Raw genomic sequence first — 49,185 nt, 5'->3', positions numbered from 1 at the left:
CTCTCCATTGTAAAGAAGTTGTTTGAACTGACTAAATTTTCTCTCGAAAATCAGACGTTTCAATTTAATGTTGTCGCTAACATTACCTGTGTTTTGTTACATTCCTGTAACGTGCTGTTGTTTCCAAACTTTCAAAGATCTTTCGTTCCACCATCGCTGCAATTACTGCAGTGAACGGTGAACTACTCGTGGGCGATATCCAGGTTGCGAACCTGCAGGCCTAAAGCCAATATCATTCATTGCAATTTGCTGCTCAAGAACTTTCTTCGTGAACCACCCTGTTTCGATGGGAGTGCAAAGGTAGAGATGTTTTTCATTCCGTCCAAATTTTTTCGAAGAAAATTTTCATCTTTCTTCGATGATCGGTTTCTTCTGAAAACCTTTACCATCTTGCCTTTCAGCGATCCGGTGGACTATAAAAAACGATGTAAAGAACTGAAGTATTTCGTTGTTGTTGGGGGCGCAAAGATAGCGAAAGTTTTTTCTTTCGACCAAATTATTCCTTCACTTTTTTTTCATGCCGTCCGAAGATATTCATCTCTCATCCTGCAATCCGCATCCAGCTTGATTTTCAAACAGATACATCCGTAAAGGCGCCTCGTAAAGAACTTGTTGTTTTCCGCGTTAACGGGTCGCAAAGGTAGCGTGTTTTATTCCGTCTTTCCAAATGTTTTTCGACCGTTTTCCGAAGAAAAACACAGAAACAGCCATAGGCAAGCCTTCCAGCTACAAACTTTTTCCAAACGAACCCTCTGGATACTGCACTTCCATCAAACATAAACCCTGCGGCGGCACCGCAAAATCAGCCAGCGTACAATCCCTGCTTTCGATCGCAACCCTGAACGCATCCAGCGAAATCCGCTCCCGGCCCACACGCAGCATCGTCCCCACCATCCCACGCACCATCCCGCGAAGAAAACGGTTCGCACTCACGTTATAGACTATACGCTCGCCTTCCTGCTTCCAGACAGACTCACGGATCGTACAATTGAACGTTTTCACCTGGGTATTCCGCTTCGAAAACGTAGTAAAATCACGGTATTCCATCAACACCGCAGCCGCTTCCTGCAACAGGTCCATGTTCAGCCGATAAGGGAAGAAATAGCCACGATCGCGCAGGAACGGGTCTTTCGAAGTATACAACGTGTATTCGTAAGAACGCCCCGTGGCCGCAAAGCGGCTGTGGAGCTCGTCCGCCACCGGGTACACCCCTTTCACCACGATATCCGGCGGCAAAATCGCGTTCATCTTATATACGAACTGCGGATGGAGCGGCTGCTCCATATCGAAGTGCAGGAAATTCTGCCGGGCGTGCACACCCGCATCCGTACGGCTGGAACCCGTCGTTTCCACCCGCTCGCGCATGAGCACGCTGATGCCGTGGTCGATTTCCGACTGCACCGTCAAGGTGTTTTCCTGCACCTGGAACCCGCTGAAACGGGCGCCCATATAAGCTACTTCGATAAAATACCTGGCCATGATGCGCGAAAGTAGGCATTTTTAAAACGACAAATGGTGAACGGACGCATCCATTCACCATTTGGCATTCGCTTTTTTTATCGTTTACCGTTTCAACATCGCCTTGAAACGATTCTTATAGTAATTATCGCTCAGCAGATCGGACAATTTGGAGAAATTGTCGGAATCGTACGTCCGCGCGTAAGCCGCATCCATCAGCTGGTAGCGGTTTTCGTCGGACGAGATAAGCTGGGCGAGGGCCCTCACCTGCTCGGTACTTACGCAGGTGTTGCGGGTGCCTTTCCGGAAGGCATCGACCATGTCCGCGTCCGTTTTCCGGCTGTTCATGGTGCGCAGCAGTTTGCGGAAGGCCTCTGTTTCCAGGACTTTCGGGCAATCGCTGTTCACCATTTTCAGATCGGATTTCTTTTCCTTCGATTCCGGTGCAGCGTCGTGCCAGCCTACGTTTGCGAGGCTGTCGCGCGAGAGGGCTTCCCGGTCGGCCGCTTCACGGGCCGCTTTCTTTTGCTGGCGGCGGGCTTCGCGGGCGTCTTTCACGCTGGTCCCCTCTTCTTCAGCCGGCACCGGTTCCGGCACAGTGGCGGCAGGTGTAGCAGCAGGCGTGGCAGCCGGGGCTTCCCCGAAATCTATGAATTCCGGCTCGGAGCCTCCTTTCTTCTTTTTCGCTTTTTTCGGTTTTTCTTCCGGCGCTTTTTCTTCTACCGGCTGTTCTTTGGCCGCTTCTTTTGGCGCCTCTTTCACGGATTCACCGGTGGCGGCAGCCTCTGCTTCCTTGAGGGCTTCGTCGGCCGCAGCACGTTTTTCCTCTTCCATTACGGAGCCGAGCAATTCCTTTTCCTCCTCGGTCAGCGGATCGCGCTGGCCTTTTTTCCGCTTTTTGGCAGGCTTTTCGGGCTCAGCAACGGGGGCCGATACATCTACAGGTGCTTCAGTAGCGGCAGCTGGCTTGGGTTTCGGGAGATTCATCTCAGCGGGGCGATCATCCGTCACGACCTTATCCAACGATTCTGCGAAGCTGTTTTTCTTTTTCGGATCGGCCTTCGGAGCGGTTTGCGCAACAACGGGGGTTGTATCGGCAGGCATTTCCGCCTTCGGGGCTGAGGTTTCTTCGGTGGGTTGTTCCCCGGCAGCCTTTTCTTCCGCTTTCTTTTTCGCCAAAGCGGCCTCCACGTCGGCCTGCACGTTATTGATCAGCTCCTTCTGTTCGGGCGTTGCGCTATCGCTGGAAATGCGGGTTACGGCCACCGCTTCCGATTCAGCGGGCTTTTCGGCGGGTTGAGCGCCGCCGGCACCGGCCGATTTGAGGGAAGCGAAGGTTTGAAGGTCGTACAGCGCCCATTCCTGGTCTCCGCTATTTTTGAGCAGGTACCCGTAATCGCGGTTACCGGCGAGGCGGATGGTGAATTGCTGTTCGGGAGCTTCTCCTTTGGGAAAACCGATGGTAACCGGCACTTTACCGGCTTCCATTTTGGGAAGGATCACATACCCTTTCACGGAGGAGCTGAGCAGTTTCCCGTCGAGTTTGACGTAGAAAGGCTGCTGCTTTTCGTGCTGTATATATACAAAATACGACGCATCCTGCGCGGCCAGGCCCGTTGCGATGAACAGGCAGCACGCCAGATACAACAGTTTTAGTTTGATTGATTGCATAATGATGACTGATACAAATATTATTCCAGCACGATGAGCACTTCGCCTTTTTCGACGGCCTTCCGCTCAGTGACCCTGATCTCTTTCACCACCGCGTCTGCAGTGGATTTGAATACGTTTTCCATCTTCATGGCTTCCAGGATGAGTACCGGATCGCCTTTTTTGATGGTCTGCCCTGGCTCCACGAGTATTTTCAGCACCATGCCGGGCATGGGCGCCTTGATATCGTTCACCTTCCTGGCGGCAGCCTGGGTAAGCCCCATGGATGCGAGGAGGCGGTCCATCGGCCCCTCGAGCCCCACTTCGTATACGGACTGGCCGATGCGAAGGGTGACGGTTTTCTCCGAACGGTCCGTCCCCACTACTTCGGCAACGAAGCTCTTCCCGTCCACCAGCACGCTGAACCCGCCCGAAGGCAGGGGCTCGGCAGACCAGGATACGGGCTTCCCGTCGCACTCCGGCCTGCCATCGGCGCCGGAAAGATTTATTTCATACGGCTTGCGGCCGTTTACGGTAGCTTTGATCATATAAATAACATGTCCTATCTGTACAAAAATAACAATTTTAACCGCTTGCGTCGTTTTTGGGCCATTTGTTTAAATTTGACCCCTGCCCTCCCCGAGGGCGCTTATTTTTGAACAAATCGTTTTGCATGTATTTACCAACTAAGAACATTCCGGCTCTCCTGATGGCCGGGGTAGCCATGCTGGGCATCTACGCTCCCGCTTTCGCGCAAAGCGCGGCGGAAAAAGAGGACCCGCAGCTCAGCATCTACCGGGCGTCCCCCACCAAAATCAACAATGTAGTCCACACGAAACTCGACGTACGTTTCGACTACGCCAAGCGCCACCTGATCGGCAAGGCCTGGCTGACCCTTAAACCCCACTTTTACCCGACCGACAGCCTGACACTGGATGCCAAAGGTATGGACATCCGCTCCGTAACCCTGGTTCAGCCGGCAGGCGCATCCGTCGCGAAATTCCCTTCCGACGGGCTTCTCAAAACCGCGCGCAGCACGCCGCTTCAGTATGTATACGACGGAAAGGAGATCCGCGTCAAACTGAACAAAACTTACAGCAGCAACGATTCCTATATTGTTTATATCGATTACACCGCCAAGCCCGACGAACTGAAAGTCGAAGGCAGCGAGGCGATCACCGATGCCAAGGGGCTTTATTTCATCAATCCCGACGGCACCGAGCCCAACAAACCTACGCAGATCTGGACACAGGGCGAAACCGAAGCCTCTTCCGCGTGGTTCCCCACCATCGACAAAACCAACCAGCGCACCACTTCGGAGATTTCCATGACGGTCGATAAAAAGTACGTCACCCTCTCCAATGGTAAACTGGTAAGCCAGAAGCCCAACGCCAACGGCACCCGCACGGACACCTGGCGCATGGAGCTCCCCCACGCCCCTTACCTCTTCATGATGGCGGTGGGAGACTTCGCCGTTGTGAAAGACAGCTGGCGCGGGAAAGAGGTGAACTACTACGTAGAAAAGGAGTACGCTCCCCACGCCAAGGCTATTTTCGGCAACACGCCCGAAATGATGACCTTCTTCTCCAAACTCGTAGGGTACGACTATCCCTGGGTGAAATACAGCCAGGTAGTAGTGCGCGACTATGTGTCCGGCGCCATGGAAAACACCACGGCTACCGTTCACGGCGATTTCGTGCAGAAAACCGACCGCGAATTGCTGGACGATGACGATCGCCTCGGCGAATCCGTGATCGCGCACGAGCTGTTCCACCACTGGTTCGGCGACCTCGCCACCTGCGAATCATGGAGCAACCTCACCATGAACGAATCTTTTGCCGACTATAGCGAATACCTCTGGTTCGAGCACAAGTTCGGCAAAGACGCAGCAGACGAGCACGGGTATGCGGCCATGCATAACTACATGGAATCCGCGCAATACCGTGGCGACCGTCACCTCGTTCGCTTCCATTACCACAGCCAGGAAGACATGTTCGACGCCGTTACCTACCAGAAAGGCGGTCGCATCCTCCATATGCTCCGCAATTACATGGGCGACGACGCGTTCTTCAAAGCCATGGGCCTCTACCTGAAAACCAACGCTTTCAAGGCGACAGAAGCCCATCACTTCCGCCTCGCGGCAGAAGAGGTGACCGGGCAGGACCTCAACTGGTTCTTCAACCAGTGGTATTTCGGCCAGGGTTACCCTACGCTCGATATCTCCTATGACTACAGCAAGTCCGGCTTCGCGGGCGTAACCATCGAGCAGAAAGGCGAGAAGATCTTCGATCTGCCCATCGCGATCGACGTGTACGAAGGCGGAAAGAAGACCCGGCATAACGTGCGCATCACCGAAAAAACGAGCAATTTCAGCTTCCCGGTGAGCAGCAAGCCTGATTTCGTGAATGTGGACGGCGACAAAATCCTCATTCTCGAGAAAACCGACCGCCGTAACCTGGCTACGTACGTGTTCCAGTATAAAAACGCCACAACCTACCGCGACCGCCGCGAAGCGATCGAAGAGTGCCTGAAACAACAGACCGGCAACGCAGACGCTCGCGCCATCGTGATCGCCGCCCTGCGCGATAAGTACGCAGGCCTGCGCGCCCTCGCCATTTCCGGCCTGAAGATGGACAACAGCGATGTGAAAACCGCTGCCATCCCGGTACTGACCGACCTTGCGAAAAACGATCCCGCGTCCCCGGTTCGTGCCGCTTCGCTGAAGCAGCTCAGCAAACTGAAGGACCCGCAATACGCTAGCCTCTTCGAAAACGCGCTGAAAGACCGCTCCTATCTCGTGGAAGGCGCCGGACTCGTGGGCCTCGCCGATCTCGACGTAAAGAAAGCCTACGCCCTTGCCAAAACCATGGAAAAGGACGCCCGCGGCGGACTGGGCACTGCTATCGCGAACGTATACGCCCAGAACGGCAGCGAGGCAGATGTGCCCTACTTCGCTACCAACCTCGCGAACAGCACCGGCCAGGACAAGATCGGCGCAGCCATCCTGTACCTTGGCATCCTCGGGCAGATCGACAATACCGCCCTTGTCAACAAAGGCGTGACCGATGTGTACGACGCCATCACGCAATTCAACAACAGCTGGGTGAACAACTACATCATCAACCTGATGCAGCCGCTCGCCAAGAAAAAACAGGAAAAGGCCGCCGCCGCTACTACCGGCGAGCTCCGCAACGAGCTCAGCAAACAGGCGACCCACATCCTGCAGACCGCTCAGAAAATAAAAGAACAGACGAAGGAAGAACAATAACGGTTAACGGCGGGAGGGCCTGGATTGGCCACCGTTGCACCGCTCATTCCGGTCCCGATATCCTTTTCAGCAGCTCCTCCACCACGGGGAGCTGCTTTTTTTATGTTATTTCTAAACCGGCTTTGCTATCTTCAGGGGAATAAATTCCACTGTCCATGCTATCGCCCTTATTGCTCGTCGTACTGTCCATTCTCCTATTGATCGCGCTGATCATGTGGGTCAAGCTCGATACTTTCATCTCTTTTATCATCGTCAGCATTTTCCTGGCGCTGGCGTGCGGGCTCAACGGGCCTGCCATCGGAAAGTCGATCACCGGCGGGATCGGTTCCACGCTGGGCTCGCTGGTTACCATCCTGGGATTCGGCGCCATGCTGGGCAAACTGGTGGCCGACAGCGGCGCGGCGCAGCGTATTACCTCCTCGATGGTGCGGATTTTCGGTATCCGTCATATCCAGTGGGGCATGGCGCTGGCAGGGCTGCTGGTGGGCATTCCCATGTTTTATACGGCGGGCTTCGTGATCGTGGTGCCGCTCATCTTTGCCACGGGGCTTTCCACGCGGCTGCCGCTGCTCTATATCGGCATCCCCATGATCTCGGCGCTCTCCACCGCGCACGGCTTCTTGCCACCGCATCCTTCTCCCACGGCGATCAGCCAGCAACTGGGGGCCGACCTGGGCAAAACACTCGTGTACGGCCTGATCATCGCCATACCAACCATCGCCATTGCCGGCCCCCTTTTCGGCAGGACGCTCCGTAAAATGGAGGTGACGCCCGAACAGGGACTGATCCAGATCGAGCAGCGGCCGGACGATGCGCTTCCCGGACTGGGCATCAGCCTATTTACAGCGTTGCTTCCCCTCATCCTCCTCACCATTACCACGGCGGTGGACCCCTTCCTCGCGGCGGACAGTGTGCTTCGCCCGGCGGTGTCGCTCATCGGCGATCCGAATATCGCGATGCTGCTTTCCCTGCTGGCGGCTATTTACTTACTGGGCCTCCGCCGCGGCACGCCTATGAAAGCGCTTATGAAATCGCTTGAGACGGCGTTCAAGGACGTGGCGCCGATCATGCTCATCATTGCGGGCAGCGGGGTTTTCATGCAGGTGATCAAGGATGGCGGTATCAATACTTACATCGGGCAGTCGATGCAAGGGATTTCCGTATCCCCGCTGGTACTGGGCTGGCTCATTGCCGCGGCGATCCGCGTTTGCGTAGGATCGGCTACGGTAGCGGGCCTGACCACGGTTGGCATTCTCCTCCCCATTATTCAGCAACAGCAGGTGCATCCGGAGCTGATGGTGCTTTCCATCGGGGCGGGCAGCCTCATGTTCAGCCATGTGAACGATGGCGGGTTCTGGCTCTTCAAGGAATATTTCAACCTGACGCTCAAACAAACCTTTGCCACCTGGTCGGTCATGGAAACGATCGTGTCCGTCTGCGGGCTCATCGGCGTGCTGGTTTTACAACAATTCCTGTAAGCCCGGGGATGGCTGCAAGTATAAGCAGGAAAAGTGTTGCCATATTGTTCAGTTTTTATTGCTGGTATAGATACCTTCTGAAAATGAATAAAAATGGATGATATCCGTCATTCCGCGTGGCCGGAAGATTACGTAATTTCCATAACGCTTAATGCAGCAGTAGAGATGAGATACCTCCAGCTGGTATCGCACAGTCACCGCAACATAAAATTCCGACGAAATTCAAAATCGAAACGCGAAACCATTACCAAATTCAAGGTTCCAGCCTTCGCGTTTTGCCAAAATTGCGATTAAACCATGGCTTATTTGCCACGAATTCTGCAAATACTGCAAATATTTCTATTGGAATTGCAAAAAATATTCGATTAACTTTAAACAAATTTCGTGATGACCGCAGCCGACAACTTCGCCGCACTGGGCCTTGTGCTTCCGCCGCCGCCCGCGCCCAAAGGGGTTTACAAGCCCCTGCTGATCGTCGATAGATTCGTTTACGTTTCCGGCCACGGGCCCGTATTGCCCGACGGCTCGCTGCTTCGCGGCAAAGCTGGCCTGGAACTGAACGCAGACGGCGCCAAGCTCGCCGCGCAGCAAGTGGGGCTCACCATCCTATCCACCCTGGTTTCCCAACTCGGCTCGCTCAACCGTATCAAAAGGGTGATCAAAATACTGGGAATGGTCAACGCCACCCCGGAATTCAGCACCCACCCGCATGTGCTCAACGGCTGCAGCGAACTGTTCGCCAAAATCTGGGGACCGGAAAACGGCGTGGGCGTCAGAAGCGCCGTGGGCATGGGATCGCTGCCGGATAACATCACCGTCGAGATCGAAGCTATTTTTGAATTATCAGATTAAATCATTCATGCAAACTGACGCACAGCCATCCGTCGCGCTTCCGGGAAGCCTGCCCTCGCCCGCGCTCCTCGTTTTTCCCGATCGCATCGCCGAAAACATCGGCCGCATGATCGCCATGGCCGGCGGCCCGGAACGGCTCATGCCGCATGTCAAGACCCACAAAATGGGCCCCGTTGTCCGCATGCAGCTGGAAAAAGGCATCCGCCGCTTCAAATGCGCCACCATTGCCGAAGCCCGCATGCTGGCAGAAGCCGGCGCCCCCGACATTCTGCTCGCCTATCAGCTCAACGCCCCCATGGCAAAGGCTTTCGTCGACCTCCAGCGCCAGTTCCCCGCTTCCCGCTTCGCTTCGCTGGTGGATAACATCGCATCCGCCCGGCTGATGAACGACCTTCACGCAGCTTTCGGCTCAAAAGCCCGCCTGTACATCGATATAGACGACGGCATGCACCGCACCGGCATCGCTCCCGGAAAAGCAGCGGACCTCTGGCGCGGCATACAGCAACTCGGGAACATCGACCCCGCGGGCCTGCACGTCTACGACGGCCATATCCGCCACCCCGACCTCGCCGAACGCACCCGCGAATGCGACGCCGCCTTCCAACCCGTGGAACGCCTCGCCACAGACATCCAGCCACCGGAAATCATCGCCGGCGGAACACCTACCTTCCCCATTCACGCACGCCGGGGAACGGTCGTTTGCAGCCCAGGCACCTGCCTGCTGTGGGACGAAGGGTATGGTACCGGCCTGCCCGACCAGCCGTTCCTCGTAGCCGCCCAGCTGCTCACCCGCGTCATATCGAAACCGCAGGAAGGCTTCGTGACGCTGGACCTGGGGCATAAAGCCGTTTCCGCCGAAAACCCCATCACCCGCCGCGTTTTCTTCCATCAACTGAAGGAATATGAAGTGATATCCCAAAGCGAAGAGCACCTGGTCGTGAAAACGCCCGAAGCCGCCACGTTGCAGGTGGGCGACATACTTTACGGAACGCCCTGGCACGTATGCCCCACCGTGGCGCTGTACAACGAAGCGATCGTGATCGAGAACGGGAACCATGCCGATACCTGGGCGATCGCGCGGGGACGGTTAATCTAACTATGAATCATTCAACCAGAATATATCTATGCAATCAATGATTTTTGACGCGCACCTGGACCTGAGCATGAACGCCATGGAGTGGAACCGCGACCTTACCAAATCCGTACAGGCCATCCGCGACCGGGAGAAAGGCCTTACCGATAAACCCGACCGCGAGCGCGGCACCGTTTCCCTTCCCGAAATGCGCAAAGGCCGCGTAGGTCTTTGCGTGGCCACACAGATCGCGCGGTATGTGGGGCTCGACAATCCCCTGCCCGGCTGGCATTCGCAGGAACAGGCCTGGGCGCAGACGCAGGGCCAGCTGGCCTGGTACCAGACTATGGTGAAACGGGGCGAAATGAAGCAGATCACCAATGCCGACGAGCTTTCCGACCATCTCAAGCTTTGGGAAACGGCGGAAGACACCAGCTCCCTGCCCGTCGGGTTCATCCTCAGCCTCGAAGGCGCCGATTCGTTTTATGAACTGGCCTGCGTCGAAAAAGCCTGGGCTTACGGGCTTCGCGCCATCGGCCCGGCGCATTACGGCCCCGGCGTATACGCCTACGGCACCGATTCCACCGGCGGCCTCGGCACCAAAGGCCGCGCGCTCCTCAAGGAAATGGACCGCCTCGGCTTCATCCTCGACGCCACCCACCTGTGCGACGAAAGCTTTTCCGAAGCTATGGACCTCTACACCGGCCCGGTTTGGGCCAGCCATCATAACAGTCGCGCCCTCGTGCCGCACAACCGCCAGTTCAGCGACGAACAATTTTCGCTACTGATCCAGCGGGGCGCGGTGATCGGCACGGCATTCGACGCCTGGATGCTCATTCCCGGCTGGGAACGCGGCAAAAGCACGCCCGAAAACACAGGCGTTTCGCTGGAGCACGTGGCCAATCACATCGATCATATCTGTCAGCTCGCAGGCAATTCCCAACATGCCGCCATTGGCTCCGACCTCGACGGCGCATTCGGCACCGAGCAGTCCCCGGGTGACCTCGGCACGATCGCCGGATTGCAGAAAATACCTGACATCCTCCGTCAGCGTGGCTATAAGAGCACCGACATCGATAATATCATGTACAAAAACTGGATCCGCTTTTTGCTGGATGCGTGGAAATAAAAATGAAAAGGCGCCTTCAGCGGGCGCCTTTCTTCATGCTAATCAAATATGAACTTACTTCAGCTTTAATTCGATCTGACCACGAATTTCGCCTTTGGGATAATTTTCCGTCTGGATGTTGATGTACCAACGGCCGGCCAGCAGATCTCCTTCCAATTGATTGGTACCGTTCAGAAAGAATTTCGTGGTAAATTCCCCCTCTTCACCCCTGTCGATCTTCCGCGAAAAATCTACCAGCATGCCAGCATTTTCCCCCCTGGCGGCGGGTCCCTGGATATAAGCGTGGGTGATGGGGCTACTGAGGTCTTCCCAATGCATGTCCAGCCTCACCTTACCCGAACCGGGCGTATAGATAAAAGTGAAATATCCGCTGGCAGAGGTCCAGACTCTCGGCACTTCCTGCTTGCCGGTCATATCGCGGTTCCTGGTGTAATAATCGCCGTCGTTGATCTTCCGGCACGAAAAAGCCAAAAGGCTGGCAACCAATATCAGGCCTGCAAAACGGGCACGTAGCATACCGATACTTTTTATAGTAATATAACAAAAAAAGGCCGATAAAAATCAGCCTTTTTCTTTGGGGTTTTGTTCCTGTTTTTCGAGAAACCGGTGCGTCTTTTAACGGCCTCATGCCGTATGCGTTTTCATGCCGGCCGGCAGTGGATGCGCTGCCAGGCCGCCGTTGTGTCACTCACTTGAGCGGCGGGGTGGCTATCGTCGCCGCTCTTTTTCGGATGCTTTCCTGTTTATCATTCGTCACACGTCCAGTTTCACCGATCCGGAACCGGAATTGTTGTAGCCTCCGGTCGTCTTTCTAATATTAATAAGTCAGTTCGATCTGCCCGCGGATTTCGCCACCGGGGTGGGCCGCTGTATGGATGTTCACGTACCATTTCCCGGCGAGGAGGTCTTCTTCCTTCTGGGTGGTCCCGTTCAGGGTGAAGCTGGTGGAGAAGTTGCCGCTTTCCGTTTTCGGGATGATGGTGGTGAAATTTTCCAGTACGCCGGCGTTTACGCCTTTAGCGGCAGGGCCGTGTATGTGGGACAGGGTGACCGGGCCGCTGAGGCCTTGCCAGCGCACGGTGATGTTCAGCATTTTGGAGTCGCGGTTGTAGGTGATGTCGAAACTGCCGGTAGCCGTTGTGGTAACGGCCGGCACTTCCTGAGCGCCGGTCATGGCGGTGTTTTTCGCGGAATAGATGTTATCGTTCTTGTCCTTGTCCTTTTTGCAGGAAACCGCCGGCAGGCAGCACACCAGTAACAGGCCTAAAGCCCAGGCTCGCATGTTTTTCATATCGGTTTTTCGATGGATACGGAGCGCCGGGGCAAAAGGTTGCCTGCATCATTATTTCAATTTTCCGCAAGAATGTTTGTGCCGGGGCGATTTTCTATTTTTTCAGCACTTTCCCCTCGCGGTTACTCCAGCGCCAGGGCGTTCCTCCCAGGGGGATGCCGCCCAGCCAGGCATTGGAAACCGGCGCAAAGGCCAGGTAGTCGTGCTCGCCGCGGAGCACTTCGCGGCCAAGGTCCGTCAGCCGCACCATTTCGCTGTCGTGCTGCACCACGCCCGCGTCTGCCATGCGTTGCAGGGTGGCGCGCAGCTGGAAGTCCCCGAACCCGAAAATCTTTTTTTCGTCCCAGAAAATGGAAAAGAGCGCGCGTTCGGAGAGCGGCGCCAGGGTGATCTGTTCCATAAAGAACCTTTCAATACTATTGAGCCCGTTTTCTTCCGACGGCAGCCTTTGCAGATGGGCCAGCAGGGCGCCGCCGAGGAACGGCAGATTGGGGGCCGATTGGGTGGTGAGGGCCGCTATGGCGAGGGGATCGCTGCCGGTATAGGCCTCCCAGGCCGAGGAAGCCAGCTGCCAGTCGCCCGCTTCGAGGTACCTGCGGTTTTCGAACAGGGGTGGAAAATGTTCCGGTTTCAACATGCCGAGCCCCCGGAAATCGGGCACTTCGGGGTGACTGCCCGGTTGTACCACGCTGACGCGGGGCATGGGCGTATTCAGGCGAAGGAGGTAATTGATAAGGAAGATCAGGTTCACCTGGCAAAACAGGTCGAATTCGAACCACAATACGATCTCTTCGAACTGGGAGGCCTGCTGGAGTATTTTGCGGGTGTTGCCGATGTCTGCAATGTATGCTTCCCGGTTTATGCCGTACACATCGTGCAGGTAAGCGCCCCTTTTCTCGAAAAACAGGCCGAGGTCGCAGCCTGCGGGGGTCTTGCCTTCGCTGAGCATTTCGCGCCAAACGAGGGGGCGGCCGGGTACGCCGCTTTTTTCGAATATTTCCAGAGTTGCGTCGCCGTTCAGGATGTGGAGTAACATAAAAAAACGGATTTTCAGTCAGGTAGCGAATGTAACGATTTCTTCCGCAATGCCCTGACTGAAAATCCGTTGCACCGAATGGCACGGTTGTTACCAGCTGCCGCTGGCGCCGCCTCCGCCACCGGAGCCGCCGCCGAAGCCGCCGAAACCTCCGCCGCCGAAGCCACCGCCTCCGCCGCCCCATCCGCCGCCACGGCTGCCTCCGCCGAGGCTGCTGCCGATCATGCCGCCGATGATGCCGCCGAAGATGCTGTCGCCACGCCGGCTGATCACCCGTCCGCCACCGCCGCCTCCGCCGCGGGAGCCGAAAATGACGATCAGGATGATTATAAGGATAATGAGGCCGAAGATGCCGCCGCCGCCGCCGCCGTCTTTCGAGCTGCGGGGAACGCCTGTATATTCACCGGCCGCTGCGGCGATGATTTTGTCGGTGGCTTCATCGAGCCCCTGGTAATAATGTCCCTGCTGGAACGTGGGCTTGATAATTTTGTTGATGATCCCGAATGCGACGGCATCGGGGATCGAGCCTTCCATGCCGTAGCCGGTTTCTATGCGGACCTTGCGATCGTCCATTGCGGCGAGGATGAGAATGCCGTTGTTCTTTTTGCCGCCGATCCCCCATTCGCGGAGGATTTTCAGGCCGTATTCGGAGATATCGTAATCGCCGGTGGTTTTGATGATGACGATGGCGATCTGGGTGGAAGTGCTATCGTCGTATGCCACGAGTTTCCTTTCCAGCTCGTTGACTTCGGATTGCACGAGGATGCCTGCGAAATCGTTGACGAGCCGGGGCGGTACGGGTTTGGCGGGGATGTTCTGGGCAAAGGCGCCCAGTCCGAACCAAACCAGCCCCACAGCGAGGAACCAGCGAAAGAATGTCTTGTTTGTTAGCTTGTCCATCATTTACCTGGTCTACTTTCCAAAAACAATATCGTCCGGCAGTTCGTTGGCGTCGCCGGATTCGTAGGGGAAGTGCTGCAGGAGCGATTCCCCGATTTCCTTCACGCAAACTTCGATGCCTTCCACGATGCGCTGGCCGGAAAAGTGATGGCGCAGGATGTCGGCTTCATGTTTCCAGAAGTCGTCGCCCACTTTATCATGAATGCCCTGGTCGCCGAGGATGGCGAACTGGTGATCGCGGAGGGCGATGTAGAGGAGGACGCCGTTGCGTTGTTTGGTTTTTTCCATACCGAGGGAGAGGAATGCTTCGCGGGCGCGGTCCATGGGGTCCACATATTCGCAATGGCTTTCCACGAACAGGCGGATTTCGCCGGAGGTGAGCCTTTCGGCATGGCGGATGGCCTGAACGAGGCGGGATTTCTCGTCTTCGGTAAAGAATTCTTTTTTCCTGAAGGGGAACAGTTTCATTGGGAAACGTATGTTGGGCATCCTGTAAAAGACGGCCGGGGGCAGTGTTTCGCTGCCCCCGGGCCGCCTTCTGCGGAGGCGTTTGGATTAGAATTGCACTTTAGGCGCCTTGTCGGAGCCTTCGGCCGCCTTGAAGTAACCTTTCTCCTTGAACCTGCCGATACCGGCGATGAGGTTATTGGGGAAGGTGCGGATGCTGCTGTTGAAGTCGTTAACAGCGGTATTGAAATCGTTCCTGGCTACCGCGATCCGGTTTTCCGTGCCTTCGAGCTGGGCCATAAGGGTTTGGAACTGTTCGGTGGTGCGGAGTTGAGGGTACTGTTCAACCGTAACGAGCAAACGGCTGAGCGCGCCGCCCAGTTCGCTTTGCGCCTGCTGGAATTTCGCGATGTTCTCGGGGGTGAGATCGTCTGCGTTTACCTGAACGGAAGACGCTTTGGAGCGGGCTTCGATCACTTTGGTAAGGGTTTCCTGTTCGAAATTGGCGGAGCCCTTCACGGTGCTTACCAGGTTATCGATCAGATCGGCCCGGCGCTGGTACTGGGTTTCTACGTTACCCCAGGCCTTTTTCACCGTTTCGTCGCTCTTTACCATTCCATTGTACTTGCTGCAACCAAAAAAGCCCAGCAATACCAGGAGAATGATCACAATGATTCCAGTTTTCATATTGATTCTATTTTTAATGAAAATAACGGGTATGCTCAAACCTACAAACAATAACGGAAAGCGCAAAAATAGGTTTGATCTTGAAAGCGGTTACCAGCCAACTTCCAGCGGTTACCAATCCATTAACGGCGGTCGTCAGAAAGTTGAAAACGGGATACCAAAAAATATCTATGTTTGGATCGGATTTCCCGCCCATACCGCCAAACGGGGGCGGCCGCGGGAAACGCCCGGGAATGCCGATCCTTTGATAGTTTTGACACCCGCGTAACATTTCATTGTTCGCTATCTCGCTTATTTTTATTAACTTACTTAAAGTCTACTGCGTACATAATGAGTGCACAACATATTCACATCCTCTATATAGATGATGAGATTCACAATCTGAATGCTTTTAAAGCCTCTTTCAGAAGAATTTATACGGTGCAGACCGCAGAATCAGCCGAAGAGGCCTACAAGTTGCTGGAAGACCACGAGTTTCACATTATCATTTCGGACCAGAGAATGCCCAAAATGACGGGGATCGAATTTTTCGAATCCATTCTCAACAAATACCCCGAGCCCATCCGGGTCTTGCTCACGGGGTACGCGGATATCAATGCCGTGATCGACGCGATCAACAAAGGCCAGGTTTATAAGTACTTCTCCAAGCCCTGGAACGAAGACGAGCTTCGCCACAACATCGAGAAGGCGTATGAAGTGTACGCCCTCCGCAAAGAGAACCGGGAGTTGACGGAAAAACTCCTGAGCGTCAACGAGCAACTCGAGTTTCTGCTGCGGCAAAAGCTCATTTCCTGAGAAAGCAAACCGTTCGTTATACTCCGGAGAGGAAGGGTACGCCCTTCCTTTTTTTATGCCCTTTCCGACCGGAAGCAATGCCGAACAGCCTTTCAGCCGTACAAGGGAGTGACACAACGGCGGCCCGGCCAGCGGCCTCCCGGCCGGCCGGCCATCATTTTTCGTCCTCCGGAAACGGGCCGAGTGCCAAATTCCACTAAATTGCGTCCATTGTGAACGTTTAATAGCTCAAAAATGCAAGTTTGGAAAGATTACCAGGCCCAGCACAAAGACCGTTTCCTGAACGAGTTGCTGGAACTGTTGAGGATCCCCTCCGTCAGCGCGGACTCCCGCCACAATGAAGACACGAAAAACTGCGCCGAAGCAGTGAAGCAAAGGCTGGTGGAAGCAGGTGCTGACAAAGTGGAGGTGTGCCCGACTGCCGGTCATCCGATTGTTTACGGCGAAAAGATCATCGACCCGAAACTCCCTACCGTACTCGTTTACGGCCACTACGACGTGCAGCCGCCCGACCCGCTGAACCTGTGGGACAGCCCGCCGTTCGAGCCCGTGATCAAAGACGGCAAGATTTTCGCCCGCGGATCGGCAGACGATAAAGGCCAGTTTTACATGCATGTGAAGGCGTTCGAGACCATGTTCAACACCAATACCCTTCCCTGCAACGTGAAATTCATGATCGAAGGCGAGGAAGAAGTGGGCTCCGGCAACCTCGGCAAATTCCTTTCTGAAAATAAAGACCGCCTGAAAGCGGACGTGGTACTGATTTCCGATACGGCCATGATCAGCCTCGACACGCCTTCGCTGGACACCGGGCTTCGCGGCCTGGCGTACATGGAAGTGGAAGTGACCGGCCCGAACCGCGACCTGCACTCCGGCGTTTACGGCGGCGCGGTGGCCAACCCGGCTACCATCCTGGCGAAAATGATCGCTTCGCTGCACGACGAAAACAACCACGTCACCATCCCCGGTTTTTACGACGGCGTGGTGGAATTGACCGACGAAGAGCGCAAAGCCCTCAACAGCGCGCCTTTCGACGAGGCAGACTATAAAAAGGACCTGGGCGTGGACGAGCTCTGGGGCGAGAAAGGCTATTCTACCTTCGAGCGCACCGGTACCCGGCCTACCTGCGAAGTGAACGGTATCTGGGGCGGTTACACCGGCGAAGGCGCCAAAACGGTATTGCCTTCCCAGGCGTTCGCGAAGATCTCCATGCGCCTGGTGCCCGGCCAGGACTGGGAAAAGATCTCCGACCTGTTCGCGAAACACTTCGTGTCCATCGCACCGAAATCCGTTAAAGTGAAGGTAACGCCCCACCACGGCGGCGCTCCTTATGTTACACCGACGGATTCCGTAGCCTTCAAAGCGGCGAGCGAAGCCATCAACGCTACTTTCGGCAAACAGCCCATCCCCGTTCGCGGCGGCGGCTCCATTCCCATCGTGGCCCTGTTCGAGAAGATCCTCGGGCTGAAAACGGTGCTCATGGGCTTCGGGCTGGACAGCGACAACCTGCACTCTCCCAACGAGAAGTACGGGCTGGACAACTATTATAAAGGCATCGAAACCATCCCTTATTTCCACAAGTATTTTGCGGAACTGAGCGGTAAATAATGACCGTTTTTAACGGAAAAGCCCGGCTGGTACGACCAGGCCGGGCTTTTTTATTATGGTATTAATACCTTCTTACTTTCTGACCGCCGCGATGCCGGGGAGCTCCTTGCCTTCGAAGAATTCGAGCATGGCGCCGCCGCCGGTAGATACGTAGCTTACTTTGTCGGCCAGGCCGAACTGGTTTACCGCCGCAACGGAGTCGCCGCCGCCTACGAGGGAGAACGCGCCGTTTTCGGTCGCTTTCACGATGGCGTCGGCTACGGCTTTGGTGCCGCCCTGGAAGGCGGGCATTTCGAACACGCCCATGGGCCCGTTCCAGAGGATGGTTTTGCTGGCGGCGATCACTTCGCTGAATTTGGCGATGGATTTTTTGCCGATATCGAGGCCCATCCAGCCGGCGGGGATATTGTCGTTGGAGACTTCCCGGGTGTTGGCGTCTGCCGCGAATTTGTCTGCCGCGATGGAATCTTCGGGGATGAGGAGTTGCACGCCGAGGGATTTTGCTTTGGCGAGCAGTTCGAGGGCGAGGTCGAGTTTATCGTTTTCCACGAGGGAGTTGCCGATTTCCTTGCCCTGGGCCTTGAGGAAAGTGTAAGCCATGCCGCCGCCGATGATGATGTTATTGGCTTTGGACATGAGGTTCTCGATGATGAGGATTTTGTCGGACACCTTGGCGCCGCCGAGGATGGCGGTGAAGGGTTTTTCCGCGCTGTGGAGCACTTTTTCGGCGCTGGCGGTTTCGGCTTCCATGAGGAGACCGAACATTTTCTTCTCTTTCGGGAAGAATTCGGCGATCACGGCCGTGGAGGCGTGGGCGCGGTGGGCGGTGCCGAATGCGTCGTTCACGTACACATCGCCCAGTTTGGCCAGTTTTTCGGCGAAACCTTTGTCGCCTTTCTCTTCTTCCTTGTGGAAGCGGAGGTTTTCGAGGAGGAGGACTTCGCCCATCTGGAGGTTATCTGCGGCTTTTTCGGCGGCTTCGCCGATGCAGTCTTCCGCGAATTTCACGGTGGCGCCGTCCAGCAGTTTGATGAGGTGGTTGACCAGGTGGCGGAGGGAATATTTATCGGTGGGGCCGTCTTTCGGGCGGCCGAGGTGGCTCATGAGGATGACGGCGCCGCCGTCTGCGAGGATTTTCTTGACGGTGGGCGCGGCGGCCTGCATGCGGGTGTCGTCCGTGATTTCGAGCTTATCGTTGAGGGGCACGTTGAAATCCACGCGCACTACGGCTTTCTGGCCTTTGAAATTATGCTGGGAGAATTGGCTCATTGTTGGGTGAGTTTTAGGAAAGTAAGACAAAAAACCCTCCGCACGGCTGGGTTTCAGCTGGATGCGGAGGGTTGGCGATATGATCGGCGGGCTTGATTATTTGGAGATCAGGCCTGCGAAGTGCTTCACGGTGCGTACGAGTTGGGAAACGTAGGACATTTCGTTATCGTACCAGGAAACGGTTTTCACCATTTGAACGTCGCCCTGCGTCATCACTTTGGTCTGTGTTGCGTCGAACAGGGAACCGAAGTGGATGCCGATGATGTCGGAGCTTACGATTTCGTCTTCGGTGTAGCCGAAAGATTCGTTAGCGGCGGCTTTCATGGCTGCGTTCACTTCTTCTGCCGTTACCTTTTTGGAGAGGATGGTGGTCAGTTCGGTGAGGGAGCCGGTGATGGTGGGAACGCGTTGGGCGTTGCCGTCCAGTTTACCTTTCAGCTCGGGCAGTACGAGGCCGATGGCTTTAGCGGCGCCGGTGCTGTTGGGCACGATGTTGGCGGCTGCGGCGCGGGCGCGGCGGAGGTCGCCTTTCGGGTGCGGAGCGTCGAGGGTGTTCTGGTCGTTGGTGTAAGCGTGGATGGTGGTCATGAGGCCGGTAACGATGCCGAATTTATCGTTCATTACTTTTGCCATGGGAGCGAGACAGTTGGTGGTGCAGGAAGCGCAGGAGATAACTGTTTCGGAACCGTCCAGGATATCGTGGTTTACGTTGAATACAACGGTTTTGAGGTCGCCGGTGGCGGGGGCGGAGATCACCACGCGCTTAGCGCCGGCGGTGATGTGCGCTTCGGCTTTGGCTTTGTCGGTGAAGAAGCCGGTGCACTCGATTACCACGTCGATATCGTGGTTTTTCCAGGGAATCTGGGAGGGATCTTTCTGGGCATATATCTTCACTTCCTCGCCGTTTACAACGATAGCGTTGTCGGTGTGCTTCACGTCCTGTCCAAATCTACCTTGTGCAGAGTCATATTTCAGCAAATGTGCCAAAACCGCGGGGCTGGTCAGGTCGTTAATCGCTACCACGTCGATGCCGGGCATGTTGTAAATCTGGCGGAAGACCAGGCGGCCGATGCGACCGAAACCATTAATACCAATTTTAAGAGAAGTTCCCATTTTACACTGTAGTTTGTAGATGAAAAATTGAGTAGCGAAATTACAAGGTTAGCGGGGATTAATCAATAACTATTTACTTAACTGAATTTTTTTTTGGAAATTTCGAAATGGATATTACCTTTGCAATCCCAAACGGGAAATGCCGCGTTGGTCAATCGGCTAAGACGCCTCCCTTTCACGGAGGAATGACGGGTTCGACTCCCGTACGCGGTACATAACAAAAAATCCTGCTTCTTTGAGCAGGATTTTTTGTTATGTCCTATTATATTGAAACCCCATATTCAATTTTCCTGAATTTTTAACAGCTCAACGGAAAAACCCAATGTTCCAAGTCGTTTTGCCGCATTACGCAAGGTAATCTTGCTAAAAAAAGGCAACGTAGGTCTATGCCCTTTATCCGAACTAATCACGCCAAAAATAATTTTGAATTCAGCTGCACTAATTTTCCCTGTAGGAACTTTAAAGCCTCCCGTAAGTCGTTTGTTTAATTCGCTACGAAATTCACTATCCGAGATTAGTAATTCTCCTGACACTGCTCCCTGATTAAACAAATGACTAAGGACAGATGAGCCCCCTCTTCTCTTTACATGAACAATCTCCTTACCTTTTGAATAGAGATCGCAAAATTCGATCTTGCTCCTACCCCCTCCATACGTAATATTCTCCCTGTCCATCAGCATAAAATCCTTGTTTGATTTACAGACTGCTGCATTATAGGCTCCTTCATCTTTGTGATTAAATATGGGCAACTTCAAAGTTGACAGCGCTATTCTTTCGTAATAACTATTGACATCATTCACATAGTCATTACTGATCTCATACCACCTTCCGTTAACAATTACGAATTGTTTATCCGCAATTGATATTTCAGCGCTAATACATTCGTAAATATCCCACACCTCTTTTTCTAAATCGTCTACGCCAATTACTTTAACTTTTCTCGCTTTCAATTGATCCGCGCTCGTGAGTTTACCCCGGAAAGCCTGTATTAGCCTTTCAATATCCAATTCTGCTTCCAATGTTCGGGCATGAGGAATATAGGAGTACCCTTTAACATCCACTTCATCAATAACTGCGGGAACGGAAAAACAAACATTACTATAATCACCTTTATTTAACAATTTCACAAGGGCCGCATCAAGTTTCCTTATAATCTCTTCACTTCTTACAAATGCAATATGGTCAACCCAATCGAAATGCTTTTTGTACTCGTTACTTTGATACCTTGTGTAACATTTTATCAAAAATGCTTTTAATGTCTTCACGTTTACATCTACGTTTACTGAAAGTGCATCAGTTCCGGAAATTGTTTTTCCAAGAAATTCATAGTTTGACTTCCCCTTTAACGATGTCAATAAATCTTGCTCTATATCAATTCCAAAATCCGCAGTTGATACCCCCTTGCTCATCTGCTCATCAGATCGTTTGACAATTGTTGCAATATTGTGTTTTTTAATACCCTTTACATTTTGATGATGTACAGAATTGAGAATTACCCGTAGTCCAAAATTTTCTACTATTACGTTTGGCCTGATCATATGCCTTCCTGTACCAAAAGAAAGAACGAAAGTGAGAGTTTCTTTTTTGTGCACGACTCTGGTAATGTATAACCCTTTAGCTGAAGAAACCATCAAATCGTCAATATCTGATAATTCGGAAAGGAAAAAATCGTAAATCCAGCGAGGAGTTTTAGGACTTGAACTTTCAGTGAAAAAATCCCCACTTTCTAATCGCAAATGCTTCCCGTATCCTGAAACAATATCCTGATTATCTGACACACCCTGTTTAATGAGATAAATAGTTAATTTGTTTGCCATAATTGATATTCAAATTCTGAAATCGATACATTTTCGGGCTTTTTGCAACAGATGAAATCAAGATATAGATTCGAAATATTCTAAAATGGGTGAACAAAAAGAGAGCATTTTTAGGCAACATCTAACCAAATTGACATTTTTGACGATTTATTAAAAACACTAATTTATACAACCATTACATGCGAATCCAAGTGAACTCCTCAAAAAATTAATTTCAAGTGCTTTTTCGTGAAACATCATAAATAAAAAACAAAGGCACGATCCCTCGTGCCCCTATCCCCTGAACCCAGCATAAACTCCCTACCGCAACGTCTTCATCAACGCGGAAATGCGCTCCTGTCCGAATCCCGCGTCCTGCGCCTTCCGGAACATCTGCTGCGCGAACCCGGCAAACCCGCCGTCGATCTTGTTCTCGGCCGACAGGCGCACCATCAGGTCGAACGTCCCGGCGCAAATATCGATCGAACTTTGCGGCTCGGCATAGCGCTGCTGATGGACGTCGTCGCCAGTATCCTTGATCATCTGCCCCAACACCGGTGAAATATCCCTTACCATCTGGCCAAGGTCTGCCACCGACATACCTTCCGACTCCATAATCCCCGCACCGTTCAAAAATCCGATCATCATACCGAACATGCTCGACAACGCAGCGAGGTCCCAGGCGGATGCAGCACCGGGCGCTTCACCCATGTATCTCAGTCCGCCCCCGAGGATCCGCAACGCCGGCTCCGCATGCTTCCAGGCCACCACGCTGCCCGACAAAAAGATCGGTGTTTCCGCCGCGCCCATTTGCGACGGCGTAGCCAGAATAGCGCCATCCAGGTAGGCGGCGCCTCGCTCCGTAAAAGATGCTGCCATGGAACGGGCATCCTGCGGCGTACCGGTACTAAGTTGTACAACCGTTTTCCCTTCGAGCGATACGCCGGCCAATACCTGTTCCGTTGCAGGATAATCGAGCAGACAAACCAATATGATATCGTTTTCCGCGACCGCGCGGTGAATATCCGCGGTAAAAACAGCGCCGGCTTCCACCAGTTTACCCGCCTTCGCCTCCGAACGGTTCCAAACGGTCACCTGTTTTCCCTGCTCCAGGAGCAAACGCGCCAATACGCTTCCCATAGCGCCTAATCCGATCATTAATATTTTTTCTTTCATCTCGTTTTCTTTTTAAATGTTGAATATGGTTGGATCAGAAGATGGCAGCGCCGAGGGCCCGCCAGCCATCTTCGCTTTCACCACACAAAGAAACGGCAAGCGGAAACGGCTGACAATACGGGAAAGAATAGTCAGGTAGGGATAATTTTATCCCTGTCCGCCGAAACCCTTAATTTCGGTGACGTAAAACCCAGGCGATATGTATGAGAAAAAAATCCCGAAAGATTTCAGTTGCGGCATGGCCGTTTTGATGGAAATTATCGGAGGAAAGTGGAAGTCGTATTTGTTGTTTCTCATCAGCAACGGCATCCGGCGGCCGAGCGAGCTGCACCGGCAGATCCCGACAGCAACGGCACGTGTGTTGAATTTGCAGTTAAAGGAGCTGGAATTTCATGGCATTATCCAAAAGGAGATTTACCCGGAACTTCCGCCGCGCTCGGAATATTCGCTCACAGCCCTTGGGCAGTCGCTCATGCCCGTCATTAATGCCATGGACGCCTGGGGAAGCGGGCATGTCGGGGAGTTCCAGCAATTGATGGAGCGCAAAAGTGAGGGATTGCTGTCTTCCAAGTAAACGGACGGAAAATTTCAGCTATCCTTCCCCCTCAAAATAAAACACTCGGGCCTTACAGCACGGGCACCCCATCAAGTCATTAAGTTCACCATTTACTCAATATTCACATCGCAACACATTATTCGTTACCCCTTGCCTTCTTCCAATTGCGCTGTATCATAAAAAGCCCAATCCAATAGGGCAAAAATATCGGAACGAACATCCCTACCAACAGGCCTCTTATCCCTTTACTGAATACCATTAACATTATAACTGCCACCCACAATATGGCGACGATCCAGTTAAACCGGATGGCCAGCTTCCTTTCCGACCGAACGAGCTCCCCCATCAGTACAAACAATATTCCCGGCAAAATCGCCCCGATCCAGTTGCCCACGCGATAAGCTGCCTCGTCTGGGGAATTGCTGACCAATGCATCGCCGGTGCCGACGAAGGTTACCATCCAACCTGCATAACAAATCATAAACAATCCGAAGAAGATGATGATCCACATATAAACGACCAGCCATTTCGGCATCAGGTCGCGTCGGCGCGGTGTATTGAATGCTTCGAATTCCTCGTCGAAAATAGTATGGTCTTGATTCATGGTATAAGTAAAATTGACAAACACAATATAATATTAAAATATATCAAGTCTGCATTCCAGATATACCTAAGTTACCGTATTCCATTGCCGACCGCTTTTCCCATGTTTTGTCCCCGCGCATAAAAAGCGCCCGGACCTCTCAGCCCGGGCGCCCCTATCAAGTCCTAAAAATCATCAATCCTTCAAAATCCACATCACACCATTGGTATTGTCGCCACCGGGATACTGGCGCTTCACGGCATCGTCCATATTCGTATTGTTATAGGTCAGCTCGTTGGACGGGTACAGCCAGCGCACGGGAAACGCGGTGCTGGGCGTGTTCAGGTTGGAGTTGGGATTGAGCTTGAAGACCGGGTACCCCGTTCTCCGGTTCTCGAACCAGGCATTGTAATTCGCGCCCTGCAGGAACCCGGCGATGTATTTCTGCGTGATGATCTGCTGGAGCTGCTGCGCCGTAGACCCGGTAAGCGCATTGGCGGTGATATAAGCCTGGATATATCCGGCGTCGATTTTCATGTTGTGGTGATAGTCGACGTTATCGGGCGTGTAATCTGCCGTGAAACGCATCGCCTCGCCGATACCCGCAGCGTAATACGTTTGCGCGGGCGAATTGGCGATCCATCCGCGGAGCGCGGCTTCCGCCAATACGAACTGCTGGTCCCAATACCCGAACACGCTCACCGGCTCCGCATTCACCAACTGCACATACCGGTTGTTCAGGTCGGCGTAGTCTTTGGACACACGCTTGTCCTGCAGCACCGGGAAAGGATCTGAAGGCTCCGCTCCCGGATAGGCGTCCCAGTCGGAAGGGAGCTTCCCTGCGGCGATCTGCACGGGCGAAGGTTTCGCGAAATAGAAAAGACGGCGGTCGCCGAGGGCTTTCAGCGGATCGAGGAAAGTGGACGTGAGCATCGTGTAGTTCGATTTCACGAAAGAGTTCCCCGAACCGGCCGGCACGTCTGACCAGGGATAGTTCTGCCCCTGTGTATTGTTGTAAGCCAGCGCGAAGTTGTCGCTGTAATTGCGCATCAGCGGACGGTTGTTCACGATGTCCTGGAACCGCTGGATTACCTTGAGGTCCGTATCCGCCGTTTTGCGATACAGTTGCATGAGCACATGCAATTCGAATCCGTTCACCACCCGGCGCCAGTTGTCGACCTTACCGTTGAAGATAGGATCGCCGTCGAAGTTGGACCCGCGCGACAGCAGCGCGTTGGCACTGTCGAGCTCGCGGAGGATGCCCAGGAAAACGGTTTTCTGGTTGTCGTACTTCGGTTGTACCACACCGTCGGATTCTCCTTTAATGGCATCGGTATACGGAATATCGCCGACCTGCATGGTGGTTTGGTAAAACTGCCAGGCGCGGATGAACGCCGCAAGGCCGGAATACGAATTCCGCTGTGCGTCGTCGAGCGCAGCGGCCACCATGGGCGACACGTTGCGCAATACCGCCAGCCGCTCGAAGCTGGCCCGGTTGAGGCGGTTGAACTGGAAGTTTTCCTGGTTCTCGCCCCAGGTGATGTACTTGCCCAGCATATAAGGCTGCATAAAGCCCTTGGTAGTGGCGATAGTGCTGCGCGTTACGCTGAGGAGCATGCTGGTGGCCAGCATGCCGGAGTTTACCTTGTCGGTCTTATCCGGATTGGTGTTGATCTTTTCGAAGTTGGAACAGCCCGCCAGAACGGTTGCTCCCAGTATCATCGTATAAAGTTGCTTTTGTTTCATGTGTCGATGTTTTGATGGATGAATGGCCCGATCAGAAATTTACCCGCAGGTTCATGCCCAGCATCCGCGCCGAAGGCGAATTCAGGTTTTCCGTGTCAACGTCCGGATCGGAGAAGCGGAATTTGGTGAACAGGAACAGGTTTTGCGCGGTTACCGCTACGGAAGCGTTGCGGATGCCGTAACGGTGCAGGAACCCGGAAGGAAGGCGGTAGCCCAGCGACATCTCCCGCACTTTCACGAAAGATTTCTTCTGCACGCCATAATCGCCGGCCCTGAATTTCTGGGTGTAGTCCTGGTAGGAAACGGCCACGTCGTTCGGGGCATATTTGCGCGTATCGGTGAGGATGTTGCCGTAGTTGTCGTACGTTACATCGCCCGACACTACTTTCACGCCCTGGCCCACATAGTTCGTTTTGTTGTTCACCACTTCATCGTACCGCCAGTTATTATCCGTATCGGGATGGGTGCCGGTATCGAACATTTTGTCGTTCACATAGTTGTACATCACGCCGCCGATACGCCCGTCCACATTCAATCCCACGGTAAAATCGCCGATGCGGAAGGTGTTGATGAAGCCGAAGCTGAACTTGGGATCGGTGTACCCGTAATTCATGTCATAATCGCTCAGCACGGGCATCCCGCTATTGTGGATCACGTTGCCCTGCGGATCGCGGAGCCAGTAATTGTCGAGATAAACGTCTTTCCGTTTACCAGCCGCAGCCCAGGGGTTCTTCGGAGAATAGATACTATCCAGCGAGGCATAATACCTGTGATTCACCGTATAGTTGATGGTAGATTGCCATTCGAAATTCGCTCTTTTGATCACGCTGCCGGAAACGGTGATCTCGAATCCTTTGCGCAGTTCGTCTTCGTTGAAGTTGATGATGGTGGAAGTGAACCCGGAAGATTGCGGGATCTGGGGATTGAATTTCCGGTTATAGAACAGTTTGTTGAAATAGGCGATGTCCACATTCAGGCGGTTGCGCCAGAAATAGGCGGCGGTACCGATTTCCCAGGTCCGGATAGAAGTCGGCAGCACGCTGAGCGGCAGCAGATTGCTGGGGTAATTGGCCGAGTTGAGGTTGTTCCAGGCCTGCGGCGTGGTGGAATACAGCCGGTTGATCTCGTATACGTCCGCCGGCGTTTTATAGTTGGCCCATGATCCGCGGATTTTCCACATATCCGTGAACTTCGGCATGTTGAACAGTTCGGACAGCACCACGCTCGAGCCGATGGAGGGATAGAAATAATCGCGGTGCTCCTTCGGTTGCGCAGAGTTCCAGTCGTTACGCCCCGTTGCTTCCACGAATACGGCATTCTTCCAGCCGAACGCTGCCCGGCCGTACAGGCTGTTTACCTGGCGGGCGCCATGCATCTGCGCGATCGCCGCCGGGCCTACCGATCCTGCGATGGAAAAATAGCGGGGAGACGAAAGCCCGTTACGCGTTGCTGCGGAAACGGTATCGTTCGTATAATAATAGATCGTTCCGCCGGCCATGAGATCGATCGTGAAGTCTTTCACTTTCTTTTTATAGGAAAGCATGATATCATCGTTCATGCTCCAGCCTTTAGAGGCGATGTTGCGGTAATACCCTTTCGCATCCCAGCCACCGCGGGTGGAGAAGATGTTGGCGGTGGGGTTTTGATACGTTTCTTCGTTGCTGTAGTTGTCGAACCCGATCCGCACCAGCAGGTTCAGGTCTGGCGTGAAGCGGTAATTGGCGGTCAGGCTGGCGTTGACGGTATTTTGCTGGATACCGTTAAGTTTTTCGTGGGCGATGAGGTAAGGGTTATCGTACCAGTTGGTGTACATCCAGTTCTGGGTTTTATTGGGCACTTTCCAGTAATCCCTATACTGGCGGATGTCATATTCCGGGCCGGTCCACATGGTGAGCTGGTAAATATATCCCTGGTTGCCATATCCCGATCCCCAGACCTGCGGCGCCATTCTTTTGCTGATGCCGGTATGCGCCTCGAGGGTAAATTTATCGGTCGCTTTCAGTTCGCCTCCCATGGTGAAGTTGAACATGTTGGCGCGGGCGTTGGGGAATTGCCCTTTATTATATATATGATTGAGCGATGCCCGGAAGCTGCCGTTCTGCCCGCTTTGCGACACGCTGATATTATTATTGGTCACTACGCCCGTTTCCATGAAGTTCTTCAGGTTGTTTTTCCCGATGGAGCGGAGCGGACGGTTGTCTTCGAACTGTTTGGTTTCGGGGTTCCAGTCTGTGGCGGTGTTCCCGATATCGAGCTTGGGGCCCCAAACGTAGTCGTTATCGATTTGTCCGTTTTGACCGCGGCCGTAGGAGCCCTGCACTTTCGGAATGGCGAGGAACCCGGTTTGCAGCATGGTGTTGCTGTTGACGGAAACGGAGAGCCCTCCGCCGGAGGCTTTCTTCGTGGTAATGAGGATTACGCCGCCAGACGCGCGCGAGCCGTAGAGCGAAGAAGCCGTAGGCCCCTTCAGCACGTCGATGCTTTCGATATCGTCAGACGGTACGTCGCGCAGGGTGAGGTTGCCGTACGGCACGCCGTCTACCACCAGCAGGGCGCCTTCTCCCCGTAGCTCGATGGTCGGTTTGGCGAAGAATTCGGTGGAGTTTTTCACGACAAGGCCAGACACCTGGCCGGTGAGCGAAGTGGCCATATCCACGCCTTTCACCGTCTGCAAGGCTTCACCCTTAACTTTCTGCACGGCGTAGCCGAGGGCTTTTTCCGAGCGCCGGATCCCCAGGGCCGTTACCACCAGCTGGTCCAGCGCGATGGCAGACACATGCAGTACGATGCGGACGTTCTCTTCCGCGCCCACGGTATATTCCTGCGGATTATACCCCACGAGTGAAAACACCAGCACATCACCGGCTTTGAGGCCGGCTAAGGTGAATGCGCCGTTGCCATCGGTGATCGTTCCGCGGGAAGCGCCTTTCAACCGTACTACCACGCCCGGCATGGGCGCGCCGGTGGAGTCGGCCACGGAGCCGCGGAGGGTGATTTCCTGCGCAGTGAGGCTGCCGGATTGGGCAGCCGCATTTTGCGCGGCCGTTTCGGCCCTCACCACGTACAGTTTACCGCCGATTTTCCGGCAAACAAGGCCCAGCGGAGCGATGTAGCGGTTCAGCTCGGCTTCGATGTTGTCTTTTCGGAACCCGGTTTTATCGGGTGAAGCGATCTTTTTTCCTTTAAGTAACGTGGCGTTGTAGTTGAACCGGACATCGAACCGGTGTTCCATGTCGTTCATAACGGAAATGAGCGAAACCTGTTCCGGTGTGGCTGTTTCACGCCCCGGTTGCGCGCTCGTGACGGGGAGATTGCATAGCAATAGTGCAACCATGATCAGCCCGGAGCTGATGGTTTTGATTCTGTTCATAGCGAGGATGTGTTAGTTTTGGCTGAAACGCTATTGTTTGTTCACATGTAGTCGTCTGTTCCCGATACTGATTTTGATGGAAAATGTTTGTTCCAGCGTAAGGATCGATTGCTGCAGGTCGCTGGTAGAGAGGTAACCGGTAAAGACCAGGTTTTCCGTCTCCGGCCCGTCGAACGTAGCGGCATAGCCGAATTGTGCCTGCAGGAAGCCCATTACTTCTTTGAGCGGGCGTTCCCGGAAAGGCAGCAGTTCGTTTTTCCAGGATGTGTGCATGAGCGTATCCGCCAGTTGGGTAGATACCTGTTGCGCTTTTGCGTCGTACACCGCCATTTCGCCCGGCTGCAGGATCACTGCTTTCCCGCCGTCTCCCACCTTCACCTTACCCGTATTGAGCACCACTTCCGTGGCCTGCTCTCCGGATTTTACGTTGAAGGAAGTGCCCAGCACGGTGATATCCAGCTGCTGTTGCGTGTGGACGATAAAGGGTTTGGACGCATGCCCGGCGATGGTGAAAAACGCTTCCCCTTCCAGCCAGGCCTCGCGGTTGGCGCCGCCGCGGAAAGTGAGGCGGGCGTTACGGTTGAGGCTGACTTCGGAGCCGTCTTCGAGCCGGATGACCTGTACCGACCGGGTGTTGTTGACATAGCGCTGGCTATCGGCGGACCGGTCCCACAGCAGCCAGGTACTTAATCCAACAACGGGCAGCAATACGGCAGCGGCTTTCCACCAGCCGAGGCTGCGGACGCGCACCGGCGCGGCGGGGCGGACTTCAGACAGGATGCGCATCCTGATCTGTTCTCCGGCATCCTCCGGCATTTGCGGCCAGTTCCTGGTCGGCGGGAGCTCATCGGCCAGCGGCAGGGCTTCCGGGAGGGGCGATCCCTCCAGGTAATCCAGCAACTCCTGCCGTTCAACGGGCGTGGAGGTGCCATCCGCCAGTTTGACGAACAATTGCCTGATCCTTTGCTGTTTGTCCTCCATCACAAGTAATACGATCGAAAAATGGGGAAAGACGATCCCCGCCGAAAAAAAATTTTAACCCTGCTGCGCGGCGTATACCGCGGCGAGCAACATGGCGATGTCCGCATTCCGTAAAAGGTAAACCCGGACGAAACGGGACGCCTTCACGAGCTGATCGCGGACGGTGTTGATGGAAATGCCCAGCCTGTCGGCGATTTCCTTGTTACTGTACCCGTCTACCTTACTCATGGTGTAAATCAGCTGGCGCTGGGCAGGTAGCCGGGATACGGCGTTGTGTTTGAGCGTTTCGAGCTGTTTGGAATACAGCAGATGTTCGGAGGAAGCCGTCCCTTCTTCGAAAGCGTGCATGAAATATTGCCGGAATGCCTGCTGATGCACGGCTTTCTTCAGATAGTCGAGCACATAGTTCCGGGCGGAACGGAAGAGATAGGACTTAATGGAACGGTCGGGGTCCAGGGCTTCGGCGCGCAGCCAAAGATGCATGAACACCTCCTGCACAGCATCCAGCGCCACGTCCTGCGAGCCGCAGAGCTTCAGAACGTAACCATATAGTTGGTGGCGGTACCGGTCGTACAGCACATTAAAAGCAGCGGCATCACCCAACCGAACCTGGCCGCACAACGCTTCATCTGTTGCTTCCAACATCGCGAATTAGATTTGATACAAAATAAGAAAAACTTTAACAGACTTAAATCGTCTTTCCGCCGGCCGGTCGCTATTTTTTCATAATCCACTGAAAACAAATCAATTACCAAAGCAACAACTGACGGTGGTTTCATTTATCCTTTTGATTATCAGTATTATATATACCTTTCAATGATGTACCCGCAATCGCCATTCCGTTAAGAAAACTACCTTTGGTTGTCGAAAAACAACGGATAGTGGCGGCTTCACAACCAAATGTGGTGGCTTTAATTTGATCCGGAAAAGGGAAGGGACCAATTTTGTGGCGTCACTAAAAACCGACATCGTTATGCTAAATTCCAGAACCATCGGCAACAAAATCGCCGAAGCCCGCAAGAAACTGAATATCTCCCAGGCCCAGTTGGCGCAATCCCTGTTCATCAGTTCGCAGGCAGTGGGCAAATGGGAGCGCGGAGAATCCATGCCGGACATTGTTACGTTCAACCGCCTCGCGGAAATATTGCAGGTAGACCTGAATTACTTTTCGGATGGCTTCCCTTCCACCGAAAAATCGGAAACGATCTTCACGGCCTTCCCGCCCGCGGCGCAAACGGTTGCGCCTCCAGAAAAAAAGCCGGTCTGGGACATGTCTGGCGGCAGCTGGGTGGACGCGGATTTCTCCGGGCTGAAAAACCTCCACGAAAAATTCAGCGGCTCCAATCTCCAACGCTGCAAATTCATCGGCTCAGACATGCGCGGCCTGTTGCTGAAAGGCAACATGATCGAGGGGTGCGATTTTTCGGGGTCGGACATGAACGGCAGCCAGCTCGAAAAATCGTACGTCACCCACGATAAATTTACCGACTGCTCCCTCCGCGACGCCAAATTCACTTCGAGCCACTTCAAGGACTGCGATTTTACCGGCTCCGACCTGTCGGGCGCGGAATTCGACCACAGCAGCGTCCACAAAAGCAGTATGGCGGGCGCTATAGTACAGGGTACGGTTTTCCGCGAATCGGATTTTTCGGAAGTGATTTTCGAAGGAACGGTGGAAGACGGGTATTTCGATAATTGTGCGTTTTCCAAGGTTACATTTCAAAACACACGGCTGATCAACACCTTTTTCAAATGCAGCACCCGGAGCCTGAAGCATCTCAAATTCGTCAATTGCCAGGCCGACCGGCTGACGATGGAAATGTTAAAAAGCGGAAAGGCGGATTTGAGCGGGATTACGTTGATACCCTCTTAAAACCAGCATCCGCAAGCCTTTGGGGCCGCTCGTCCACGGGCAGCCCTTTCGGCGTTGGGGATTATTCCTTCGCCGCCATCTCGCCGCGGTGCAAATGCCTGGACAGTACCTCCTGCGCCCGGGCGGGCTTCCCGGCCTTGAGCCAGCGCACGATCTCGCGGTGCTCGCGGTCGGTTTCTTCGTAATCGTCCATTTGTGAAGCCTGTGGCCCGCGCTTCAGGTGGAACAGCGGGATGTTGCTGAGCTCGTACAACAACCTGAGCTTCGAGTTGCGGGAAATGCCGATGAGCGTTTCGTGGAAACGGATATCCGCCTCGCAGGCGCCCGACCAATAACCGTTGGCCACCATGGCGCTGAAATCTTCACAAAGCACTTCCAGGCTGGCGATGTCTTCGGCCGTAAGCCGGCTCCCGGCGAGGCGGAGGGCGCCGATCTCCAGCAATTCCCGCACTTCACGGACTTCCCGCAACCGGTCTTCCGTCATCGATTTCACAAAATATCCGCCTTTGCCGCCCTTTTCCAGCAAACCTTCGCCCAGCAAACGGTTCAGCGCCTCGCGGACCGATACGCGGCTCACTTCCGCCCGCGCCGCCCAATCGTCTTCCTTGAGCCGCGAACCGGGGATCACCTGGTTCGCGAGGATTTTGTTGCGCAGCACTTCATATACTTTCCCCGATTGAGATTCGGCTTTCATACCATTGTATTATTCTACGTCTTTCGCGTGGTACGCCCTGGCAGGGGTCACGCGGTATTTTCCTGCACCGGCGGTAAAGTGAACGGTATTGTTACCGGCCACCACATCCAGATTGACATCCATGCCACCGCCTTCCTGCCGGATATTCCAGAATCCCGGTTTCAGGCCGGCGAGCACCACCTGCCATTGCGCACCTGAAGGAACCTCCACGGTGAAAGGCTTTTCCGCATCGGCGGCGCCTGCGCTCATACATACCACCCTATCCGCAACGATCAATTGATACATTCCGTCTTTTTCCGCAAACTGAACGGGCAGCGGCTTCGCGTCGCCTTCGGCCATCTGGAAGACGGTGAGGAACCGGTCGCGGGGATGCGGTTCTGCGGGCGACACCATCATGCGGAAAGCGCTGGCTTCCGGCTTGGTGGATTTCACTTCGAAACGGTTACCGAAAGTACTGTTGGCATCGGGGCCGCCGAGCACTTCCAGCTTACGGTCTGCCGCGGCGGGGAGGAGCATCTGCACGTGTGTTCTGCCTTCGGCGCCGTTCAGCGCGTTGCGCAATATCCAGGTATCGCCATCGGTCTGCGGGGGGTGCAGCGTATTGATCTGCCAGTATTTTTGGAACGAAGGATCGGCCGTGCGCATATCATCGGTCAGGATGATGACGGCGGGCACGTCTTCGCGGAAGAGGTTCAGGAACAGGAACCCGCGGGCATACTGCGCGATCTTCGAAGAATAGGCCCCGGTAAGATCGGCTTTGAAATAGCTGAAGGCGGGCTTTTGCACGGAGGGACCAAACGCGGCAGACATCACTTTCCCGTTATCGAACCAGGGATCGGTGGTGGTTTCTTCCGGCGACTGCGGGAACCGCTGGTTGAAGCGCGCACCGCCGTCCTGCAGTTTTGTGCGGAAGCGGAGTTTCTCTTGCGGGTCCATGGCCAGCATCATGCTATGCGCGATGGATCTTTTATTGAAATTGAAATCGTACGGCGTTCCGTAGGAAAGGTACAAACCGATATCGCCCACCTGGATGCCGTGATGATAAATCTGCAGCGCACCGGCGTCTGCATGCTGGTGATTGGCGAAATGGTAACCACCGCCTTTGATCTCCGCGATCACATCTTTGCTTTCGGGATTGTTGTTCCATCCCGTCCGCGCCACCACGCCACCGAGCACTTTCCCGAAATCCTTCGTCAGCGGGAGCTTCGTCAAATCATGGTCCGCTTTCAATGCGGGATCGTTCACCAGCAGGAACAATACCGGATTGTCCGGCAAACCGCCCTGCCGCTGGAACTCCGCCTTCAACACGGGATCGTTGGCGTAGGCATAGCCGAGCAACATGGCCATGGGCTGCTTCCAGTACAGGGGCGCGCTGCCGCCGCCTTTCACGGAAAACATATCGCCGTCGCGGAGCATATACCCGTCGGGCAGGCGCATGTAGAGCCAATAGTACGGAAGATGTTTGATGTTGTCGTCGAACACGGGTTGGCCCGTCATCCTGTAAAACAGCCACACGGCATGCATTTCCCACATGAGGCGGTAAGCGCCGTAATCCACGCCCTGGTTGTGGCGCGGCGATTCGTACTCGAATTTGCGCATGGGCACCAGCTCTTCGAGCACGGTGTAGGAAGTGTATTTGTAAGGAAGGGGATCTTCGTCGTACAGGGCGATAGACATGGCCAGCAGGTCGCGGCTGATCTGGGCTTCGTTGCCATGGCCGTTGATGATGCTGTCCATGAACGGCGGCCATCCAATTTCCATGTCGCGCGCGAGGCGGAGCATGTGGAAGCGGAGGTTTTCCAGTTCGGATTTGCCCAACAGGTCGAAGCACCAGTCGTACACCAGTGCGGCCACGTAAATCGACCGGCCGATCTCGCGGGTGATGTCGCCATAGGTCACGTTCCCGAATTCGAGGACAGACAGGTAATCCTGCATGAGTTTCGCTGCTTCGCGGCCCACGGCTTTATCGCCGGTCATAAGGTAATAGAAGGCTTTCGTTTCCACGGCTTTCTCCACATCTTCCCGGTAAAAAATCTCTTTCTGCGGATCGAATTCGAACGAGAAGGGAGAAATGGCGGCGGCGCGTACTTTTTCCCACGCGGCCTTGTTTTCGCCCTGGGTGAGGCGCGCTTTGATGACGGGCAGCTGTTGCGCCGTTGTCCAGATGCGCGGATGCCCGGCGGGCGGCGTGATGCGGGGCTCGTAGCGTTGCGCTTTTTCCGGGATGGCAGGATCGTTGGCATTTTTCCATTCGATCCAGGCGAGGCGCATGCCGTCGGGCAGCCAGATTTTCACGGACCGTTCGCCGGCTTCCATCTCGAATTTCCCGGAAACCTGGCGGTTGCCGTGGTAGGCGTCGAACAAAATGCGCCTGGTGGGCCGGTGGTTCCCGATCTGTATTTTGACGTGGGCGGCTGCAGCAGGTGCGCCTTCCTGTTCGGGAACGGCGAAAGTCGACAGTTCGTACCACCCTTTCGCCGGGATCTTTACGGTGAAGGTGAGGGTTGCCGGGCCGGAGGGGTCGGCCTTCACGCCGCTTTTCAATCCCACCACCTTCCCGTTTTCGCCGGCATTCACTACCACGGCCGATTTCCCGTTCAGTTTCGCCAGGCGGGCCGGCTGCCGGTTCACGTACTTATCCCCCACTACCGCCGGGTACTGCTGGGCAAAAACGGTCACTGAAACGAAGCTCAGCAAGGCCCAGATCATCCAGCCAGATTTCACTTTCATATTCATAAACTATTCCATCTCATGATCGTTGATAAAAACCGGATTCCCCGGAGCTTTCGCCCCCGGGGAACCGGCACAAACTACAGTGGTATCTTAATACCCCGGATTCTTCGCCATATTCGGATTGGCCGCCAGTTCCGATTCGGGAATGGGCTGCACTCTCCTGAAGTCGGACGTTTTTACTTCCACGTAGGCCGAGTGCGCTTTCGCGCCCATGTCGGGCCGGTTAAAGGTAGCATTCTGGCGGTAGAGGTCAAACAACCGCAATCCTTCGAAAGCCAGCTCCTTCCGGCGCTCCGCGATCACCGCATTCACCAGCGCGGCGCCGGTCAATGTATAGGCCACCTGGTCGGGGTCGCGGTTTTGCGCTACCATGTTCAGGTATTTCTGTCCTTCGGTGTTGTTATTGAGCCGCGCTTCCGATTCGGCGAGGATGAGCAGCACTTCCGCATAACGGAGCAGCTTGATCTCGTCGCGGTCGGTATTGGTGACGTTCTGGTATTTGTTCACGTAATGAACGGTCTGCGTACCGCGCACGCCGTCCACGATGAGGCTGCGGCGGCGGTCGGTGGCGGAATAGAGGTCGTACAGCTCGTCGGTGGCCAGCATGTCGCCGAGGCTTTTGGAGGAATAGATCGCGTCCAGCCCTTCCACGCCTGCATTGGCGGTGGCGTTGTTGTTCAGTTCGAAAAGCGTTTCCTGCTTGTCCGTCCGCGCTGCGTTCGACGCCCAGAAAGCCGTGAAAGCCGCTTCAGTGGCTGCGAGCGAATATCCGCCTTCATCCACTACCTTTTTTGCCGCATCGCGGGCTTTGGCGTATTCGCCCATATAGAGGTAAGCGCGGGCCTGGAGGGCTTTTGCGGCGTATTTGGACAGGAAGTTCGTATTGCTCGGATGCACGTTCATGCCGGTGGCGGGCATGAGGTCGAAGGCTTTGTCGAGATCGGAAATGATCTGTGCATACACTTCCTTCACCTTGTTGCGTGCGGGTTTGATGAGCGATCCGCCGACGCTGGTAGGCAATATCACTACCGGAACACCGTCTGCCTCGGGGTTTTCCGCGTAAGGTTTGGCGAAGAGGTTCACGAGATAGAAATAATTCAGCGCCCTCAACGCATACGCCTCGCCCAGCATGTGGTTCACGTTATTGCTGGCGGCCAGGCCGGCGTAAATGACGCGATTCGCCTGTTGAATGACGTAATAGGCCGACGACCAGATATTGGCCGCCTCGGCGGAGGAGCCCACGAACGTATAGTTGTTCATGGGGATCAGCCGGCCGGAATTGGAGCTGGACAGGTACACGTTGTCTGCCAGCAGATCGCCGAACAGGGGCACGTTCCGGCCGAAATACAAAGAACCGGTCATGTTGCGGTACGCGCCGTTCATGGCTTCCAGCATGCTGCCTTCGGAGATGATAGCGTTGCCGACCGACACGCTGGTGGAGGGCTCTTCGTCCAGGAAGTTCTTCCCGCAAGACGCTGCCGTGAAGCTGGCTGCGGTCAATATGGCGATATATGCATGTCTTTTCTTCATGTGTCTGATTTTTTAAAGGCCCACGTTAATGCCGATGGTAAACGTTTTGTACTGGAACATATCCTGCGAGTCGAGCCCGCTGTAGGAAACTTCCGGGTCGAAGGGCAGGCGCTTGTCGAACGTTTTGGTGAAGAGGTTGGTAGCCCTTCCGTACAGCGCCAGTTTGGAAACGCCCAGTCTTTTCACGAATGCCAGGTTGTTGAAATCATATCCCAGCTGGATGTTTTTCAAGCGGATATGATCGCCTTTGTACAGGCGGTAAGTGCTCACCGTGAGGTCGGATTTCGTCGTGAACTTCGGCACGTCGGTGATCTGGCCCTCATAGGTCCAGCGGTGGTCGAAAATGTACTGGTACTTGTTATTGATGTAGTAGTTGCCGAGCGTGAAGTAAACGTCCTGCGCGCTGAGGATGGAATATCCCAAAGCATAACTGAAGTCAACGCCCAGCGAAACGCCCTTGTAGGTGAACATGTTGTTGAAACCGCCCGTCGCTTTGGGGACAGACGTCCGGCCGAGCGGGATCATTTTCGCATCGCCCGGTTTGTTGGTAGTGGCGGAGTGGGACTCGTCGGTATAAAACAGCGGATCGCCGGTTTGCGGGTCTACACCGGCATATTCGCGCATGTAGAACGTATTGAAGTTGTAGCCTTCCTTCAGGTAGAAGTTACCGTTCTGCACGGGGGTATTGGCCGGCAGTTTGGTGATTTCGTTCCGGTTGAAAGCGGCGTTGAAATTACTGTTCCAGGTGAAGTTTTTGCTGCGGACGATATCTCCACGGAGCATGAACTCCCAGCCTTTGTTGGCCATGGCGCCTACGTTCTGCAAAACGGACGGGAAGCCGGTGGTGAGGGATGTAGGCACGCTGCGGATGAGCCCGTCGATATTGTTATAATAATAATCTACCGACAGCATGAACCGGTTTTTCGCGAACCCGAAATCGGCGCCCACATCGAACTTGCGGGAAGTTTCCCAGGTAAGGTCGATGTTGCCGATCACGTTATATGCCTGCCCGATGACGCCTGCGTAGGAAGATCCCAGGCCATAGCTCACCTGCGGCAGCCATTGGTAATTGCCAAGGCTCGCGTTGCCGGTGGTGCCGTAAGAAGAGCGGAGCTTCAGCGCGGAGAAGATGCCCTGCTTTTCGAAAAACGCCTCTTCATGGAGGTTCCAGGTTCCGCCTACCGACCAGAAAGTCGCAAAACGGTTGTTGGATGCGAAGCGGGAAGAGCCATCGCGGCGGAGCGACGCATTCAGCGCGTATTTATTCTGATAGTTCACACTGGCGTTACCGTACGTGGATACAAAAGCATAATTACTGTAATCGCCATACACGCTTTGCGGCGTACCCGCGTTGCCCAGGGCCGTCAGCCCGGGGTGCGACGACGGGAAACCGATCCCGTCCGCCGACATTTTATATTCCTTCGAACGCTGCGCTTCGTAGCCCACGGAGGCCGTGGCGTAGAAATCTTTGGCCGCGTCGATGTCGTACCGGTAATCGAGCTGGTTGCGGGTGAGCCAGTTGAAGAAACGGGAGTAATAATTGCGGCTGCGGCCTTTCAGCGTGCCGCCACCGTCGCCCATCACGGGGTTGAGGTAGGTGGTTTCTTCCAGCGTATTGTAATCGGCGCTCACGTAGGAGGTGAAAAACAGTTTGTCCCAGATATTGTACCGCAGCTTGGCGTTGCCCAGCGTTTTGAACATGGACAGGTAGCGTTTGTCGTTCTCCGTGGTCCACAGCGGGTTGTAAATCCCCGGGAAGTTGGTGTTGCCGGAAGTGGAATTATTGATGGAACCGTCGTCGTTATACGCCAGCTGGAACGGCCGGAGGCCGCGTGCGGCCCAGATGGGGTTCGACGAGAAGTTGGTGGTGGTGGGCGTGTTCTGCCCGACGTTCGAGATGTTGAGGCCCAGCGATAATTGCAGGCGTTTGTTGATCTGGTGGTCGAGATTCACGAGCCCCGAGATCCGTTTCAGATCGGCGCCGATGGTGGTGGCTTCCTGCCCGAAATATCCTGCCGATGCGAAGAATTTCGTTTTTTCGCCGCCGCCATTGAGGCTGACGTTATATTGTTGCTGTTTGCCGGTGCGGGTGATGAGGTCGTACCAATCATTGCTTTTGCCGCTGTTGAGGCCGTAGCTGTTGGCGAGGTCTTCGATCTGTGCGGGCGTGCTGCCGCTGTTGGCGAGCGCTTCGCGGAACATGATCGCGTATTGTTCGGCGTTCAGCATTTTCCCGGCTTTCGGCAAGGGAATTTCGCTGGAAACGCCGCCTTCGGCATCTACCCTTACCTGTGTTTTCCCCGATTTGCCGCGTTTGGTGGTAATGAGGATCACGCCGGCTGCGCCGCGGGAACCGTATACCGCCGTGGCGGCCGCGTCTTTCAGCACGTCGATGCGATCGATATCGTTCTGGTTGAGGCCGGCGAGGGCGTTGGAAGTGGTGGAATAGGAAGTGAGCTGACCGGAGTTCACGATCATCCCGTCGATAACGATGAGCGGGTTGTTGCTCAGTTGCAGGGAGCTGACGCCGCGGATGCGGATGTCCATGTTGGCGCCGGGCTGGCCGCTGGTGATGGGGGCGGTAAGGCCGGCTACCTGGCCCTGGAGCGACTGTGCGAAGTTGGCGAAGGGTTTGTTTTCGAGGGTGCTGCCGTTGACGGTGTTGATGGAACCGGTGGCGGTAGCGGAGCTGAAATTCCGGTAACCGTCGGTGATCACTACTTCGCCGAGGGTTTTAATGTCTTTTTCCAGTTTGATGTTGATGACGGATTGGTTGGCCGGCACCTGGCGGGTTACGTAACCCACCATTTTAAAGGTAAGGGTGGCGCCTTCGGGCACGTCTTTGAGTGTGTAGAAACCGTTTCCGTCGGTGATCACGGCTTTGGAGGTGCCGGTGATGGCTACTACAACGCCCGGCATGGGGGCGCCTTCGTCGTCGGTAACGTTACCGGAAATCTGGCTGAGAACGATGCGTTCGCTGGCGGTAACCAATACGGGCCTTGCGTTGGCCGTGCCCGGCAAAACGCCTGCGCCCATCACCGCGATGCAGAGCGCTGCGGCCTTTACTGCCGCGGATTTGCGGACGGCCGACAACCGTGCATTTTTCCCGATATGAATTGTACGATCCATACTTCAGTGAAATAGAAGATTAAAGAATTGAATAATTACCGTTGTGCTCCTGATTAAAAAGCCATAACAGGCATACGGAGAAATATGCCGCGGCGGTGCTTCATGTCTGCATGTATCGTCATAGGCAAAATGTACAAAACCATCCTTTGGCCGGCGATGAAAAACACACCCTTCCCCGGCCCTTTAGCCGGAATGATCGCTGTATTAAAATGGAAAAAATAAGATGCGTACCCGTTTCCCCGATGACGCCTCTGGTGGAATTTGCGCTTACTTTGGTTGAATGACTATGTAAACAAATGTAGTGCTTTTATGTAAACATTTATCCCTTTCAGCAGTTTTCTTTCAAAAAATATTTGGATGATGATAATTTATTGTTTTTCAATTGTATTAAACGAATGTAGGGATTATTTGTATACAATAATGGAATCAATCGGTAAACGTAGCGTAAGAAAACCAGCCTGGAACGCGGGCGTTCCCCAGGGAATCATGCGGGCAAAACGGAGGGTATATCACGGGTATGAAAAAGAATCACAGGCCTTATGGACCGCTCATAAATGATGATTGGCTTCCCGCGGATACACAAATAGAAAGGGCTGATCATTACTTTTTGATCAGCCCCCAATAAATAAGAAAATAAACGGTCAATCCTTCTCCTTTTTCATGTCCCGCAACAACCCGCGCACCACCAGCGCCAAAACCCCTATCACCACAATGATCCCCAACCATATCCACCAACGCGAAGTGAAAACGCCTGCGGCTTCCGTCACCGGTTGCGGACGATCGATCGCGACGGGCGCTTCCGGCACCAGGTCGCGGCCCACCTGCTCATGATACGCAAACCTGAAAAACTCGGCATCGTATTTCGGTGCACGCATGCCAGCCGCACCGCCGCGCAAAGTATAATTCCCGGGCTCGAGTTTCGTGATCAGCATATACGCATCCTGCCAGATCCCGGCGTTTCCCGGCACCAACGGAAGATTATCCCCGTTCTCTACCTTCAGCACCAGGCTATCGAACACCGTATTAGGCCCCATTCCGATGACGTTCACCGAATCTTCGGAGCACAGCACGGCCGTGGCCAGCAATTGCTCCGCGCCGTTTTCGATCGACAGCAATTGCACATCCCTCCGGTACATCGCCGGTTGAGATATCGGGACCGTCACTTCCCGCACCGGCAAAGCTGTTGGCAGTGTTATGAGGAAACGGTCGGTTCGACGGTCTTTCCCATCCATCAACACCAGCTTCACATCGGCAGCTTTTATTTTTTCCTCCACCAGTTGCGGCTTGTTCCTGAAACCGACGCAATTGAAATGAAGCGGTGCACTGGCGGAATCGTCGATCACCAGTTTGAAATACCGGTAACCGGAAACCGGCATGTTGACCGTTTGTTCTACGATCGTTTCCTTGCCTTTTACGGGAACGGCGGCGGAAGGCGACAACAGGAACTCCGGGCGGATGGCATACCATTGCACGCCGTCGTTACTTCCCGTCAGCACCGCCGTTTTCTCCACATCGGTATTGGAATATCGCAGCCCGAACGATTTGAGCGACATCTGCGGTTTGGGCTCGAATACGATCACCGTTTCCTTTCCGGGTACAGATTCCAGCTTCGGGGTGGCGTATGCGATGAAATCACCTTCCGAGACCACGCGGTATTTGCGTTCCAGCAAATAAGGCACCTCGCCCGCATCACCCACAATCCGGATGTCCCATTCTCCGCCGCGGAAGGCTTTGGCACTGAGGGCCGGCGTAACCGGGATACGGTAAAAAAAGGTACTGTCTACCTTCGGCAGTTTCGCTTCCCAGGTAAATTTAGCGCTGTCCTGCGCGGATGCGCTCGTCGCGCAGCCAAGCAGGAACAGGCTAATCCGGCAGTTTTTCTTCAACAGGTTGATCATCTGTCAGGATAATTTTCTTTAACCGCTGATACATGAACGATATCAGCAACAATAATATACCCAGCGAAATAAACGCCGCGATTTTTCCGCCTTCGCCCAATCCGCGAAGGTCGAACACAAAGAGCTTCGCGAGCGTAATACCGAATACGGTGATGGCCACGATCCGCAAGTCGCGGGATTTGCGGCGCAGACCGATGAACATCAGCACGAAAGCGAACAATCCCCACAGCAGCGCATACCCCGTTCCATGCACCGTTCCCAGGGTAGCGGCGGCCGGCACCGGGGCGCGAAGCACCACCACGAGATGGTCCAGCTCCGCACTCAGGAGGTACAACGCCATGAACGACAGGAACCAGTTGAACCCGGTTTCCAGCCGGGGAATGCGGAATTGCGGGATGGTTTTCTTCATTTCCACCAGCAGCCACACCAGCAATGCCGTCTGCAGGTAATGGAGACCGAAAACCCACATCGGGGTTTCGCCGGCCAGCACTTCCGTCCTTACCCGGATCACGGACAGGTTGAAGTAACCCAGCATGGCGAGCGCCGCGAAGAGCGAAAGGAACATCAGTACCACCGCCCCTTTATCGTTCCGCCGGCGCGCCAGCAGCAAGAGCACAGCCAGGTAGCCGTAATTGAAGCAACCGGTAGCTATCGCAGTGAGCGAAGGTTGATAGTCGTTTACCTGGTGCACGATCTCGAGGAGGAAAACAACATATATCAATATCACGAAAATCGTTTGCAACACGCGCGAAACGCCGCCTGCGCTCATTACGGGGAACAGGGGAACGGAAGGCGCTTCCTGTGCCACCTGCCTGCGCAACAGGTACACCGCCACGATGGCGGCGATCCCCGTCACGAACGCTTTATTGATCACCGGCCGCAGCTCGGGCCCCAGGAAATACAGTTGCGACCAATCCATCATCAAACTGATCAGCATCAATACCAGCACCGCCATGGACGCGTACTTCATCTGCACGATCCCCGATTTCCGGAACAGCCAGAAAATCAAAACCGATTCGGCCGCCCAGAAAAGGGTAATGTAATTTCCGTTCAGCTGCACCGGCGCGGCGAGGCTCATGAACGTGAGCACCAAACCGATGAGCAGGTACACCATCGTCCGGTCCGCTTTGCTGTTGCGGAAGAGGAAATATGCGAACAAGCAGTTGAAAACGGCCATCAGCGCAGTGAACAGCCCCTGCCAATCCTGCCAGCCGCATTTCTCCATGAATAACATCCCCGCGCTGTAATAAAATAATGTGTTACTGAGCAATATTCCGATCTCCAGCGCGCGGAAACGCGTGCCGTTGCGCACGTTGTTGATCACGTTCATGAGGAAGAAAACCACATAAAATGCCGTCGCGAACACGAAAGCCGTCCGCACATCGCCGAGGATGATACTGTCGCCCTCCAGCGCACCGGAGCCCATCCATCCCCCGAATATCAGCCAGGTGAGCGCATAGCAGATAATATTGACGAGGTTCCATTTTTTGAAATAGGCCAATACCAGCATCCCAATGTTCAGGATGAGCATCCAGGAGAAGAAGGCGATGAGGTTGGCATGACCGGTAGATACCATGAACGGCGCCCCGAACCCGCCGAGGATCGCCAGCACCGCCAGTTCCTTCCGGTCGTAGGAAATGGAAAGGAACACCGTAAACGCCGTAATGGCCACCGTTAGCAGGAAAGCCGCCGTTTGCCCTACCAGTGCATATTGATGGAACGCGATGGCCACGGTAAAATACAATACTGCCACACCGCCGCCGACCAGTACGGAACTGAATGCAGCAAACGATTTCCGCATGCGGTGCGCCAGGCCGATGAGCGCCGCGCCGCATAAGAACCCGATGAACGTCCGGCCGATTTCGTTGATCCAGTTTTTATCAATAGCGAACTTGAGGAAAAACCCGATCCCGATCACCAGCACCGCGATCCCGATCTTGTTGAACAGGTTTTCGCCGATGAATTTCTCGATGTCGGGATTCTTTTCCATAAATTTTTCCCAGAACGAAGGTTGCGGCTCCGGCTCCACATATACCGCTTCCGCCCCGCGCTTCATTTCCGCAGCCTGGAAAGCCGCGCGCATTTCTTCCATCTCTTCGGGTTCCGGCGCATCTTCCACGAACTGTGGTGCCGGGGGTTCAGGAACAGGGGATTCCTGGCGCAGGGGAACGGGCGCAGGCGGCGCCTCGAATACCGTCCCGGGACCCGGGGAAATTTCCGGGGAAGCCGGGCGCTCCCGGGCCGGGGATACTTCCCGCTTTTCCAGCTCTTTGCTCAGCTTATCCAGCCGGTACAATATTTCCGACATCCTTTCGGCATTCCGGTTCTGGGCCATCACCACCAACACCAGCAAAGCGATCAGCAACAGGATAACAAGTGTAATTGACATAGGAATTGGGGATTATAGCGGTAAATATAAGAAAAGCCGCCCCAAATGGAGCGGCCTTTCCTTATAGGACAACGGGAATCACCTGAGTTTGGTCGCCTCTTCCCCTTCGATATCCACCAACTGCGACTCGGTCGTCAGCTTGGTATTGATCTGGATCCTCGCTTTCATCCAGCGGCCCAGGGCTGGACTATACTCCCCGCCCAGCTTGATGAACACGCCCGCCACGTAGCTCACGCTCAAGGTGTTGGTGCCGGACCGGAAGAAAGGCTGCGAAGCCAGGGAAATAGGATTGATCACGTCGTACCAGTCGGTATTGGTGATGCGGTACCCGATCTGGTTGGCACCTTCTGAAAGGATCTGGCCGTTCTGGCCTACCATCACCACATCCACCGGCCGCGATTCTTTCGTGACCACCGTTCCTTCGAACACCGCCATTCCGGAAGCGTTGCCGCTGTTCGCCAGCAGGTTGCCCGTTTTCTGGCCGAAGTCGTCGCCCGCCGTACTGCCGTAGTTGAATGAACGGATCCATTTGGCGTTGCTGATGCTCGTAGAACCGGTGCCGTTAATGAGCTTGGTGGAACAGCCCACGTAAAAGAACTCGCCTTTGCTGACGGTACCGGATGTCAGGTTGAACTTGTACGTCCGCAGTCCGCCCGTCGCCCATCCGTTTTGCGGGATGCCCGTAGGCGTGGAGGCGCCGGCATTGTTGGTCGTCACCAGCGAATATTTCGTTACGGCGAAGTCGATATCTCGGGTAGCCATCAGCTGGATATACTCATAGTTATTATCCGTCAGGCCGGCAGGATCGGCCAGGAACCCGGTGATGACGATCGGCGCGATCTCCACGGTGGAACTCAGCGTTGTGATATCGTCCGTTTTTCGCACGCGCAGCTCCGGCACAAAATCCCCGCCGGTCCCCGGTCTCATCCAGACCAGGCTGCGGAAATTCGCCAGCACGGGCATTTGCACATTCGCTATGTCCGATTCCGGATCTGTCAGCAAAGGGATATCCCCAAACCCGTCGTTCAGCAATTTATTACCGGACAGCACATCGCCCGGGCCCGGCAGCGGATCGAACCCACCCTTTACGATCATGCACAGCGTACTTTGGTACACTTCGGGGTTGGCGATGATTTTGTTGGTCGTAACCCGGTTGATGGGCAGCGGGTTATTTTTGGAGATCACCTGTATCCCCGCGGCACTCACGCCCGCGAGCTGGAAAATCCCGTCGCGCCTGGTGAGCGTTGCGCCCGAAACGGGAATGATCACCGAATCACCGGCTTCGTATTGCGCGGCCGCGGCACCAACCGGAATGGCGATGCCACGCTGCGCCAGGCGGCTGGAATCCTGCACCACCAGCATGCCATCGGGCATATTGCCGGCGCGGTGGTCAGACACCACAAGGCACCGGAGCGAATGGGCGCCGAACATATTTTCGGCATTCAACTGAATATCCTGCCCCTTGTACATGGCCCGGATATCATAAATAGCGATGTAGGGACTGAGTTTCGCGCCGGGATAGGTGTCGTCTTTCACACATCCCCAGAAACCGGCCACGATCAGCATCATCGTATATAAAGCGATTTTTTTCATGTTGCGTTTTTTAGTACTGTATCAGCATTACGGTTTCTGCCACCAAACCTCCGTCGAAATAACGTCTGATCCCTGGCGGGCAACGGCCTGTTTGTAATTGGTCGGGTTGGTGGATTGAACATATACGGGATAGTTCATCCGCGCCGGCATCACGCCGTTGTTGCGCAGGCCGGGGCCTTTCGGGAGAATGGGGTGCCCGGTGCGGCGATATTCGAACCATTGCTGCATATCCATCAGGAACATCGCATAATATTTCTGGATGTGGATGGCTTCCATCTTTTCCTCTTCCGATCCGTTATCGTTCCAGTGCAGGTCGGCTTTGTCGATATAGTCCGTTACATCGTCCCACGCCGGGATCCACTGTTTGATGGTGTATTTGATGCCTCTCGTATAAAATGCGTCCGCGCTGCCGGAGATCCATCCTTTCACTACCGCTTCCGCCAGCATGAACTGTACTTCCGCCGCGTTGAGCATCTGGCCGGTGAGGGCGTCTGTCTGCAGATTAAAGAGCGTAGTGGTGGTTTGCGAGTAGAAATACGATCTGCGGACGGGCGCCTGGCCCATCTGGTATCCGCTCGGTACGCCGCTGTAGCCGCCCTGGTAGGGCGCGATGCGCCAGCGGTTCACGCTGTTGTTGCCCTTGGAAGGATCGATGAGCGGATTGTTCCAGTTCACGAGGTTGTTGATAAAAAACTCCCCGACGCCAGGCCCCCTGAAATCCTGCTCGCGCACACTCAGGAACGGAGACACGAGCGGCCCCGCGCCTGTCCACCGGAGGATGGCCGATTGCTCGGTGGTATCGATGATCGGATAGCTCGATTTCTTCGTTTCCGCCACTTCCTTGAATTTGGCGATGGCCACATCGGCCACTTCCGCTTTCCCGGAAATGCGCATCAGCAGCCGCAGGTAGAGCGAGTTGCCGAAGCGGCGCCACTTGGTGATATCGCCGTTGAACACGGGATCGTTGTTGGCATTGATACCGTAAGTGGTATTGTTGAGATACACGTTGGCGGTATCCAGCTTGTCGAAAATATCGAAATAGATATCCTTCTGCGTATCGAACGGCGGCTCAAAAAACGCGGAATCGCGGGCGAGGTTGGATTTGAAATAGGGAATATCGCCGTAGGTATCGGTCAGCAGGGAATACACCCAGGCCTGGCAGATCAGCGAAATGCCGATGTAAGAGCGGTTGTACGATTTGGGATCGCGGGCCACTTTCTCCATATCCTTGAAGTTCGTCAGTTCCGAGTACCAGGCATTATACAGGTAATCGGCCCAGGTGGCGCGGAAATCGTAACGGAACACCTTGCCGTCGGATTCGGAAATATCCACCGTCACCTGCATCAGTTCGTTATTGAAATTCCGGTTGCGGATCATATTGGCCGACAGCGTATTCACCAGCGCCGGCGCCATGAGCGCATGCGCCGTGGCCACTTTCGTTTCGTTCGGGTTCGTATTGATATCGGTAAAGTCTTTGGTGCATGACTGTGTCGCCATTCCGAAAAGCACCAATGCACCGATTATTGCGTGTTTCATCTTCTGCATGTTGAAAAATTTAGAAGCCAATGACCAGGTTTACACCGAAGGTTCTGGTAGACGGGAACTGCCCCACTTCAAAACCCTGCACGATATCCGTACCGCTCAGCGTCCCGAATTCGGGATCGAATGCCGGCCAGTCCGACCAGATCGCCAGGTTACGGCCATACACGCCCACCGTGGCTTTCTGCATGCGCAATCTTTTGGTGAGGCCGGCGGGCAGCGAATAATCGAGGCGCGCTTCGCGAAATTTGATGAAGTCGGTGCTGAAGGTGCTGCCTTCTGCGTTATCCTGGCCGTAATGCGAGCGGTAATATTCGTCGATGTCGGTAGCGATCACGTCGTTCGGCCGGAACTTTCCGTCAGCCATCTGGATCACGCCGTTACCGATGATGCCGTTGTAGCGCCCGGGCAGGGTGTTCTTCGTTTTACCCTGTTCGGCCAGTTTGTAATGCGTGAGCGAATGCGCCACGGCGCCCCACTGCCCGTCGAACAGCAGGTGCAGGCGGAACTGCCCGTACGAGAACTCGTTCGTCCACCCCAATTTCCATTTCGGAATGGTATTGCCGAGATAGATCACTTCTTCCGTCAGCTTCGCCCAGCCGGTCTTTTCATCGTAAATGATCTGTCCGTCGGGAGAACGCTGGTAACCACGGCCGTACACCGCGCCCATGCTGCCGCCGGGCTTGGCCACGATCTGTCCGCCGCCCACGGGGCCGGTCACGAGCACTACCGAGCTATCGTCCAGCTCGCGGATGGTATTGGTATTGGAAGAATACACCACGCTGGTGTTCCAGGAGAATTTGCCGCGTTTGTAAGGCGTTCCGTTCAACGCCACTTCTATCCCTTTGTTATTTACCCGCCCGGCGTTGATCATCGCGCGCGACCAACCGGTAGAACGGTCGATGATGCGGGACAGGATCTGGTCTTTGGTGAAACCGGAATACATCGCCAGATCGAGGCCCAGCCGGCCTTTGAACATCTTCATGGCCACACCGCCTTCATAAGTGATGGTGCGCAGCGGGCGAAGGTCGGAATTGGCGAGGATGGAAGGGTTCCGCAAACCGCCGGCATACAGGCTGCCCGCGGAAGGATAGGTGAATTCGGTGAGATAAGGCGTGGTACCGCCGCTGCCCACGCTCGCCAGCGAGAATCGCAGCTTGGCGAAATCGATCGCTTTCGGCAGATCGATCACTTCATTGGCCACGAAGCTCAGGTTCACCGACGGGTAGAAGAAACCGGAATTGGCGATACGGCTCTGCGTGGCCAGGACGCTGTTCCAGTCTTGCCGCCCCGTGATATCGGCGAACAGGAAGTTTTTATACGACGCGGAAATCAATCCATAGAGGGAATTGATCTGGTACGAAGTACGGAAAGGCATGGTAACGAGGGGGCCGAGATTGTTGGCCAGGGAATACACGCCGGGGTACGCCAGCGAATCCGCCCGCACCTCGTCGCGGATGTACCGGTTGCGCAATGCAGCGCCGCCGGCCGTGAAATTCAGCTCGAAATCGCGCCCCACTTTGGTGTTGTAGCGCAACAGGAAATC

Annotated in this window: 37 protein-coding genes and 1 tRNA gene (1 of these 38 running past the window's edge); 11 read left to right on the top strand and 27 right to left on the bottom strand. The window is 54.7% G+C overall.

The window, feature by feature from the left end; all coding sequences use genetic code 11:
* Nucleotides 1–726: 726 nt before the first annotated feature.
* The 3 genes from truA to ACQKLP_RS23700 form a co-directional block, all read right to left on the bottom strand.
* Complete coding sequence (gene truA, locus ACQKLP_RS23710; RefSeq protein WP_427325476.1) at nucleotides 727–1,479, bottom strand: tRNA pseudouridine(38-40) synthase TruA; 753 nt, start codon at nucleotides 1,477–1,479, stop codon at nucleotides 727–729.
* Between the two features lie 84 nt (nucleotides 1,480–1,563).
* Nucleotides 1,564–3,129 carry a DUF4476 domain-containing protein gene (locus ACQKLP_RS23705; protein WP_427325474.1) on the bottom strand — a complete coding sequence of 522 codons (1,566 nt, stop codon included), beginning with the start codon at nucleotides 3,127–3,129 and terminating at the stop codon, nucleotides 1,564–1,566.
* A 20-nt stretch (nucleotides 3,130–3,149) separates the two neighbouring features.
* Nucleotides 3,150–3,656, bottom strand: a complete 507-nt coding sequence (locus ACQKLP_RS23700) for a biotin/lipoyl-containing protein (RefSeq protein WP_427325472.1) — start codon at nucleotides 3,654–3,656, stop codon at nucleotides 3,150–3,152.
* Between the two features lie 125 nt (nucleotides 3,657–3,781).
* On the opposite strand from ACQKLP_RS23700, the gene ACQKLP_RS23695 reads away from it, so the two are divergent.
* From ACQKLP_RS23695 to ACQKLP_RS23675, 5 genes are all read left to right on the top strand, one after another.
* Nucleotides 3,782–6,376 carry a M1 family aminopeptidase gene (locus tag ACQKLP_RS23695; RefSeq protein ID WP_427325470.1) on the top strand — a complete coding sequence of 865 codons (2,595 nt, stop codon included), beginning with the start codon at nucleotides 3,782–3,784 and terminating at the stop codon, nucleotides 6,374–6,376.
* A gap of 155 nt (nucleotides 6,377–6,531) precedes the next feature.
* Entirely contained in the window at nucleotides 6,532–7,854 is a 1,323-nt protein-coding gene (locus tag ACQKLP_RS23690) for a gluconate:H+ symporter (RefSeq protein ID WP_427325468.1), read from the top strand.
* A 387-nt stretch (nucleotides 7,855–8,241) separates the two neighbouring features.
* Complete coding sequence (locus ACQKLP_RS23685) at nucleotides 8,242–8,706, top strand: RidA family protein (protein ID WP_427325466.1); 465 nt, start codon at nucleotides 8,242–8,244, stop codon at nucleotides 8,704–8,706.
* Between the two features lie 7 nt (nucleotides 8,707–8,713).
* Nucleotides 8,714–9,802, top strand: a complete 1,089-nt coding sequence (locus ACQKLP_RS23680) for a D-TA family PLP-dependent enzyme (RefSeq protein ID WP_427325465.1) — start codon at nucleotides 8,714–8,716, stop codon at nucleotides 9,800–9,802.
* A gap of 28 nt (nucleotides 9,803–9,830) precedes the next feature.
* Nucleotides 9,831–10,907: a dipeptidase gene (locus ACQKLP_RS23675; RefSeq protein ID WP_427325463.1), complete on the top strand. Its 1,077-nt coding sequence runs from the start codon at nucleotides 9,831–9,833 to the stop codon at nucleotides 10,905–10,907.
* Between the two features lie 54 nt (nucleotides 10,908–10,961).
* On the opposite strand, the gene ACQKLP_RS23670 is transcribed toward ACQKLP_RS23675, so the two are convergent.
* The 6 genes from ACQKLP_RS23670 to ACQKLP_RS23645 all read right to left on the bottom strand — a co-directional run bounded on the left by ACQKLP_RS23670 (nucleotide 10,962) and on the right by ACQKLP_RS23645 (nucleotide 15,268).
* The gene (locus ACQKLP_RS23670) at nucleotides 10,962–11,423 is read right to left on the bottom strand and encodes a CHRD domain-containing protein (RefSeq protein ID WP_427325461.1); all 462 of its coding nucleotides are present in this window, start codon (nucleotides 11,421–11,423) and stop codon (nucleotides 10,962–10,964) included.
* Between the two features lie 301 nt (nucleotides 11,424–11,724).
* Nucleotides 11,725–12,198: a CHRD domain-containing protein gene (locus ACQKLP_RS23665; RefSeq protein ID WP_427325460.1), complete on the bottom strand. Its 474-nt coding sequence runs from the start codon at nucleotides 12,196–12,198 to the stop codon at nucleotides 11,725–11,727.
* Nucleotides 12,199–12,292: 94 nt separating this feature from the next.
* Nucleotides 12,293–13,234: a hypothetical protein gene (locus tag ACQKLP_RS23660; protein WP_427325459.1), complete on the bottom strand. Its 942-nt coding sequence runs from the start codon at nucleotides 13,232–13,234 to the stop codon at nucleotides 12,293–12,295.
* Between the two features lie 90 nt (nucleotides 13,235–13,324).
* Complete coding sequence (locus ACQKLP_RS23655; RefSeq protein ID WP_427325458.1) at nucleotides 13,325–14,134, bottom strand: TPM domain-containing protein; 810 nt, start codon at nucleotides 14,132–14,134, stop codon at nucleotides 13,325–13,327.
* Nucleotides 14,135–14,146: 12 nt separating this feature from the next.
* Nucleotides 14,147–14,602, bottom strand: coding sequence for a TPM domain-containing protein (locus ACQKLP_RS23650; RefSeq protein ID WP_423737401.1), 456 nt, complete (start codon nucleotides 14,600–14,602; stop codon nucleotides 14,147–14,149).
* An 87-nt stretch (nucleotides 14,603–14,689) separates the two neighbouring features.
* Entirely contained in the window at nucleotides 14,690–15,268 is a 579-nt protein-coding gene (locus tag ACQKLP_RS23645) for a LemA family protein (RefSeq protein ID WP_427325457.1), read from the bottom strand.
* 31 nt (nucleotides 15,269–15,299) lie between these two features.
* Here ACQKLP_RS23645 and ACQKLP_RS23640 point away from each other — a divergent pair, with 31 nt between their 5' ends.
* The 3 genes from ACQKLP_RS23640 (at nucleotide 15,300) to ACQKLP_RS23630 (ending at nucleotide 17,671) form a co-directional block, all read left to right on the top strand.
* Nucleotides 15,300–15,536: a hypothetical protein gene (locus ACQKLP_RS23640; RefSeq protein ID WP_427325456.1), complete on the top strand. Its 237-nt coding sequence runs from the start codon at nucleotides 15,300–15,302 to the stop codon at nucleotides 15,534–15,536.
* A gap of 62 nt (nucleotides 15,537–15,598) precedes the next feature.
* On the top strand, nucleotides 15,599–16,063 hold the full coding sequence (locus tag ACQKLP_RS23635) for a response regulator (protein WP_126243993.1): 465 nt from the start codon (nucleotides 15,599–15,601) through the stop codon (nucleotides 16,061–16,063).
* Nucleotides 16,064–16,297: 234 nt separating this feature from the next.
* The gene (locus tag ACQKLP_RS23630) at nucleotides 16,298–17,671 is read left to right on the top strand and encodes a dipeptidase (RefSeq protein WP_427325455.1); all 1,374 of its coding nucleotides are present in this window, start codon (nucleotides 16,298–16,300) and stop codon (nucleotides 17,669–17,671) included.
* A 72-nt stretch (nucleotides 17,672–17,743) separates the two neighbouring features.
* On the opposite strand, the gene ACQKLP_RS23625 is transcribed toward ACQKLP_RS23630, so the two are convergent.
* Nucleotides 17,744–18,940 carry a phosphoglycerate kinase gene (locus ACQKLP_RS23625; protein ID WP_427325454.1) on the bottom strand — a complete coding sequence of 399 codons (1,197 nt, stop codon included), beginning with the start codon at nucleotides 18,938–18,940 and terminating at the stop codon, nucleotides 17,744–17,746.
* 96 nt (nucleotides 18,941–19,036) lie between these two features.
* Nucleotides 19,037–20,053, bottom strand: coding sequence for a type I glyceraldehyde-3-phosphate dehydrogenase (gene gap / locus ACQKLP_RS23620; RefSeq protein WP_126243996.1), 1,017 nt, complete (start codon nucleotides 20,051–20,053; stop codon nucleotides 19,037–19,039).
* Between the two features lie 141 nt (nucleotides 20,054–20,194).
* On the opposite strand from gap, the gene ACQKLP_RS23615 reads away from it, so the two are divergent.
* Nucleotides 20,195–20,266 (top strand) — tRNA-Glu (locus ACQKLP_RS23615).
* Nucleotides 20,267–20,334: 68 nt separating this feature from the next.
* On the opposite strand, the gene ACQKLP_RS23610 is transcribed toward ACQKLP_RS23615, so the two are convergent.
* Together ACQKLP_RS23610 and ACQKLP_RS23605 are read right to left on the bottom strand one after the other, a co-directional pair.
* On the bottom strand, nucleotides 20,335–21,870 hold the full coding sequence (locus ACQKLP_RS23610) for a DUF6119 family protein (RefSeq protein ID WP_427325453.1): 1,536 nt from the start codon (nucleotides 21,868–21,870) through the stop codon (nucleotides 20,335–20,337).
* 300 nt (nucleotides 21,871–22,170) lie between these two features.
* On the bottom strand, nucleotides 22,171–23,025 hold the full coding sequence (locus tag ACQKLP_RS23605) for an NAD(P)-dependent oxidoreductase (RefSeq protein ID WP_427325452.1): 855 nt from the start codon (nucleotides 23,023–23,025) through the stop codon (nucleotides 22,171–22,173).
* Between the two features lie 199 nt (nucleotides 23,026–23,224).
* Between ACQKLP_RS23605 and ACQKLP_RS23600 the strand changes: the two genes are divergently transcribed.
* Nucleotides 23,225–23,599 (top strand): winged helix-turn-helix transcriptional regulator, encoded by a 375-nt coding sequence (locus ACQKLP_RS23600; protein ID WP_427325451.1) that lies wholly within the window; start codon nucleotides 23,225–23,227, stop codon nucleotides 23,597–23,599.
* Nucleotides 23,600–23,717: 118 nt separating this feature from the next.
* On the opposite strand, the gene ACQKLP_RS23595 is transcribed toward ACQKLP_RS23600, so the two are convergent.
* From ACQKLP_RS23595 to ACQKLP_RS23575, 5 genes are all read right to left on the bottom strand, one after another.
* A complete protein-coding gene (locus ACQKLP_RS23595; protein ID WP_427325450.1) occupies nucleotides 23,718–24,185 on the bottom strand; it encodes a hypothetical protein in 468 nt (155 codons plus the stop codon).
* A 174-nt stretch (nucleotides 24,186–24,359) separates the two neighbouring features.
* Nucleotides 24,360–25,910 carry a SusD/RagB family nutrient-binding outer membrane lipoprotein gene (locus ACQKLP_RS23590; protein WP_427325449.1) on the bottom strand — a complete coding sequence of 517 codons (1,551 nt, stop codon included), beginning with the start codon at nucleotides 25,908–25,910 and terminating at the stop codon, nucleotides 24,360–24,362.
* Nucleotides 25,911–25,941: 31 nt separating this feature from the next.
* Entirely contained in the window at nucleotides 25,942–29,280 is a 3,339-nt protein-coding gene (locus ACQKLP_RS23585) for a SusC/RagA family TonB-linked outer membrane protein (protein WP_427325448.1), read from the bottom strand.
* Between the two features lie 30 nt (nucleotides 29,281–29,310).
* Nucleotides 29,311–30,261, bottom strand: a complete 951-nt coding sequence (locus ACQKLP_RS23580; protein WP_427325447.1) for a FecR family protein — start codon at nucleotides 30,259–30,261, stop codon at nucleotides 29,311–29,313.
* Nucleotides 30,262–30,315: 54 nt separating this feature from the next.
* The gene (locus ACQKLP_RS23575; protein ID WP_427325446.1) at nucleotides 30,316–30,906 is read right to left on the bottom strand and encodes an RNA polymerase sigma-70 factor; all 591 of its coding nucleotides are present in this window, start codon (nucleotides 30,904–30,906) and stop codon (nucleotides 30,316–30,318) included.
* A 328-nt stretch (nucleotides 30,907–31,234) separates the two neighbouring features.
* On the opposite strand from ACQKLP_RS23575, the gene ACQKLP_RS23570 reads away from it, so the two are divergent.
* Nucleotides 31,235–32,134, top strand: coding sequence for a pentapeptide repeat-containing protein (locus tag ACQKLP_RS23570; protein WP_427325444.1), 900 nt, complete (start codon nucleotides 31,235–31,237; stop codon nucleotides 32,132–32,134).
* Between the two features lie 61 nt (nucleotides 32,135–32,195).
* Here the strand turns inward: ACQKLP_RS23570 and ACQKLP_RS23565 are convergent, their stop codons facing one another.
* The 9 genes from ACQKLP_RS23565 to ACQKLP_RS23525 form a co-directional block, all read right to left on the bottom strand.
* Nucleotides 32,196–32,828 carry a GntR family transcriptional regulator gene (locus tag ACQKLP_RS23565; protein WP_427325443.1) on the bottom strand — a complete coding sequence of 211 codons (633 nt, stop codon included), beginning with the start codon at nucleotides 32,826–32,828 and terminating at the stop codon, nucleotides 32,196–32,198.
* A gap of 9 nt (nucleotides 32,829–32,837) precedes the next feature.
* Nucleotides 32,838–35,558, bottom strand: coding sequence for a hypothetical protein (locus tag ACQKLP_RS23560; protein ID WP_427325442.1), 2,721 nt, complete (start codon nucleotides 35,556–35,558; stop codon nucleotides 32,838–32,840).
* A 93-nt stretch (nucleotides 35,559–35,651) separates the two neighbouring features.
* The gene (locus ACQKLP_RS23555; protein WP_427325440.1) at nucleotides 35,652–37,091 is read right to left on the bottom strand and encodes a RagB/SusD family nutrient uptake outer membrane protein; all 1,440 of its coding nucleotides are present in this window, start codon (nucleotides 37,089–37,091) and stop codon (nucleotides 35,652–35,654) included.
* A 12-nt stretch (nucleotides 37,092–37,103) separates the two neighbouring features.
* A complete protein-coding gene (locus ACQKLP_RS23550; protein ID WP_427325439.1) occupies nucleotides 37,104–40,220 on the bottom strand; it encodes a SusC/RagA family TonB-linked outer membrane protein in 3,117 nt (1,038 codons plus the stop codon).
* 641 nt (nucleotides 40,221–40,861) lie between these two features.
* Nucleotides 40,862–42,118, bottom strand: a complete 1,257-nt coding sequence (locus tag ACQKLP_RS23545; RefSeq protein WP_427325438.1) for a hypothetical protein — start codon at nucleotides 42,116–42,118, stop codon at nucleotides 40,862–40,864.
* Complete coding sequence (locus ACQKLP_RS23540; protein WP_427325436.1) at nucleotides 42,084–44,507, bottom strand: DUF2339 domain-containing protein; 2,424 nt, start codon at nucleotides 44,505–44,507, stop codon at nucleotides 42,084–42,086. Before ACQKLP_RS23540 ends, ACQKLP_RS23545 begins: the two co-directional genes overlap by 35 nt.
* Nucleotides 44,508–44,585: 78 nt before the next feature.
* Nucleotides 44,586–46,100, bottom strand: coding sequence for a DUF5689 domain-containing protein (locus tag ACQKLP_RS23535; protein WP_427325435.1), 1,515 nt, complete (start codon nucleotides 46,098–46,100; stop codon nucleotides 44,586–44,588).
* Between the two features lie 27 nt (nucleotides 46,101–46,127).
* Nucleotides 46,128–47,636: a SusD/RagB family nutrient-binding outer membrane lipoprotein gene (locus ACQKLP_RS23530; protein ID WP_427325434.1), complete on the bottom strand. Its 1,509-nt coding sequence runs from the start codon at nucleotides 47,634–47,636 to the stop codon at nucleotides 46,128–46,130.
* A gap of 19 nt (nucleotides 47,637–47,655) precedes the next feature.
* Nucleotides 47,656–49,185, bottom strand: partial view of a SusC/RagA family TonB-linked outer membrane protein gene (locus ACQKLP_RS23525; RefSeq protein ID WP_427325433.1) — the final stretch only. The gene runs 1,728 nt beyond the window's last position; the window shows 1,530 of its 3,258 coding nt (coding positions 1,729–3,258); the start codon falls outside the window, past its right edge; it ends in the stop codon at nucleotides 47,656–47,658.

Source organism: Chitinophaga sp. NPDC101104 (assembly GCF_050277495.1).
In the GTDB taxonomy this organism is placed as follows: domain Bacteria; phylum Bacteroidota; class Bacteroidia; order Chitinophagales; family Chitinophagaceae; genus Chitinophaga.
The sequence above is the reverse complement of the archived record's forward strand: the minus strand, read 5'-3'. Positions and strand labels throughout refer to the sequence as shown.

Excerpts from the sequence above, each read along its gene's own strand:
- truA (WP_427325476.1), bottom strand. The coding sequence starts at position 1,479 with ATGGCCAGGTATTTTATCGAAGTAGCTTATATGGGCGCCCGTTTCAGC.
- ACQKLP_RS23705 (WP_427325474.1), bottom strand. The coding sequence starts at position 3,129 with ATGCAATCAATCAAACTAAAACTGTTGTATCTGGCGTGCTGCCTGTTC.
- ACQKLP_RS23700 (WP_427325472.1), bottom strand. The coding sequence starts at position 3,656 with ATGATCAAAGCTACCGTAAACGGCCGCAAGCCGTATGAAATAAATCTT.
- ACQKLP_RS23695 (WP_427325470.1), top strand. The coding sequence starts at position 3,782 with ATGTATTTACCAACTAAGAACATTCCGGCTCTCCTGATGGCCGGGGTA.
- ACQKLP_RS23690 (WP_427325468.1), top strand. The coding sequence starts at position 6,532 with ATGCTATCGCCCTTATTGCTCGTCGTACTGTCCATTCTCCTATTGATC.
- ACQKLP_RS23685 (WP_427325466.1), top strand. The coding sequence starts at position 8,242 with ATGACCGCAGCCGACAACTTCGCCGCACTGGGCCTTGTGCTTCCGCCG.
- ACQKLP_RS23680 (WP_427325465.1), top strand. The coding sequence starts at position 8,714 with ATGCAAACTGACGCACAGCCATCCGTCGCGCTTCCGGGAAGCCTGCCC.
- ACQKLP_RS23675 (WP_427325463.1), top strand. The coding sequence starts at position 9,831 with ATGCAATCAATGATTTTTGACGCGCACCTGGACCTGAGCATGAACGCC.
- ACQKLP_RS23670 (WP_427325461.1), bottom strand. The coding sequence starts at position 11,423 with ATGCTACGTGCCCGTTTTGCAGGCCTGATATTGGTTGCCAGCCTTTTG.
- ACQKLP_RS23665 (WP_427325460.1), bottom strand. The coding sequence starts at position 12,198 with ATGAAAAACATGCGAGCCTGGGCTTTAGGCCTGTTACTGGTGTGCTGC.
- ACQKLP_RS23660 (WP_427325459.1), bottom strand. The coding sequence starts at position 13,234 with ATGTTACTCCACATCCTGAACGGCGACGCAACTCTGGAAATATTCGAA.
- ACQKLP_RS23655 (WP_427325458.1), bottom strand. The coding sequence starts at position 14,134 with ATGGACAAGCTAACAAACAAGACATTCTTTCGCTGGTTCCTCGCTGTG.
- ACQKLP_RS23650 (WP_423737401.1), bottom strand. The coding sequence starts at position 14,602 with ATGAAACTGTTCCCCTTCAGGAAAAAAGAATTCTTTACCGAAGACGAG.
- ACQKLP_RS23645 (WP_427325457.1), bottom strand. The coding sequence starts at position 15,268 with ATGAAAACTGGAATCATTGTGATCATTCTCCTGGTATTGCTGGGCTTT.
- ACQKLP_RS23640 (WP_427325456.1), top strand. The coding sequence starts at position 15,300 with ATGCTCAAACCTACAAACAATAACGGAAAGCGCAAAAATAGGTTTGAT.
- ACQKLP_RS23635 (WP_126243993.1), top strand. The coding sequence starts at position 15,599 with ATGAGTGCACAACATATTCACATCCTCTATATAGATGATGAGATTCAC.
- ACQKLP_RS23630 (WP_427325455.1), top strand. The coding sequence starts at position 16,298 with ATGCAAGTTTGGAAAGATTACCAGGCCCAGCACAAAGACCGTTTCCTG.
- ACQKLP_RS23625 (WP_427325454.1), bottom strand. The coding sequence starts at position 18,940 with ATGAGCCAATTCTCCCAGCATAATTTCAAAGGCCAGAAAGCCGTAGTG.
- gap (WP_126243996.1), bottom strand. The coding sequence starts at position 20,053 with ATGGGAACTTCTCTTAAAATTGGTATTAATGGTTTCGGTCGCATCGGC.
- ACQKLP_RS23610 (WP_427325453.1), bottom strand. The coding sequence starts at position 21,870 with ATGGCAAACAAATTAACTATTTATCTCATTAAACAGGGTGTGTCAGAT.
- ACQKLP_RS23605 (WP_427325452.1), bottom strand. The coding sequence starts at position 23,025 with ATGAAAGAAAAAATATTAATGATCGGATTAGGCGCTATGGGAAGCGTA.
- ACQKLP_RS23600 (WP_427325451.1), top strand. The coding sequence starts at position 23,225 with ATGTATGAGAAAAAAATCCCGAAAGATTTCAGTTGCGGCATGGCCGTT.
- ACQKLP_RS23595 (WP_427325450.1), bottom strand. The coding sequence starts at position 24,185 with ATGAATCAAGACCATACTATTTTCGACGAGGAATTCGAAGCATTCAAT.
- ACQKLP_RS23590 (WP_427325449.1), bottom strand. The coding sequence starts at position 25,910 with ATGAAACAAAAGCAACTTTATACGATGATACTGGGAGCAACCGTTCTG.
- ACQKLP_RS23585 (WP_427325448.1), bottom strand. The coding sequence starts at position 29,280 with ATGAACAGAATCAAAACCATCAGCTCCGGGCTGATCATGGTTGCACTA.
- ACQKLP_RS23580 (WP_427325447.1), bottom strand. The coding sequence starts at position 30,261 with ATGGAGGACAAACAGCAAAGGATCAGGCAATTGTTCGTCAAACTGGCG.
- ACQKLP_RS23575 (WP_427325446.1), bottom strand. The coding sequence starts at position 30,906 with ATGTTGGAAGCAACAGATGAAGCGTTGTGCGGCCAGGTTCGGTTGGGT.
- ACQKLP_RS23570 (WP_427325444.1), top strand. The coding sequence starts at position 31,235 with ATGCTAAATTCCAGAACCATCGGCAACAAAATCGCCGAAGCCCGCAAG.
- ACQKLP_RS23565 (WP_427325443.1), bottom strand. The coding sequence starts at position 32,828 with ATGAAAGCCGAATCTCAATCGGGGAAAGTATATGAAGTGCTGCGCAAC.
- ACQKLP_RS23560 (WP_427325442.1), bottom strand. The coding sequence starts at position 35,558 with ATGAAAGTGAAATCTGGCTGGATGATCTGGGCCTTGCTGAGCTTCGTT.
- ACQKLP_RS23555 (WP_427325440.1), bottom strand. The coding sequence starts at position 37,091 with ATGAAGAAAAGACATGCATATATCGCCATATTGACCGCAGCCAGCTTC.
- ACQKLP_RS23550 (WP_427325439.1), bottom strand. The coding sequence starts at position 40,220 with ATGGATCGTACAATTCATATCGGGAAAAATGCACGGTTGTCGGCCGTC.
- ACQKLP_RS23545 (WP_427325438.1), bottom strand. The coding sequence starts at position 42,118 with ATGATCAACCTGTTGAAGAAAAACTGCCGGATTAGCCTGTTCCTGCTT.
- ACQKLP_RS23540 (WP_427325436.1), bottom strand. The coding sequence starts at position 44,507 with ATGTCAATTACACTTGTTATCCTGTTGCTGATCGCTTTGCTGGTGTTG.
- ACQKLP_RS23535 (WP_427325435.1), bottom strand. The coding sequence starts at position 46,100 with ATGAAAAAAATCGCTTTATATACGATGATGCTGATCGTGGCCGGTTTC.
- ACQKLP_RS23530 (WP_427325434.1), bottom strand. The coding sequence starts at position 47,636 with ATGAAACACGCAATAATCGGTGCATTGGTGCTTTTCGGAATGGCGACA.